43 protein-coding genes, 1 tRNA gene and 1 pseudogene (1 of these 45 only partly in view) are annotated in these 41,542 nt (G+C 67.9%); 23 read left to right on the top strand and 22 right to left on the bottom strand.

Annotated features, from left to right (window positions below; genetic code table 11):
- Positions 1-162 precede the first annotated feature (162 nt).
- The gene (locus DN412_RS20925; protein WP_115213327.1) at positions 163-1,056 is read right to left on the bottom strand and encodes a c-type cytochrome; all 894 of its coding nucleotides are present in this window, start codon (positions 1,054-1,056) and stop codon (positions 163-165) included.
- Between the two features lie 464 nt (positions 1,057-1,520).
- On the opposite strand from DN412_RS20925, the gene DN412_RS20920 reads away from it, so the two are divergent.
- Together DN412_RS20920 and arfB are read left to right on the top strand one after the other, a co-directional pair.
- Positions 1,521-1,596 (top strand) — tRNA-Arg (locus DN412_RS20920).
- A gap of 497 nt (positions 1,597-2,093) precedes the next feature.
- Positions 2,094-2,498: an alternative ribosome rescue aminoacyl-tRNA hydrolase ArfB gene (arfB, locus tag DN412_RS20910; protein ID WP_078198259.1), complete on the top strand. Its 405-nt coding sequence runs from the start codon at positions 2,094-2,096 to the stop codon at positions 2,496-2,498.
- Between the two features lie 9 nt (positions 2,499-2,507).
- On the opposite strand, the gene htpX is transcribed toward arfB, so the two are convergent.
- Positions 2,508-3,386, bottom strand: a complete 879-nt coding sequence (gene htpX, locus DN412_RS20905) for a protease HtpX (protein WP_115213326.1) — start codon at positions 3,384-3,386, stop codon at positions 2,508-2,510.
- 124 nt (positions 3,387-3,510) lie between these two features.
- Complete coding sequence (locus DN412_RS20900) at positions 3,511-3,834, bottom strand: hypothetical protein (RefSeq protein ID WP_115213325.1); 324 nt, start codon at positions 3,832-3,834, stop codon at positions 3,511-3,513.
- Positions 3,835-4,056: 222 nt separating this feature from the next.
- On the opposite strand from DN412_RS20900, the gene DN412_RS20895 reads away from it, so the two are divergent.
- The 4 genes from DN412_RS20895 (at position 4,057) to DN412_RS20885 (ending at position 6,118) form a co-directional block, all read left to right on the top strand.
- A complete protein-coding gene (locus DN412_RS20895) occupies positions 4,057-4,536 on the top strand; it encodes a Cd(II)/Pb(II)-responsive transcriptional regulator (RefSeq protein ID WP_115213324.1) in 480 nt (159 codons plus the stop codon).
- Between the two features lie 156 nt (positions 4,537-4,692).
- A complete protein-coding gene (locus DN412_RS44060) occupies positions 4,693-4,863 on the top strand; it encodes a hypothetical protein (protein ID WP_208647628.1) in 171 nt (56 codons plus the stop codon).
- Between the two features lie 196 nt (positions 4,864-5,059).
- Complete coding sequence (gene rnk / locus DN412_RS20890; RefSeq protein WP_115213323.1) at positions 5,060-5,479, top strand: nucleoside diphosphate kinase regulator; 420 nt, start codon at positions 5,060-5,062, stop codon at positions 5,477-5,479.
- Positions 5,480-5,761: 282 nt separating this feature from the next.
- Positions 5,762-6,118, top strand: coding sequence for a hypothetical protein (locus tag DN412_RS20885; protein ID WP_115213322.1), 357 nt, complete (start codon positions 5,762-5,764; stop codon positions 6,116-6,118).
- A gap of 231 nt (positions 6,119-6,349) precedes the next feature.
- Here the strand turns inward: DN412_RS20885 and ypfJ are convergent, their stop codons facing one another.
- The 6 genes from ypfJ to gcl all read right to left on the bottom strand — a co-directional run bounded on the left by ypfJ (position 6,350) and on the right by gcl (position 14,123).
- Positions 6,350-7,231 (bottom strand): KPN_02809 family neutral zinc metallopeptidase, encoded by an 882-nt coding sequence (ypfJ, locus tag DN412_RS20880; RefSeq protein WP_115213321.1) that lies wholly within the window; start codon positions 7,229-7,231, stop codon positions 6,350-6,352.
- Between the two features lie 238 nt (positions 7,232-7,469).
- Positions 7,470-8,933 (bottom strand): pyruvate kinase, encoded by a 1,464-nt coding sequence (pyk, locus tag DN412_RS20875; RefSeq protein ID WP_115213320.1) that lies wholly within the window; start codon positions 8,931-8,933, stop codon positions 7,470-7,472.
- 108 nt (positions 8,934-9,041) lie between these two features.
- Positions 9,042-10,364 (bottom strand): glycerate kinase type-2 family protein, encoded by a 1,323-nt coding sequence (locus DN412_RS20870; RefSeq protein WP_115213319.1) that lies wholly within the window; start codon positions 10,362-10,364, stop codon positions 9,042-9,044.
- A 70-nt stretch (positions 10,365-10,434) separates the two neighbouring features.
- Positions 10,435-11,349 (bottom strand): 2-hydroxy-3-oxopropionate reductase, encoded by a 915-nt coding sequence (glxR, locus tag DN412_RS20865; RefSeq protein WP_078198250.1) that lies wholly within the window; start codon positions 11,347-11,349, stop codon positions 10,435-10,437.
- 57 nt (positions 11,350-11,406) lie between these two features.
- Entirely contained in the window at positions 11,407-12,189 is a 783-nt protein-coding gene (gene hyi, locus DN412_RS20860) for a hydroxypyruvate isomerase (RefSeq protein ID WP_078198249.1), read from the bottom strand.
- Between the two features lie 149 nt (positions 12,190-12,338).
- Entirely contained in the window at positions 12,339-14,123 is a 1,785-nt protein-coding gene (gene gcl, locus DN412_RS20855) for a glyoxylate carboligase (RefSeq protein WP_115213318.1), read from the bottom strand.
- 341 nt (positions 14,124-14,464) lie between these two features.
- On the opposite strand from gcl, the gene DN412_RS20850 reads away from it, so the two are divergent.
- The gene (locus tag DN412_RS20850) at positions 14,465-15,139 is read left to right on the top strand and encodes a hypothetical protein (RefSeq protein ID WP_244222719.1); all 675 of its coding nucleotides are present in this window, start codon (positions 14,465-14,467) and stop codon (positions 15,137-15,139) included.
- Positions 15,140-15,149: 10 nt separating this feature from the next.
- On the opposite strand, the gene DN412_RS20845 is transcribed toward DN412_RS20850, so the two are convergent.
- Both DN412_RS20845 and DN412_RS20840 read right to left on the bottom strand, forming a co-directional pair.
- Entirely contained in the window at positions 15,150-16,361 is a 1,212-nt protein-coding gene (locus DN412_RS20845) for a M20 aminoacylase family protein (protein ID WP_115213317.1), read from the bottom strand.
- A 26-nt stretch (positions 16,362-16,387) separates the two neighbouring features.
- Positions 16,388-17,695: an MFS transporter gene (locus DN412_RS20840; RefSeq protein WP_115213316.1), complete on the bottom strand. Its 1,308-nt coding sequence runs from the start codon at positions 17,693-17,695 to the stop codon at positions 16,388-16,390.
- Between the two features lie 331 nt (positions 17,696-18,026).
- Here DN412_RS20840 and DN412_RS20835 point away from each other — a divergent pair, with 331 nt between their 5' ends.
- The 3 genes from DN412_RS20835 to DN412_RS20825 all read left to right on the top strand — a co-directional run bounded on the left by DN412_RS20835 (position 18,027) and on the right by DN412_RS20825 (position 20,347).
- Positions 18,027-18,977: a LysR family transcriptional regulator gene (locus DN412_RS20835; protein ID WP_115213333.1), complete on the top strand. Its 951-nt coding sequence runs from the start codon at positions 18,027-18,029 to the stop codon at positions 18,975-18,977.
- Positions 18,978-19,040: 63 nt separating this feature from the next.
- Positions 19,041-19,961: a LysR family transcriptional regulator gene (locus DN412_RS20830; RefSeq protein ID WP_078198243.1), complete on the top strand. Its 921-nt coding sequence runs from the start codon at positions 19,041-19,043 to the stop codon at positions 19,959-19,961.
- A 17-nt stretch (positions 19,962-19,978) separates the two neighbouring features.
- Positions 19,979-20,347, top strand: coding sequence for a DUF2784 domain-containing protein (locus DN412_RS20825; protein WP_115213315.1), 369 nt, complete (start codon positions 19,979-19,981; stop codon positions 20,345-20,347).
- A gap of 10 nt (positions 20,348-20,357) precedes the next feature.
- Here the strand turns inward: DN412_RS20825 and DN412_RS20820 are convergent, their stop codons facing one another.
- The 5 genes from DN412_RS20820 to DN412_RS20800 all read right to left on the bottom strand — a co-directional run bounded on the left by DN412_RS20820 (position 20,358) and on the right by DN412_RS20800 (position 25,633).
- Positions 20,358-21,194 (bottom strand): crotonase/enoyl-CoA hydratase family protein, encoded by an 837-nt coding sequence (locus DN412_RS20820; protein ID WP_115213314.1) that lies wholly within the window; start codon positions 21,192-21,194, stop codon positions 20,358-20,360.
- A 94-nt stretch (positions 21,195-21,288) separates the two neighbouring features.
- A complete protein-coding gene (locus tag DN412_RS20815) occupies positions 21,289-22,068 on the bottom strand; it encodes an enoyl-CoA hydratase-related protein (RefSeq protein ID WP_115213313.1) in 780 nt (259 codons plus the stop codon).
- 48 nt (positions 22,069-22,116) lie between these two features.
- Complete coding sequence (locus DN412_RS20810) at positions 22,117-22,920, bottom strand: SDR family oxidoreductase (protein ID WP_115213312.1); 804 nt, start codon at positions 22,918-22,920, stop codon at positions 22,117-22,119.
- Between the two features lie 569 nt (positions 22,921-23,489).
- Positions 23,490-24,182 (bottom strand): GntR family transcriptional regulator, encoded by a 693-nt coding sequence (locus tag DN412_RS20805; RefSeq protein ID WP_115213311.1) that lies wholly within the window; start codon positions 24,180-24,182, stop codon positions 23,490-23,492.
- A gap of 47 nt (positions 24,183-24,229) precedes the next feature.
- Entirely contained in the window at positions 24,230-25,633 is a 1,404-nt protein-coding gene (locus tag DN412_RS20800) for a C4-dicarboxylate transporter DctA (protein ID WP_115213310.1), read from the bottom strand.
- Between the two features lie 426 nt (positions 25,634-26,059).
- Here DN412_RS20800 and DN412_RS20795 point away from each other — a divergent pair, with 426 nt between their 5' ends.
- Together DN412_RS20795 and DN412_RS20790 are read left to right on the top strand one after the other, a co-directional pair.
- The gene (locus tag DN412_RS20795; protein WP_115213309.1) at positions 26,060-27,316 is read left to right on the top strand and encodes an allantoate amidohydrolase; all 1,257 of its coding nucleotides are present in this window, start codon (positions 26,060-26,062) and stop codon (positions 27,314-27,316) included.
- A 59-nt stretch (positions 27,317-27,375) separates the two neighbouring features.
- Positions 27,376-28,644: a M20/M25/M40 family metallo-hydrolase gene (locus tag DN412_RS20790; RefSeq protein WP_115213308.1), complete on the top strand. Its 1,269-nt coding sequence runs from the start codon at positions 27,376-27,378 to the stop codon at positions 28,642-28,644.
- A 262-nt stretch (positions 28,645-28,906) separates the two neighbouring features.
- Here DN412_RS20790 and DN412_RS45500 read toward each other — a convergent pair whose 3' ends face one another.
- Both DN412_RS45500 and DN412_RS20780 read right to left on the bottom strand, forming a co-directional pair.
- Positions 28,907-29,035, bottom strand: a complete 129-nt coding sequence (locus tag DN412_RS45500) for a hypothetical protein (protein WP_279635216.1) — start codon at positions 29,033-29,035, stop codon at positions 28,907-28,909.
- A gap of 97 nt (positions 29,036-29,132) precedes the next feature.
- Positions 29,133-29,717 carry a GNAT family N-acetyltransferase gene (locus tag DN412_RS20780; protein ID WP_115213307.1) on the bottom strand — a complete coding sequence of 195 codons (585 nt, stop codon included), beginning with the start codon at positions 29,715-29,717 and terminating at the stop codon, positions 29,133-29,135.
- A 173-nt stretch (positions 29,718-29,890) separates the two neighbouring features.
- Between DN412_RS20780 and arsC the strand changes: the two genes are divergently transcribed.
- On the top strand, positions 29,891-30,250 hold the full coding sequence (arsC, locus tag DN412_RS20775) for an arsenate reductase (glutaredoxin) (RefSeq protein ID WP_078198231.1): 360 nt from the start codon (positions 29,891-29,893) through the stop codon (positions 30,248-30,250).
- Positions 30,251-30,338: 88 nt separating this feature from the next.
- Here arsC and DN412_RS20770 read toward each other — a convergent pair whose 3' ends face one another.
- From DN412_RS20770 to DN412_RS20760, 3 genes are all read right to left on the bottom strand, one after another.
- The gene (locus tag DN412_RS20770) at positions 30,339-30,566 is read right to left on the bottom strand and encodes a hypothetical protein (RefSeq protein WP_115213306.1); all 228 of its coding nucleotides are present in this window, start codon (positions 30,564-30,566) and stop codon (positions 30,339-30,341) included.
- A 205-nt stretch (positions 30,567-30,771) separates the two neighbouring features.
- Entirely contained in the window at positions 30,772-31,428 is a 657-nt protein-coding gene (locus tag DN412_RS20765; protein WP_115213305.1) for a 3'-5' exonuclease family protein, read from the bottom strand.
- A 4-nt stretch (positions 31,429-31,432) separates the two neighbouring features.
- Complete coding sequence (locus DN412_RS20760) at positions 31,433-32,083, bottom strand: MBL fold metallo-hydrolase (RefSeq protein ID WP_115213304.1); 651 nt, start codon at positions 32,081-32,083, stop codon at positions 31,433-31,435.
- Between the two features lie 293 nt (positions 32,084-32,376).
- Here DN412_RS20760 and DN412_RS20755 point away from each other — a divergent pair, with 293 nt between their 5' ends.
- Complete coding sequence (locus tag DN412_RS20755) at positions 32,377-33,105, top strand: septal ring lytic transglycosylase RlpA family protein (protein WP_208647627.1); 729 nt, start codon at positions 32,377-32,379, stop codon at positions 33,103-33,105.
- An 87-nt stretch (positions 33,106-33,192) separates the two neighbouring features.
- Here the strand turns inward: DN412_RS20755 and rsmI are convergent, their stop codons facing one another.
- Positions 33,193-34,101: a 16S rRNA (cytidine(1402)-2'-O)-methyltransferase gene (gene rsmI / locus DN412_RS20750; RefSeq protein ID WP_115213303.1), complete on the bottom strand. Its 909-nt coding sequence runs from the start codon at positions 34,099-34,101 to the stop codon at positions 33,193-33,195.
- Positions 34,102-34,119: 18 nt separating this feature from the next.
- Between rsmI and DN412_RS20745 the strand changes: the two are divergent.
- From DN412_RS20745 to DN412_RS20705, 9 genes and pseudogenes are all read left to right on the top strand, one after another.
- Positions 34,120-34,517, top strand: a pseudogene (locus tag DN412_RS20745) (YraN family protein).
- A gap of 63 nt (positions 34,518-34,580) precedes the next feature.
- Positions 34,581-35,168, top strand: coding sequence for a phosphoheptose isomerase (locus tag DN412_RS20740; RefSeq protein WP_115213302.1), 588 nt, complete (start codon positions 34,581-34,583; stop codon positions 35,166-35,168).
- Between the two features lie 58 nt (positions 35,169-35,226).
- The gene (locus tag DN412_RS20735) at positions 35,227-36,093 is read left to right on the top strand and encodes a BON domain-containing protein (protein ID WP_115213301.1); all 867 of its coding nucleotides are present in this window, start codon (positions 35,227-35,229) and stop codon (positions 36,091-36,093) included.
- A gap of 167 nt (positions 36,094-36,260) precedes the next feature.
- Positions 36,261-36,614, top strand: a complete 354-nt coding sequence (locus DN412_RS20730) for a c-type cytochrome (RefSeq protein ID WP_115213300.1) — start codon at positions 36,261-36,263, stop codon at positions 36,612-36,614.
- A 12-nt stretch (positions 36,615-36,626) separates the two neighbouring features.
- Positions 36,627-37,892 carry an NAD(P)/FAD-dependent oxidoreductase gene (locus tag DN412_RS20725; protein ID WP_115213299.1) on the top strand — a complete coding sequence of 422 codons (1,266 nt, stop codon included), beginning with the start codon at positions 36,627-36,629 and terminating at the stop codon, positions 37,890-37,892.
- Between the two features lie 125 nt (positions 37,893-38,017).
- Positions 38,018-38,908 (top strand): EamA family transporter, encoded by an 891-nt coding sequence (locus DN412_RS20720; protein WP_115213298.1) that lies wholly within the window; start codon positions 38,018-38,020, stop codon positions 38,906-38,908.
- Between the two features lie 48 nt (positions 38,909-38,956).
- Positions 38,957-39,376 (top strand): ArsR/SmtB family transcription factor, encoded by a 420-nt coding sequence (locus DN412_RS20715; protein ID WP_115213297.1) that lies wholly within the window; start codon positions 38,957-38,959, stop codon positions 39,374-39,376.
- A 118-nt stretch (positions 39,377-39,494) separates the two neighbouring features.
- A complete protein-coding gene (gene soxC, locus DN412_RS20710) occupies positions 39,495-40,844 on the top strand; it encodes a sulfite dehydrogenase (RefSeq protein ID WP_115213296.1) in 1,350 nt (449 codons plus the stop codon).
- On the top strand, positions 40,828-41,542 hold the 5' portion of the coding sequence (locus DN412_RS20705) for a c-type cytochrome (protein ID WP_115213295.1). 323 nt of this gene lie beyond the right edge of the window; the window shows 715 of its 1,038 coding nt (coding positions 1-715); its start codon is at positions 40,828-40,830; the stop codon falls past the right edge of the window. Before soxC ends, DN412_RS20705 begins: the two co-directional genes overlap by 17 nt.

Raw genomic sequence — 41,542 nt, 5'->3', positions numbered from 1 at the left:
CCTTCAGACCCCGCCTCACGACGACGCCCTTGCGTTTCGCTAGTCCTTCGCCACCATCAGGCTGGACAGGGGACTTTCACCCCCAAGCTGTTGCGCATGCTCGGCACACCGAAAAAAAGCCCGCGCATATTGCGCGGGCTTTTTGGTTTGCAGCGGGCCGGCTTACTTGGCGGCGTTGGCCATGTAGTCCGCGGCGGCGAGCACGTCCGCATCCGGGCCGGCGTAGCCACCCTTGGGCGGCATCACGCCCTTGCCCTTGAGCGCAAAGTTGTGGACCGCGTCCATGCCTTCCTTCAGGCGCGGCGCCCACGCGGCCTTGTCGCCGAACTTGGGCGCACCGGCCACGCCCGCGGCATGGCAGGCCGCGCAGACTTGCTCGTAGACCTTCTTGCCGACATCCGCCGAGGCAGCTGCCGGGGCGGCCGGTGCCGCGGCGGCGGCAGGCGCCGGTGCTGCGGCGGCCGGAGCAGCCGGGGCCGGCGCGGCAGCAGCAGCCGGAGCGGCGGCTTCAGATGCGGCGGCAGTCGTCGGGGCGGCAGCGGCCGGTGCGGCCGGCTCGGGGAACTTGGCGCCGCCGGCGTCGGCCATGTAGACCACGGCGCGGGACAGTTCGTAATCGGTGTAGTCGTCCGGGGTGCTGCCGGCGCGCGGCGGCATGGCGCCCTTGCCGTTGAGCAATGACTTCACCAGGCCCTCAAAGCCCTGGCCGATACGCGCGCTCCAGTCGCCGGCGTTGCCGTACTTGGGCGCACCCGCCGCGCCGGTCGCGTGGCAGGCGGCGCAGATTTCCTTGTAGACCTGTTCGCCCGTCTTGAATACGCGCGGCGCGTTGGCATCCTTGATTTCGAGCGAGGCGACCGGCTTAATGCGGTCGTTGACGGCTTCCGCCGTAGTGACTGCACCGGCGCTTTCCGTGGAGCCGTGTCCGACAAAGTTGACCAGCAGGATGATCACGATGATCGGCACCAGGAACGCCGCGATCACGACTGCGATCAATTGCTTCGGGGTTTTGATGGGAGACTCGTGTTCGGGGTGTTCGTTGTGGACGTCGCTCATACAGAACTCTCAGTTTTGCAGGAAACCTTCTGGCCGCTTACGCTCGGCTTGCTTTTTCTGGCCCTGGTGTGGCCCTTCGCTGACCACTATCCGGCCCCATCCGGACCGCCCGCGCTCCCCTGCGGCCCTTGCCTGACTTGGGTCTGTTGCTATTTGCGTGCTTCGGACTGTCTCCCGGACCGGGCCCCGATTGTCACCCACAACCAGCCGCGCGGATTTGACCCCGGTCGACTCGTTGCGTCGACGGCGCGACGGGCACGATTTGACGCAAATAGCTGGCGATTATAGCGCCAAAGCCCCCCAGCCAGTGCCAAAAAGCGGCGGTTGCGAGACGTTCCCCTACGCCCGTGGAGGTCCCGCATGGACGGCGTCGGGCAAAAGCGGTATCCTATGCGACTTCTCTGCGGCAGCACTCGCCCGCCGCAACCGCTGTACCCGCAAAACCGGTTGCAAAACCGTCCTGTGCGCCCGTAGCTCAATGGATAGAGTACTGCCCTCCGAAGGCAGGGGTTGCTGGTTCGATCCCAGCCGGGCGCGCCAAATTTTCTCCGGAACATCAGTCCGTGTTGCCGTCGCACCGCCGCTAGCGGCCCCGGCCGACTCGCGGGCGTAGTCGAACGCAGCTACGCTCACCATCCAGGTCCGGCCCGGGATCGCTGTGCGTGATCGGCGTGGCGGGCACGACTGCCGGGGCCTGCCGGATCGTGCTGTTTTGTGTGTCGCCTTTCTGGACGCCGGACATGATGAACAAGGGGACGGCTTGCCTACTGCGATCCTTATCGACGGGCATTTTTCATCAAGCGCTTCCGGGCCATCGAGCCACCGAATGCCCATGACGCGCGTCGGGCAGCCGAGTGCGCACATCGGTGGGCGTGCGCGCATCTCGGCCCGCGTCGAAACGGCGGCGACAGGAACGGCGCGAGCTATACCGCATCTTTTTCTACGATTTCCCGCCATTGGCAAAGAAGATGCACAACCCGATCAGCAAGAAGGTAGTAGCGCGCAGCGGGCGCTGAGGCGCTTGCTATGATGCCGCCATGTCCGACGACCTCGTCATCCCCCATCACGAATACCTGATCACCGCGATCCGGGCGCAGGGTGCGGGCGGCCAGAACATCAACAAGGTGTCGAATGCCGTGCATCTGCGCTATGACGTGCGCGCGTCCTCGCTCGCGCCCGATCACCAGGAGCGCCTGCTGGCGCTGCATGACCACCGCATTACGCGCGATGGCGTGGTGGTGATCAAGGCGCAGCAGTTCCGCAGCCTGGACCAGAACCGCGACGAAGCGGTGCGGCGGCTGCACGAACTGGTGCGCAGCGTGGCCACGCCGCCGCGCGTGCGCCGGCCCACGCGGCCGACACGGGCGTCGCGCCAGCGCCGGCTGGAAAGCAAGAGCCAGCGCAGCCAGGTCAAGTCGCTGCGCGGCCGGGTATTCGACTGAGCCCTGGTATCAGCGCGCCGACTGCAGCGCGGCAATGCGCTGCTCGATCGGCGGGTGGCTCGAGAACAGCGCCATCCACGACTTGCCGCCGGCGATGCCCATTGCCTGCATGTTCTGCGGCAGTCCATCCGGCTCCAGGCCGCCCAGGCGGCGCAGCGCCGCCACCATCGGCGTGGGCGTGCCCATCATGCCGGCGGCGCCCGCATCGGCGCGGAACTCGCGCCTGCGCGAGAACCAGGCCACGATGATGCTGGCCAGGACGCCGAACACGACTTCGCAGACGATCACCGTGACCATGTAGCCGATCCCCGGGCCGCTCGATTCCTCGTCGTTCTTGCGCAGCATCGAGTCGACGAAGTAGCCGACCACGCGCGCCAGGAAGATGACGAAGGTGTTGACCACGCCCTGGATCAGCGTCAGCGTGACCATGTCGCCATTGGCCACGTGCGCGACCTCGTGCGCCAGCACGGCCTCCACTTCTTCATGGGACATCGATTGCAGCAAGCCGGTGGATACCGCCACCAGCGAGCTGTTCTTGGTCGCGCCGGTGGCGAAGGCATTGGGTTCGCCCTCGTAGATGGCCACTTCCGGCATCGGCAGGCCGGCGCGCTGCGCCAGCTTCTCGACGGTCTGCACCAGCCACAGCTCGGTGCTGGTGCCGGGATGCGTGATGACCTGCGCCCCGGTCGACCACTTGGCGATGGTCTTGGACATCAGCAACGAGATAAAGGCGCCGCCGAAGCCCATCAGCGCGGCGAATGCCAGCAGCATGCCCAGGTTCAGCCCGTTGGCAGTCAGGTAGCGGTTCACCCCCAGCACGCTGGCGGTGATGCTGAGGACAAGCATGACGGCGAGGTTAGTCGCCAGGAAAAGCAGTACGCGTTTCATGTGTGTGGAGCCGTGGTGTGTAGAGCGGGTACAGCAAGGATGCGGACGAGCCGCAGGCGCGCGCAGCGCGCACAGGCGCGGCACGCAGGAACAGGCGGGCGCGGTCGGGCCGCGCCGGTGGGAATCAGGCGCGCGGCGGGCGTGGCAGCCGTGGCAGGTCGGGTTCGGGCAGCGGGGCGCCGGCATAGCGCGGCGGCCCGGCGCGGCCGGCCCAGGCGGCCAGGCGCAGGGGGGATGCCGGCAGCAGTTGCTCGGCCAGGTCGGCGCCGGGCTGCCACTGCGGCTCGGCGGACTCGGAAGCCGGCGACGGATTGCCCGCTGCGGCGGTTTCGACCGCGTCGTCGCCGCCGATGGCGGCTGCAGGCGCGGGCGGGACTTCACCGGTGCTCGCCGCGGCGTGCGCGAATGCGGCCGCCCAGCCCGGCAGGGGCAGGAAGGCCAGCATCATGACCAGCAGGAGTAGCCGGAGGGAGCGCACGAACGGGGAAGGTTTTAATCGGTAGAAGTCGAAGGAATTCTACAGGATGCGGCCTGGCGCGGGCGCCGCCCGCAACGGCGTCGCGCCCGGAATTCGTGCCGCGTCCGTCACTCCTGCAAGAAGCATGAGACTGGCCTACACTATGGGTAACCCTGTAGTAGTTACAGGGTATAAGGTGAAGGACCAAACACCATGCGCATCGGCGAACTCTCCCGTACCAGCGGCTGCGACGTCGAGACCATCCGCTATTACGAACGCGAAGGGCTGCTCGACGCGCCCCGGCGCGAGGCCAACGGCTATCGCCGCTACGATGACGGCCACCTGGTGCAACTGAATTTCGTGCGCCACTGCCGCTCGCTCGGCATGAGCCTGTCGGACGTGCGGCGGCTGCGCGAGTTCGAGCGCAACCCGTCGCGTGACTGTGACGGCATCAACACATTGCTGGACCGCCAGATCGCCCAGATCCACGCCCAGCGCCTGGCGCTGGAGGCGCTGGAAGGGCAGTTACGCGCGCTGCGCGAGACCTGCCGCCACCACCAGCCCGCCAGCGAGTGCGGCATCCTCCAGAACCTGCAGCAGGCCGCCGCAGGCGCCGCGTGCGAATGCCACGCCGGCACGCATGAAGCGGTGCATGACGCGGCACATGAAGCCGGCCATGCCACCAACGGGTGACGCCAGCGTGCGCACCGCTGTGCTACGATGATTGTTCCCGGATCCGCACCAGCACGGTGCACAGACCGGGCGGCAGCGAAGCTTGTGAGCGATGACTTACCTGCTTTGCCAGTGCAGTGAACCCTCCGCTGCCCTAATCCTACTTTCCGCATGACCATGACTGATCGCCTGACGCCGATGCCCGACGCGCCTGCCCGCCTGATGCGGGCTGGCCGCGCGCACGCGTTCGCGGTCGCCACGGCCAGCCGCCTGCCCCAGCGCGCCACGCGCGCGATGTCTCCCCGCCGGATCAGCGCACCGCCTGATTCCGCCCGGTTCCCAGCCTGATTTGTCTCCCAAAGCGGGGCCCGGGCCGAACCGGGCCCGAGCCAGCGATTCCGTTGTTGCCGGCAATCGCCGCAAGGCGTTCGCCGATCCGTTGATGTCCGCGCCGCTGCGCGGCATGCCAACCTGCAAGACCTGACCGCCGCCGCCTGCCATGTTGGCCGGGCCGCGCCAACCCATGACTGCCGGAGGACCCGCCATGACGGCCACCAAGACCAATACCGTTTCCCTGTACCTGACCGAACTCGACGTCACCCGCCTGGAGCGCATCGCCAGCCGCGCCGGCTCGGCGCAGCTCGAGGATATGCTCGACAGCCTGCTGGCGCGCGCCACCATCGTCGCGCCCGAAGAGATCCCCACCAATGTGGTCACCATGAACACCCGCGTGGTGTGCACCCTGCCGGGCGAGCAGGCCCCGCGCAACTGGACGCTGGTGTACCCCGACGCGGCGGACTTCGATGCCGGCCGCCTGTCGGTGCTGTCGCCGGTGGGGCAGGCGCTGCTGGGCACACGCGCCGGGCAGACCGTCAGCTACCGCCTGCCCGATGGCCGCGAGCAGCAGGTAAGTGTGCTCGAGATCGCCTTCCAGCCGGAAGCAAGCGGCCAGTACACCCTTTGATCCGGCGCTGATCTGGCGCTGATCCCGCCCCGGCGCGTGCCGCCGGGGCCACGCACGCGCGTCCCGCGCGGCGTGTTACCGGCGATCCGTGGACACCATTCATCGGCAAGCCAGTCGTTTCACGACTAGCAACGCACCATTCGTCGCAGCGGTATTTCTGCTTGCGTGGACTGTGACTAATCTTCAGTCCGTGCTCGTATCGCAACATAGATTGCAGAGCGGCCGGAGTCTCTTCCCGGTCCATACAAGAAAGCAAGACGAAATCAGTTGAAGGAGTCCCAAATGATCGCCAGACGTATCCTTGGCGGCGCGCTCGTGTTCGCGGCGGTAGCCGCGTCCGCTGCGGCGTTGGCTGCCCCCGCTGCTGCCAGCAAGGTTGGCAAGTTTGATGTGTATGCCGACGCGCTGCGGGTCGGCAAGTACGACGTATATACGGACGGCGCCAAGCAAGGCAAGTTCGATACGTACACTGACGGCGCCCGCGCCGGCCGCTTCGACCCGTACTCGGAAGGTTCGCGCCGCGACGGCAAGTTCGACAGCTTCAGCGAAGGCGCGCATAGCTTCACGGGTGAAATTGCCGATCGCGCGCTCGACAACTCGCGTACGGGTGACGGCTCGCTGTACGGCTATCGCGTCTGATCCCCAGGGTCTTCCTGAAGACCCCAGGCGGCCACTACGGTGGCCGCAAGTTTTCTCTCCCGCCTGCCCGGCCGACCTCCTCCTCCTTCTCTCTTCGCCTGGCAGGCGTTTTTCTCTTCCGTCGGCTCGTGGCCGCATCAGCGCGCAGGCATGCGCTTCATGCCGAAGGCGGCTGTGTGGCTGCGGTATCGTGCGCGCGATTGCCGCATGCAGCAGGGGTGGAGCCCGCGGTCACAGGTCGCGCGAGGCGAAGGTGTCGCACTTGCGGATATCGCCGGACTCGATGCCGCGGCGCAGCCAGCGCACGCGCTGCTCGCTGGAGCCATGGGTAAAGGCTTCCGGCACGACATAGCCCTGCGACTGGCGCTGCAGCCGGTCGTCGCCGATCGCGGCGGCGGCCTTCAGGCCTTCTTCGACGTCGCCGGGCTCCAGCAGTTGCTGGTTGGCACGCTGCGCGGTGGCGGCCCAGACACCGGCCAGGCAGTCGGCCTGCAGCTCCATGCGCACTGACAACTGGTTGGCCTGCGCTTCGCCCATGCGGCGGCGCGCGCTGTCGACCTTGTCCGATACGCCCAGCAGTTTCTGCACATGGTGGCCGATCTCGTGCGCGATCACATACGCCTGGGCAAAGTCGCCGCCAGCGCCGAAGCGCTGGCGCAATTCGTCATAGAAGGCCAGGTCGATATAGACCTTCTGGTCGCCGGGGCAATAGAACGGGCCCATCGCCGACTGGCCGGTGCCGCAGGCCGTGGGCGTGGCGCCGGAGAACAGCACCAGCGTGGGCGGCGCATAGCGGCGGTTCAGCTGGGTTTCAAAGATGTGCTGCCAGGTGCGCTCGGTATTGCCCAGCACCTTGCGCGTGAACACGGTCATGTGGTCCGTCGCCGGCGGGCGGTTCACCTGCTGATGTTGCTGCTGCTGCGGGCCGGAGCCCTGCAGCACCGAGGCGCCCTGCATGATCAGCGTCGGGTCGATGCCGAAGAAATAGGACGCCGCCAGCGCAATGACGATGGTGCCGATGCCGATGGTCTTCGGCCCGGCGCCGAACCCGCCGCCGAATCCGCCGCGGCGGTCTTCAACGTTCTGGCTTTCGGCTTCGTCATCTAGGCGCATGGGGGCTCCGGGATAGGGGGTGTTTGACTGGGAGGAGGTGGCAATCAGTATAGCAATCCGGGGATTGGTGCTGCTTCCGCCATCAGCCAGGCACATCCAGGCGCACAATAAAAAAGACACCACCCACTTACCCTGGAGAGGGGCAACGCAGGCGGTGTGCGGCAAAACAAAGAAACCGGGTTTGCACCCGGTTCCGTCATGACCTGAACGTCCCGGGACGGGAACGCAAGCAGCGCTGTCAGGCCAAGGCAGCCTCACGCGCAGCCGGTGCGGCTGCCGCCGCGCTGGCACCCACTTCGGCCACGCGCAACAGGTTGGTGGTCCCGCCTTGCCCGAACGGCATGCCCGCGGCAATGGTGATCTGGTCGCCCGGTGCGGCATAGCCTTCGGCCACCGCCGCGCGCGTGGCGGCTTCGACCATTTCATCCACGCTCTGCACATCCGGGCTCACGGTGGAGTGGATGCCCCACGCAATCGCCAGGCGGCGCGCAATTTCCAGGTTGGGCGTGATGCTGACGATCGGTGCGCACGGCCGCTCGCGCGCGGCGCGCAGTGCGGTGGCGCCCGAGGACGTGTAGGTCACCGTCGCCGCGGCGCCGATGATCTGCGTGACCTCGCGCAGCGCCGCGCAGATCGCATCCTGGCGCGTGTTCAGCGGGGTCTCATGCTGGGCGTCGAGCAGGTTGCGGTAGAGCGGGTCGCGTTCGACCTCGGTGACGATGCGGTTCATCATCGACACCGCCGGCACCGGGTAACGACCATTGGCCGATTCGGCCGACAGCATCACCGCATCGGCGCCTTCGTAGATGGCGCTGGCCACGTCCGACGCTTCGGCGCGGGTCGGCACCGGCGAGTCGATCATCGATTCCAGCATCTGCGTGGCAATCACCACCGGCTTGCCGAGCTGGCGGCACACGCGCAGGATGCGCTTCTGCACGCCGGGCACGCGCTCGGGCGGCAGTTCCACGCCGAGGTCGCCGCGCGCCACCATCACGGAATCGGACACGCGCACGATCTCTTCGAGCTGCTGCAGCGCGGCCGGCTTTTCGATCTTGGACAGGATGCCGGCACGGGTGCCGACGATCTCGCGCGCTTCCACGATATCGGACGGGCGCTGCACGAACGACAGGCCGATCCAGTCCGCACCAAGCGCCAGCGCGAAGTCCAGGTCCTTGCGGTCCTTCGCGGTCAGCGCAGGGATGGGGATCACGGCGTCGGGCACGTTCACGCCCTTGCGGTCCGACAGCGTGCCGTTGTTGACCACGCGCGTGGTGATGGTGCCGGTGGTTACGGCTTCGATCGACAGGCGCACCTTGCCGTCGTCGATCAGCAGCGACTGGCCCGGCTGCGCGGCGGCGAACAGTTCGGGATGCGGCAGGTAGACGCGGGTGCCGTCGCCCGGCGTGGGATCGCTGTCGAGCACGAACACATCGCCCGCGCGTACCGCGACCTTGCCCGCGGCGAAGGTGCCGATGCGCAGCTTCGGGCCCTGCAGGTCGGCCAGGATCGCGATCGGGCGGCCGGTCTCGGCCTCGATCTTGCGCACGGCGTCGTAGCGCGCGCGGTGGTCTTCGTGCGTGCCGTGGCTGAAGTTGAGCCGGAACACGTCGGCGCCCGCCTCGAACAGTTCGCGGATCACCGCGATGTCGGTGCTTGCGGGTCCAAGCGTGGCAACGATCTTCGCTTTGCGCTGGCGTCTCATGATGTCTCCTCTTCCATTCTCGGACGGCGCGCCACGTGGCGCGCCGGGTAATGCTGTTCAGGTCAACTACAGGTTCGGTACGACGGTACTGCGCTGGCTACTGCGGGCTTACACGATCAGGATCGCCCGGAAGTCATTCACGTTGGTGCGCGTCGGGCCGGTGACGATCAGGTCGTCGACGCCGGCAAAGAAGCCATAGCCGTCGTTGTTGTCCAGGTGCGCGCGCGCCGACAGGCCGCGCGCGGTGGCGCGGGTCAGCGTGTCGGGCGACAGCATCGCGCCGGCGTTGTCCTCGGAGCCGTCGATGCCGTCGGTGTCGCAGGCGATCGCGTGCACGCCGGCCAGCCCGTCGAGCGCCACCGCCAGCGACAGCAGGAACTCGGCATTGCGTCCGCCACGGCCCTTGCCGCGCACGGTCACGGTGGTCTCGCCGCCGGACAGGATCACGCAGGGCTTGCTGAAGGGCTGCCCGCGCTGCGCAACCTGGCGCGCGATGGCGGCGTGCACTTCGGCCACTTCGCGCGCTTCGCCTTCGATGCAGTCGGACAAGATGTGGGCCTCGTAGCCCAGTTCACGCGCACGCGCGGCGGCCGCTTCCAGCGATTGCTGCGCAGTGGCCAGCGTCACGTTGCGGTGGCCGTCGAAGCGGGTATCGCCGGGCTTGGGCGTTTCGCCCGCGCCGCTTTCCAGGTGGGCGCGCACGTTGGCGGGGACTTCAATGCCGTACTTGGCGATGACGGCCAGCGCGTCGGCGCAGGTGGTCGCGTCGGGCAGCGTCGGGCCGCTTGCGATCAGAGTCGGGTCATCGCCGGGAATATCGGAGATCAGCAGCGTCTCGACGCGTGCCGGGGCGCAATGCAGCGCCAGGCGGCCGCCCTTGAGGGCCGACAGGTGCTTGCGCACGCAGTTCATCTCGCCGATGCTCGCGCCGCTCTTGAGCAGCGCTTTGTTGATGGCCTGCTTGTCGGCCAGCGTCAGGCCGGGCGCGGGCGCGGCCAGCAGGGCCGAGCCGCCGCCGGAGATCAGGCACAGCACCAGGTCGTCGGTGGTGAGGCCCTGTACCAGTTCCACCATGCGCTGCGCGGCGCGCTGGCCGGCTTCGTCGGGAACGGGGTGGGCGGCTTCCACCACTTCAATGCGCTTGCAGTCGGCACCGTGGCCGTAGCGTGTCACCACCAGGCCCGACAGCTCGCCTTGCCAGTTCGCTTCCACGGCCTGCGCCATCGCCGCGGCGGCCTTGCCGGCACCGATCACCACGGTGCGGCCCTTGGGCGGCGCGGGCAGGTGCGGCGGCAGGCAGTGGCTGGCGCTGACGGAAGCGACCGCGGTATCGAACAGGTCGCGCAGCAGCGCGCGCGGGTTGCGCTGTTCAGGTTGAGCTGCCGCGCGCTGGGGCGACAGCAGGGCGACTTGGGGTTCGGTGGCGAGCATGAAGAATCCTGGTACTGACTGACGGCGAAAGCGTGTCGTCCCCGCGGGGCGGGGACGACTGGGGTACTGCTTACTTGGCGATCTGGTGGTTGGACATGATCTCGATCGCGCGGCACAGGGCCGAGTGGTCCTGCTTGCCCAGGCCGTTGGCTGCGCAGGTGTTGAACAGCTCCTGCGCGGTAGCGGTGTTGGGCAGGGCCACGCCCAGCGCCTTGGCACCCTGCAGCGCCAGGTTCAGGTCCTTCTGGTGCAGCTCGATGCGGAAGCCCGGGTCGAAGGTGCGCTTGACCATCCGCTCGCCGTGCACTTCCAGGATGCGCGAGGCGGCGAAGCCGCCCATCAGCGCCTGGCGCACCTTGGCCGGATCGGCGCCGGCCTTGGAGGCGAACAGCAGGGCTTCGGACACGGCCTGGATATTCAGCGCGACGATGATCTGGTTGGCCACCTTGGTGGTCTGGCCGTCGCCGTTGCCACCGACCAGCGTGACGTTCTTGCCCATCAGGTCGAACAGCGGCTTGACCTGGTCATAGGCTTCCTGCGGGCCGCCGACCATGATGGTAAGCGTTGCGGCCTTGGCACCCACTTCACCGCCCGATACCGGCGCGTCCAGGTACGAAGCGCCCAGCTTGTTGATGCGCGCGGCGAAGTCCTTGGTGGCGATCGGCGAGATCGAGCTCATGTCGACCACGATCTTGCTGTGGCTGGCTTCCTTGCCGGCAGCCTTGAACGCGGCGGCCACGCCCTTCTCGCTGAACAGCACGGCTTCCACGTGCGGGGTGTCCGGCACCATGATGACGATGATGTCGGCACGCTTGGCGACTTCCTCGGCGCTGGTGCAGACGGTCACGCCTGCATCGACCAGCGCTTGCGGAGCCGGATTGACGTCATGCACGAACAGCGTGTGGCCGGCGGCGCGCAGGTGGCCCGCCATCGGTGCGCCCATGATGCCCAGGCCGATGAAGCCGACGTTGCGTTGGTTTGCCATATTGATGTCTCCTTGAATGAGCTTAGGTCTGTCTTGGTTGGCGTAGGTGGTAACCGGTTACTGCACGCCGTGCTCGGCGCGCCAGCCCAGGCCGGCTTCGGTCGTGGTCTTCGGCTTGTACTCGCAGCCAATCCAGCCGTTGTAGCCGATCTCGTCCAGGAACTTGAACAGGAAGTGGTAGTTCAGCTCACCCGTGCCCGGTTCGTTGCGGCCCGGGTTGTCGGCCAGCTGCACATGCTTGATCTTCGGCAGGTTGGCCTTGATGGTGGCGGCGATTTCGCCTTCCATCCGCTGCATGTGATAGATGTCGTACTGCACGTACAGGTTGGGCGCGTTGACCTGGTTGATCAGGTCCAGCGCCTGCTGCGTGCGCGACAGGAAGAAGCCGGGGATGTCGAAGGTGTTGATCGGCTCGATGAGCAGGTCGATATGCTCGGCGGCCAGCGCGCTGGCGGCGAAGCGCAGGTTTTCCACCAGCGTTTCCTGCGCCTGCTCGCGCTTGACGTTCTGCGGCTGGATGCCGACCAGGCAGTTCAGCTGGCGCACGCCCAGCACCTTGGCGTACTTGATGGCCTCGCCCACGCCGTCCTGGAATTCGCCGACGCGGTCCGGGTGGCAGGCAATGCCGCGCTCGCCCGCGTCCCACTTGCCAGCGGGCAGGTTGTGCAGCACCAGGTCCAGCTGGAAGCGGTTCAGGCGGTCAGCGATCTGGTCCGCGTGGAACGCATACGGGAAGAGGAATTCCACCCCGCGGAAGCCCGCGCGCGCGGCGGCTTCGAAGCGGTCGAGAAAACCCACTTCGTTGAACAGCATGGTCAGGTTGGCCGCAAGTTTAGTCATGAGTCTCTCCGGTTTAATTGTGTTGTCGCTCCGCCGGTGCGGAGCCTTTACTGCGGTAATGCGGTGCGGTAATGCGGTACAGCGATAAGGCGGGGGCGCTGGATTCGCGCGGGCCGTAGCCCGCGCGTTCCATGTTGGAATGGTGTTGCTTACGCCGTTTCCACTTCTTCCTTCAGGATCGCTTCCTCGATGTCCTCGAGGTCTTCGATCGGCTCGAACTCGTTGACGTTGTCGATCTCGGTGCCCATCGCGATATTGGTCACGCGCTCCAGGATCACCTCGACCACCACCGGTACCGAGAACTCGGCCATCAGGTCGCGCGCTTCGGCGAAGGCCGGAGCGATGTCTTCCGGCTTGAACACGCGGATCGCCTTGCAGCCCAGGCCCTCGACCACCTTGACGTGGTCCACGCCGTAGCCGTTCAGTTCAGGGGCGTTGACGTTGTCGAAGGCCAGCTGGACGCAGTAGTCCATCTCGAAGTTGCGCTGCGCCTGGCGGATCAGGCCGAGGTAGGAGTTGTTCACCACCACGTGGATGTACGGCACCTTGAACTGCGCGGCCACGGCCAGCTCTTCGATCATGAACTGGAAGTCGTAGTCGCCCGAGATCGCCACCACGTCGGAGTCCGGCGAAGCAGTCTTCACGCCGATCGCGGCCGGGATGGTCCAGCCCAGCGGGCCGGCCTGGCCGCAGTTGATCCAGTGGCGCGGCTCATTTACCGACAGGAACTGCGCCGCGGCGATCTGCGACAGGCCGATGGTGCTGACATAACGCACGTCGCGCGGGAAGTACTGGTTCATCTCGCGGTACACGCGCTGCGGCTTGACCGGCACGTTGTCGAAGTCGCTCTTGCGCTGCATGGTGCGGCGGCGCTTCTGCACGTCGGCCACCCACGAATTGCGGCACGGCAGGCGGCCGGCCATCTTCATTTCGCGGGCGACTTCGACGAACAGTTCCAGCGCGGCCTTGGCGTCGGAAACGATGCCCAGGTCCGGGCCGAACACGCGGCCGATCTGGGTGGGCTCGATATCGACGTGCACGAACTTGCGGCCCTTGGTGTAGACGTCGACGCTGCCGGTGTGGCGGTTGGCCCAGCGGTTGCCGATGCCCATCACGAAGTCCGAAGCCAGCAGCGTGGCGTTGCCGTAGCGGTGCGAGGTCTGCAGGCCGACCATGCCGGCTTGCAGCGGGTGGTCGTCGGCCAGCACGCCCCAGCCCATCAGGGTCGGCACCACCGGCACATTGACCAGTTCGGCAAACTCGACCAGCAGTTCCGACGCGTCAGCGTTGATCACGCCGCCGCCGCACACGATCAGCGGGCGCTCGGCCGCGTTCAGCATCGAGATGGCCTTCTCGATCTGGGCACGCGAGGCAGCCGGCTTGTACGGCTGCAGCGACTGGTAGGTGTCGATATCGAATTCGATCTCTGCCACCTGCACGTCGAACGGCAGGTCGATCAGCACCGGACCCGGGCGGCCCGAACGCATGATGTGGAACGCCTGCTGGAACACTTGCGGCACCAGGGCCGGCTCGCGCACGGTCACGGCCCACTTGGTCACGGGCTTGGCGATCGATTCGATATCGACGGCCTGGAAGTCTTCCTTGTACAGGCGGGCGCGCGGGGCCTGGCCGGTAATGCAGAGGATGGGGATCGAATCCGCCCAGGCCGAGTACAGGCCGGTGATCATGTCGGTGCCGGCGGGGCCCGAGGTACCGACGCAGACGCCGATATTGCCGGGTTCGGCACGAGTGTAGCCTTCGGCCATGTGCGAGGCGCCTTCGACGTGGCGGGCCAGCACGTGGTTGATGTTGCCCGACTTGCGCATCGCCGAGTAGAACGGGTTGATGGCCGCGCCGGGCACGCCGAACGCCGTAGTCACGCCTTCCTTCTCCAGCACGGCGATTGCCGCGTCGATTGCTCTCATCTTTGCCATGATCTTGTCTCCGGTAATGGTGGGAATTTCGTTGGAGTCGATCCTATTCCCGCAAGCGGGTTGGGATAAACAGAAGGGAGATCAGTTGATTCGATACCTGGGGTATGCAATTTCGCCTTGGAAGTCTGATCGGACGGTTGGCGGGCGTACGCCGGGGTACGCAATTGGGTATATGGTGTGACGGTACGGGCATGCAGCGCAGCGGTGGGTACGGGCCGGCGCACCCGCACCGGCCGGTGATCCGCCGTTGCGCGGTGCGGCAAAATGGCGGGATTCCTCGCCATCCGGGCCGACCATGTATTCCAGGCTGCCGTCCACCTACGAACTGCTTGAAGCGCTCAATGCGCCCGCGCCGCGCGCGCCCCCCCGCTGCCGCCCCGGCGCCGGCCGGACGCCTTGGGCGTGTCCTGTGGGTGGGCTTTATCGCCGCGCTGCTGGCGACCCTGCTGAGCGGCGCGGCCCTGGCTGTCTGGCGGCTGTGGCTGAAGCATCCGGCACCGCCGTGGCCGCTGCGCACGTTCGAGGCGCTGCTGGCCCTGTCGGCCGCCTGCTATGTAGGTACGGGACTGGCGCACTCTGGCACCGCGCTGTCCAGGCTGCGCAACCCGCTGCGCTGGCAGGCGGCAGAGATCGACCGCCAGCGCGCGGCCGAAGACGCGCTGCTGCGGCAACTCGCGCGCATCCCGCCGGCGCAGCTGGCAGCGCGGCAGCGGCGCGTGGCGCTGCAACTGCGGCTATGGGAGGGGGCGGCGCGCACCGTCGGGCTGCTGCTGGCACTGGCGCCCGCCGCCGCGGTGCTGGCCAGCGCCTGGCGCACGCTGCCGCTTGCGCAGCAGATGGTGCCGATGCTGCTGTTGGGCTATGGGGTGATGCTGGTCGCCGGTGGCGCCAGCTACCTGTACCTGCACGTGCAGTGCAGTCGGCCGTTGCGGCGGCTGGCATATGTGCTGGGCGAGGCCGCGCAGATGAATGCCGAGCTCGACGCGCGCCGGGGCGCAGGGCCCCGGCTAGCGTGATCAGGCGTAATCACGCCGCCAGATAGGTCTGCACCAGCCGCAGCCAGGCCGCCGCGCCCAACGGCAGCACCGCGTCGTTGAAGTCGTAGCCAGGGTTGTGCACCATGCAGCCGCCGAATTCGCCTTCGCCGTTGCCCAGGATCAGGTAGCAGCCGGGCACGGCGTTCAGCATCCACGCAAAGTCCTCGCTGCCGTTGAGTCCCTTCGGCGCCTGCGTGACCACGTTGCCGGCGCCGACCAGCTCGGTGCAGACACGCTGCGCCAGCAGCGTTTCGGCCTCGGCGTTGACCATCGGCGGCGTCAGCTGGCGGTAGTCGATCTGGGCTTCCACGCCATGCGCCTGCGCGGTCAGCGCGACGATCTCGCGGATGCGCTGCTCGACCAGTGCGCGCGTGTCGGGCCGCGCGGCGCGCACGTTGAGGCCCAGCGTCACGGTTTCCGGGATCACGTTGTGCGTGGCGCCGCCGCGGATAAAGCCGACCGATACCACCGCGCTGTCATCCGGCGCGACATTGCGCGCGACCACGGTCTGCAGCGCGGTGACGATGGCCGCCGCCGCCGCGATCGGGTCGCGCGCGCGATGCGGCATCGCGCCGTGCCCGCCCACGCCGCGCACGGTAACGTCGGCCACGTCCGACGACAGGCTTACCGGTCCCGGCAGCACGCGGAAGGAACCCGCTGGCACGCCCGGCATGTTGTGCAGCGCAAAGATCGCATCGCACGGGAAGCGCTCGAACAACCCATCCTCGATCATCGCGCGCGCGCCGCACAGGTTCTCTTCGTCAGGCTGAAAGATCAGGTTGAGCGTGCCGTCGAAGTCAGGCTTGTCGGCGATCGCCCTGGCCGCGGCCAGAAGAATCGCGGTATGGCCGTCGTGGCCGCATGCGTGCATCTTGCCAGGCACGCGGCTGGCGTAGGGCAGGCCGGTGGCTTCGACGATCGGCAGCGCATCCATGTCGGCGCGGATGCCGAGGCGCCGTGTGCCGCTGCCGTGCCTGAGCTGCCCCACCACGCCGCTCTTGCCTATGCCGGTGTGCACCTCGTATCCCCATTCGGCCAGCAGTGTCGCCACCAGTTTGCTGGTTGCGCCCACTTCGAAGCCCAGCTCGGGCTGCGCGTGGATCTGGCGGCGGATGCCGACGAAGGTGTCGGCGTCGATGCCGATGGCGGGCAGCAGGTGCGGCAGGTACTGGAATGGCTTGAGTGTCGGTGCGCGGGTCATGGGTCGGTTCTCCGGAATGGTTGGCTTCAATGGGCGCGGGTTTCGCGGATGCGCAAGACGGCCAGCAGCGTGATCACGCCGCACACCAGCATGTAGAGGGCTGGCGACATCGGATTGCCGGTACGCGCCAGCATCCAGGTCACGATGAACTGCGACGAGCCGCCGAACACGGTCACGCCCACGCTGTAGATCACTGACAGGCCGCTGGCACGCACGCCGGCGGGCAGCGTTTCAAGCATCATCAGGAACATCGGCGTGGTGCCCAGGTTGACCAGCGCGGTCAACAGCGCCGACACGCACAGCACCAGCGGCATGCTCGGATAGGCATTGATCAGCAAGAAAGCCGGATACACCGCCAGCATGCTGAGCACCAGTGAGGCCACCACCAGCGGCTTGCGCGCGGTGAGCCGGTCGGCCAGGCGGCCGGCAAACAGTGACACCCCAGTCAGCGTCAGCCCGGTGACGCAGCCGGACAGGAATGACAGCGACGCCGGCATATGTAGCACGCGGATCATGTAGGTGGGCATGAAGAACACCACCAGGTACATGGTGGCCGTGCCCGCGGTGGTCGCCAGGATGCCCTTGAGCACGGTGGCCCAATGGTTGCGGAACAGCTCGCCGAGCGGGCTCGGCGCGTGGGCATCGGCCTGGTGGGTTTCATCGAGATGTGCGCGGATATACAGCCCCACGGGCGCGATCAGCAGGCCAACCAGGAAAGGCAGGCGCCAGCCCCAGCTTTCCAGCGATGCGGTGGGCAGCATGGCATACAGCGTGGCGCCGGTCAGCGCGCCCAGCAACGCCGAGATGCCCTGGCTGCCGAGCTGCCAGCTCACGCGCCAGCCGCGGCCCTTGACGCCGCCTGCCTCCATCAGCATCGCGGTGGATGCGCCGATCTCGCCACCGAGCGAGAAGCCCTGCAGCAGCCGGCCGGCCAGGATCATCAGCGAGCCGAAGATGCCGGCCGACGCATACGGCGGCGCCAGTGCGATGCACAGCGTGCCCGCCACCATCAGGCCGATGGTCAGCGTCATCGCCGACTTGCGTCCGCGCCGGTCAGCGTAGCTGCCGATCATCACGCCGCCGAGCGGGCGCATGACGAAGCCGATGCCGAAGGTGGCCACCGCCAGCAGCAGCGAGCCATAGGCGCTGTCGGAGGGAAAGAACAACTTGCCGATCAGCAGCGAGAAGAAGCTGTAGACGGTGAAGTCGAACATCTCCAGCGCATTGCCCAGCGAGCACGCCGCGATCAGGCGGAACTGGCTTTGCGTGCGGGGGGCGCTGGCGGCGGCGGCGGCAGCGGCGGTGGCGGGTGTCGCGAGGGTGGCGTCGTTCATGCAGGGTCTCCACGAACTGGTGGGGGCGGCACGCGCGGCGGGCTGGTGTATCCAGGTCCCGACGAGAAGGTTCGCGTGGCAGTCAGGTTGGCAACCTGTGGCGCTGAGTATTCAGGCAAACGGACCGGGACAAAAAATCATATATTTTCATCCTGATAACCAGATCGAATCACCGTCATAACTGGTGCAGTCCCGGTATCGGGAAAACTACTCAAGGTGGCCGGCAAACCTTGGCGGGCGCGGGGTGGACCGTGGCTGTGCGCGATGCAGCGCCCGGGCTGCCCCGCGCCGGGGCATGGCGCACGGCAACCTGGAACAGGAAGCGGAAACGATGAAACTGCATCAACTGCGGGTCCTGCTGACCGTGGCCGAGCACGGCAGCATCCACGAAGCGGCGCGCGCGCTGCACATCTCGCAGCCGGCGCTGTCCAAGGCGATCGCAGAGCTGGAGCGCGAACTGGGCGTCACGCTGCTGTCGCGCTCGGTGCGCGGCGTCAGCCTGACCGCATATGGGCTGGCGCTGGTCAAGCGCGCCAGCGTGGTCGAGCAGGAACTGCGACATGCGCTGGAAGACATCGAATCGATCCGAGGCCATGCCGAGGCCGAGCTGAACATCGGCTTCACCGCGGTGGCCTCGAGCGGCCCGCTGCCCGCGGCCATGGCGGCGTTTCGGCAGCGCTTCCCGAACGTGGCGCTGCGCGCCTTCGAATTGCGCCCGCAGCAGATCCAGGAAGGCCTGCGCGAAGGGCGGCTGGACCTGGGGCTGATTTCCACCAACAGTGGCCCGGGCTCGGCCTCGCTGCAATGGGAGCCGCTGTTCTCGGTTGGCATGAAGCTGGCGGTGCGCGCCGGGCACCCGCTGCGGCGCGCGCGACGGCTGCGGCCGCTGCAGGACGCCGACTGGCTGGTGCTGGATCCGGTCGACGATGCCGGCAGCCCGCTGGCCAGCCTGATGAGGCTGCACCGGATGGAAATGCCGCGCCGGGTGGTGCAGAGCGCGTCGAACCTGCTCGGGCTGCAACTGGCCACCCGTACTGATCTGATCAGCATGTGGTCGGACTTCGTCTTCCATGGCACCGGCGGCCCGCTGCAGCTCGCCAGCGACCAGTTGGTACCGCTGCCGATCCAGGACGAGTTGCCGGATTTCCACGTATTCCTGGTCTATCGCTCAGTCGACCTGATGACGCACGTATGTGCGGAATTCAGCCGGGAAGTGCGGCATTGTGCCCTCGAGCGCCGCGACGCACCGCTCGCCATGCGCCGGGCCCGATCCGCGTCATAAGCGCCGCCCGGATGCCAAGGCGGCGCCGATGCCGCACAATGGCGCCCGGGAGACGAATATCCGATGGACAAACTCAAGCAAATCGAAGCCTTTATCGCCGTGGTGGAGCACGGCAGCATGGCGGCCGCGGCGCTCACGCAGAATGTGACGCCGGTGATGATCGGCCGCCGCATCAACGCGCTCGAAGCCCGCATCGGCGTCAAGCTGCTGCACCGGTCCACGCGCCGCATCGCCGTGACCGAGCAGGGCGCGGTGTTCATGGAGCAGTGCAAGAAGGCGCTGGCGGACCTGGACCGCGCCGAGATGCTGATCGCCGAAGGCAAGCACAAGGCCACCGGCCACCTGATCGTGTCGGCGCCGGCAGCGTTCGGGCGCAAGCACGTGGCGCCGCACGCGCCGGTGTTCCTGGCGGCCAACCCGGAAGTGCAGATTTCCTTCAACCTGACCGACCGCGTGGTCGACCTGGTGCGCGAAGGCTATGACGTGGGCATCCGCATCGGCGGCGCCATCGACCCGAACTTTGTCGCGATCAAGCTGGCGTCGAACAAGCGCGTGGTGTGCGGCACGCCGGCCTACTTTGCCAAGCACGGCGTACCGCAGACGCTGGACGACCTGGCCCAGCACAACTGCCTGGCGTTCAACCTGCAGGGCGGCCAGCAGCGCGGCTGGTACTTCAGCCAGAACGGCAAGGCCGTGACTGTGCGCGTCAACGGCAACCTCGACTGCAACGACGGCGAACTGCTGCACCGCTGGACCGGCGAGGGCCTGGGCCTGGGCTGGCGCTCGACCTGGGAAATCCTGCCGCAGCTGGAGAGCGGCGAGCTGATCACGGTGCTCGACGAATACGCGCTGCCTGCCTACGACATCCTTGCCGTGTACCCGCAGCAGCGTCCGGTGCCGGCCAAGATCCGTTTCTTCATCGAGCACCTGAAGGCGCAGTTCGCGCGGCCGGGCTACTGGATGGACACGGCGGGCGGCAACTGAGGCCGCTGCCGGGCGCGATGCCGATCACAGCCTGGCTGGCCGACCTGGTGGTCATCGCGCACGGGTTGTTTATCGTGTTCGTGGTCGCGGGCGGCCTGCTGGTGCTGCGCTGGCCGCGGGTCGCATGGCTGCACCTGCCCGCGGCAGTATGGGGCGTGCTGGTCGAATGGTCCGGCTGGGTCTGTCCGCTGACGCCGCTGGAAAACATGCTGCGCCAGGCCGCGGGGCAGGCGGGCTATAGCGGCGGTTTTGTCGAGCGCTACCTGTTGCCGATGATCTATCCGGCGGGACTTACGTCCGCGGTCCAGCTGTGGCTCGGCGCGGTGGTGCTGGTGGTCAACGTGGCGGTCTATGCGCTGTGGTGGCGCCGCTGGCGCCACCACTGAGCGCGTTGCTTCAGCCAGCCGGCTCGAAGCGCGGCGCGCGCTTCTGCATATTGGCCAGCACCGCCTCGCGCTGGTTGGGCGAGCCGACCAGCCGGTCCTGCTCGTCGGACTCGGCCTGCAGGATGGCGGCATTGTCGCCGCGCTCCACCACCGCCATCAGGCGCTTGGCCGCGCGGATTGCGTGCGGGTTCTTCTGCGCCACCTGGCGCGCGGCTTCCAGTGCCGCTGCGCGCGGGTCATCCGCCAGGTAAGTGCCCAGGCCCAGCTCGCAGGCTTCGGTGCCGCTCAGCACGCGCGCGCTGTAGATCAGCTCGCGCAGCACGTCGGGGCGCACCAGGCCGCGCGTGAGCACCATGCCGGCCATGTCGGGCACCAGCCCCCACTTCAGCTCCATGACCGACAGCCTGGTATCGGGCGCGACGTAGCGCACATCCGCGCCCAGCGCCACCTGCAGCCCGCCGCCGAAGGCCACGCCGTGCACTGCGGCGAATACCGGCACAGGCAGTTCGCGCCATACCATGCAGGCGTATTGCGGGCGATTGGAAATGCCGTTGGTGCGCTTGCCGAGGCGGCCGGCGCCGATGCTGTCATTGTGGGATTCACTGCCACCGTCCGACAACATGCCCGCCATGCGGCCCATGTCCAGCCCCGCGCAGAACGCGCGGCCTTCGCCGGACAGCACCACGGCGCGCAGGTCGGGCATGCGCGCCAGTTGCTCGCCGGTCTCGATCAGGGCGTCGAACATGGCCTGGTCGAGCGCGTTCATCTTGTCGGGCCGGTTCAGGCGGACATCGGCGACGCCGCCTTCGATCGTGACGAGGATACGTTCGTTGCTGCTGGCGCTCATGCGCTGGCTCCTTGGGATGCGGGTTCTATGTTTGATGGCGATGCGCCAGTGCGTCGACAAAGACCGCGTCGTCGTGCACCAGCGCGCCGCGCGCTCAGCGGCCCTTGAACTGCGGCTTGCGCTTCTCGATGAAGGCGGCCACGCCTTCCTTGCAGTCTTCGCTGCGGCTGGCGCGCGACTGCAGCGTGGCTTCCACTTCGAGCTGCGCGGCCAGGTCGTTGTCGAAGCTCTGGTTGAGCGCTTCCTTGATCATGCCGTAGGCCATGGTCGGCATCGTGGCCAGGTGGCGGGCCAGCTTGCCGGCCTCGTCCTGCAGCGCGTCGTCGGCGTGGACCTTCCACACCAGGCCGATGCGCTGGGCTTCCTCGGCATCGATCTTCTCGGCCAGGATGGCCAGCGCGCGGGCGCGCATCTCGCCGGCATAGCGCGGCACGAAGTAGGTACTGCCGGCGTCAGGGATCAGGCCGATCTTGGAGAATGCCTGCAGGAAGCTGGCCGAGCGCCCCGCCAGCACCACATCGCCCGCCAGCGCCAGGCTCATGCCGGCACCGGCGGCCACGCCGTTGACCGCGGTGATGACCGGCTTGGGCATCTGGCGCAGCATCATGATGAGGGGGTGGTAGCGCTCGCGCAGCAGCGTGCCGGAATCGGTGATGCCATCCTTGCCGCGGGCGGCCAGGTCGGCGCCGGCGCAGAAGCCACGGCCCGCGCCGGTCAGCAGCACGGCGCGCACGCTGGCGTCGCCGGCGGCGCGTTCCACGCCTTCGCGCAGGTCGCGCATCAGGTCGCCGTTCATCGCGTTGAGCACGTCAGGGCGGTTCAGGGTCAGCGTGGCCACGCCTTCGCTGGCTTGATAGAGGACGGATGCGGTCATGGTGGGTCTCCTTGTTGCTTGGTCGTTGTGCGGTGCGGGTGCGGAAACTTACTGCGGCGTCTTCAGCGCGTCGGCCGAGGCGTCGCCCAGCTTGCTGCCGCCGTCGCAGTCGAGGATGGTGCCGGTGACGTAGTGCGCGTTGTCGCTGCTCAGGTACATCGCGGCATCGGCGATATCGTCCTTGGTGCCGTAATCGCGCAGCGCCAGGCGGCCCTTGTAGCGGGCCTCCATCTCGGGCGTGGGCGCCAGCCGCGCCATGCCTTCGGTGTCGGCGATGGGGCCGGGCGAGATGCCGTTCACGCGCACGCCGGCCGGGCCCCATTCCATTGCCAGGCACTTGATCAGCATGTTGATGCCGGCCTTGGCGGCGCAGGCATGGGCCTGGAACATCATGGCGTTGACCGCCTGCGGCGCGGTGATCGCGATCAGCGACGCACCCGGCTTGCTCAGATGGTCGAAGCTGGCGCGGAATACGTTGAAGGTGCCGAGCAGGTCGATATCGACCACGGTCTTGAAGGCATTGGCCGACATGCCCACCACCGGCGCCAGGAAGTTGCCCGCGGCGCCCGAGATCACCACGTCGATCGGACCCAGTTCGTCCCGGGCGCGCGCAAAGGCCGCTTCCACGGCGGCGTAGTCGCGCACATCGGCGGCCATGCCGATGGCGGTGCCGCCGGCCGCGGTGATGGTGTCGGCGGCGGCCTGGATGCGCTCGGCGGTGCGGCTGATCAGCACCAGCCCGGCGCCGGCGCGCGCGAAGCCGTGCGCGATGCCGAGGTTGATGCCGGACGAGGCGCCGGCGACGAATACGGTCTTGCCGGCGAAGGCGTCGGGGCGGAAGGCACTGGACATGGGAAATCCTCTCGATCGATGGTCAGGCGATGCGGGCCGCGATCCGGCAGGCCGGACTGCGGCGGGGCGAAATGCAGGGGAGGGCTAGCGCCGGCGGCGTGGCCGCACGGCAGGTATCGCGCGATGGCGCATGACGGTCTCCATGTTTCTGTTCTGGTGCGCGTCCGCCCGGATGCTGCGGCGCCGGCCCCTGGCTTGGGCCTCCGGCATCCTAACCGGAAGCCGGGATTCGATTTCGCGTTATTGGCGGCAATGCCGGGCGAAGCGGGCACAACAATCGGGTGCGCCGTGATCGCCGCCGGGCGCTGCAAATAGCTGGCGGGAAAGGGAAAACGGATGCCGGACGGCGTCGCGGCCAAGGCTGGGCAGGGCGCCATTCCGCGGCGCAAAACCCAGTCCTCAGAAAAAAGAAAGCCCGCACACCGTTGCAGCGTGCGGGCAGCCTGCCGACGATGAGGTGCCGGAAGGCGGAGTGCTCATGAAGTGCGCCCCCGCATCTTCATGGCGGGGTCCAGTGTGCGCGTGGGCCGCAGGTAGCGCTTTGACTCACGTCAAGCGGGGGCAGGACACTATGCCAGCAGCGCTGTAACCAGGTCCTTGCCGCGCGACACCGGCGGGGTTTCCTCGAAATGCAGCGCGCCTTCCACATGGCCCAGGTGATCCACCATCAGCGCGACGGCGCGCTCGACATCGCCGGCACGGGCGGCCTCGATGAATTCGCGATGCTCGTCCGACGAGCAGGCCGCGTCGCGGCGCGACTGGTACAGCATGGTGATGACCGCGCTGCGCGCCGACAGCTCGCGCATCATCTCGGTCAGCACGCCGTTGCCGACCACCTCGGCCAGCACGATATGGAAGTCGCCCAGCAGCCGCGTGCGCACCTGGGCATCGCTGCCCGCCAGCGACTTGCGCTCGGCCGCCAGGTGGCGGTCGATGCGCTTGTAGTCGGCGGCGGTGGCCTTGGCCACGAACTCGCGCGCCAGCGCCGCCTCCAGGATGCGGCGCACCGCGAAGACCTCGCGCGCCTCTTCGGCGCTGGGCTTGGCCACGAAGGCACCCTTGTCCGGCACGATCTGGATGACTTTGTCCTTGGACAGCATCAGCAGCGCCGCGCGCACCTTGGTGCGGCTGACACGGTAGACACTGGCCAGGGCCTCCTCGCGCAGCTTGGTGCCGGGCGGCAGGCGATGCGAAACGATGGCCGCGACAATGTCTTCGGCGATCGCTTCGGCGGTCATGTCAGGATCGATATGGTCAGGCATGGCAGCGCACTTGCGCAGAGGCTGCGCGGTTGGGGAAATGCGTAATTCTATCGCCCCGGCACGGCGACCGGAGAACCGGCGTCCACGCCGTCCTCCGCCATCGCGGCCAGGCCAGCATCGAGGTCGGTCGCCTCGATGGTGCCGTTGAGCACGCCATGGGCCCGTTCGCGGTCGATATCCTTCTCCCAGGCAGCCACCACCACGGTGGCCACGCAGTTACCGATCAGGTTGCCCAGCGCGCGCGCGATGCCGATGAACCAGTCCACCGACAGCACCAGCACCAGCCCGATCGCGGGAATCGCCGGGTGTGCCGACAGCGTCGCGGCCAGGATCACGATGGCCGAGCCGGGAATGCCGTGCGCGCCCTTGGAGGTGACCAGCGCCACCGCCAGGATGCCGAGCAGGTCGCCCAGCGCCAGCGGCGTATTGGTTGCCTGCGCGATAAAGACCGCGGCCAGCGTCAGGTAGATCGAGAACGCATCCAGGTTGAACGAGTAGCCGGTCGGGATCACCAGGCCCACCACCGACTTCTTGATGCCCATGAACTCCAGCTTCTTCATCACCTGCGGCAGCACGCTGTCGGAGGAGGCGGTGCCCAGCACCACCAGCAGTTCGGCGCGCAGGTAGCGGATCAGCTTGACCACCGAGAAGCCGCACACGCGCATGATGGTGCCCAGCACCACCAGCACGAAGATGGTCACCGCGCCGTAGAACAGCAGCACCAGGAAGCCAAGCTGCTTGAGCGAACCGATGCCGTACTTGCCCACGGTGAAGGCCACCGCGCCCAGCACGCCCAGCGGCGCCAGCTTGATGATGAAGCCCATCATCTTGAACAGCGTGTGCGAGAAGGTGTCGATCAGCCTGACCAGGGGCCGGCCCGGCTCGCCTACCAGCGACAGCGCGCAGCCGAACAGGATCGAGACCAGCAGCACCTGCAGCACGTCGCCGTTGGCGAACGCGCCCATCACCGTGTTGGGAATCAGCTTGAGCAGGAAATCGGCCGTGCCCTGGTCCTTCACCTTGGTGGCATTGTCGATATAGCTGGCGATGGCCGAGGCGTCGAGCGAGCGCGGGTCGACATTCATGCCGGTGCCGGGCTGGAACACATAGGCCAGCAGGATGCCCAGGGCCAGCGCGATGGTGGTGACGATCTCGAAGTACACCACCGCCTTGATGCCGACGCGCCCGACCTTCTTCAGCTCGCCGGCGCCGCAGATGCCGGCCACCACCACGCAGAACACGATCGGGCCGATCAGCATCTTGACCAGCTTGATAAAGGCGTCGCCCAGCGGCTTGAGCTTGGCGGCGAATTCAGGGAACGCCAGGCCGAGTGCCGTACCGATCACCAGGGCGATCAGCACCTGCCCAAACAGCGAGCGGGTGAAGCGGGTGTGCAGGCGGGGCTGTAGCGGTGCGCCAGGGCGGGGCTGCGAGGGAACTGCATGCTGCATGGTTGTCTCCGTACCGGGCCGGTCCGGCGCCTGTGCGTTGGCTGGCGCTGGCTGGCCCATCTGATCCAGGAATCACCGGCGGCCCCGTACTGCTCTACTGGCGGGTGGCTGCCGGCCTTACGTTCCGTGCGGGGCTTCCGGGTCGGGAGCGCGCCACCTCGCGGATAGCCCCCCCTGTTGAGGCGGAATCCACGCAATCGGCTATCCGGACCGGATTGTCCGCCGCAGATTGTCTGAACGTGGAAGCGAATATAGTGCATATCATTTTTGTATGCAATTTTTGAATTCACTGTGCTAACATAAATCGCACAGAATAGAGCTTCGGCCCGGGCGCCCCGCCCGCGCCGGCAGGCCTCCGGCAGATGCCGGCGGGCCTTGCCGGACCACCCGCCGCGGCGTTCACGCACTTCCAGCAGGAGACAACGCATGGCAGCAAATCCGTCGCCGTCCGCCGCAGAGACTGGCACGCGCATCATGGCCTGGGCCGACGCCCTGGCCGTCCACACCGAGCAGCCAGGCATGCTCACCCGTACCTACCTGACCGAGGCCCACCACGGCGCCGCCGCGCAGCTGACCGAATGGATGCAGCAGGCCGGCATGACGGTGCGGCGCGACGCCGCCGGCAACGTGATCGGCCGCTACGAGGGCACCGCGCCGGACGCGCCGGCGCTGCTGACGGGTTCGCACTTCGACACCGTGCGCGACGGCGGCCGCTATGACGGCAACCTGGGCGTGATCCTCCCGACTGCCTGCGTGGCCGAATGGAACCGCCAGGGCAAGCGCTTCCCGTTTGCGATCGAGGTGGTCGGCTTTGCCGAGGAAGAGGGCGTGCGCTTCAAGGCCACGCTGCTGGGCAGCCGCGCCATCGCCGGCACCTTCGACAACAACGTGCTGGACAATGTCGACGACAGCGGCAAGACCATGCGCCAGGTGATGCGCGAGGCTGGCTTCGACGCCGCCGCCTTGCCCGCCGCCAGACATGACCGCAGCAAGGTCGCGGCCTTCATCGAAGTCCATATCGAACAAGGCCCGGTGCTGCTCAACGAAAACCTGCCGGTAGGCGTGGTGACCGCCATCTCCGGCGCCACCCGCTTTATCGTCGAGCTCGAAGGCCTGGCCGGCCATGCCGGCACCGTGCCGATGGATATGCGCCGCGACGCGGCCATGGCCGGCGCCGAGATCGGCCTGTATATCGAGAAGCGCTGCGGCGGCAAGCCGGGCCTGGTCGGCACGGTCGGCCAGTTCAACGTGCCCAATGGCGCCACCAACGTGGTGCCCGGCCGCGCCGTGTTTTCCATCGACATCCGTGCCGGCATCGACGCCGAGCGCGAAGCCGCCGTCAACGACGTGCTGGCCGAGATCGAGCGCGTCTGCGCGCGCCGCAACGTGCGCGCGCAGATCCGCAAGACCCACGAGGCGAACAGCGTGCCGTGTGCCCCGTGGCTGCAAGAGCAATGGGCCGCCGCCATTGCCCGCCAGGGCGTGCCAGTGCGCCACCTGCCGTCGGGCGCCGGCCACGACGCCATGGCCATTGCCGCCATCGCCGACGTCGCCATGCTGTTTGTGCGCTGCGGCAACGGCGGCATCAGCCACCATCCCACCGAAACCATGACCGCCGAGGATGCAGCCCTGTCCGCGCGCGTGTTCAGCGATTTCGTCGAGCACTTCCGCCTGCCGCAATAAGCCAGCGCAGATTCCCCGGAACCCACCCGAACCCTCCTCAGTAGTTACGAGAACAAGTCATGACCGCACGAGACAGTATGAACCCCACTGAAACCACGCTGACGCAATTCATCGACCAGCACCGTCCGGAACAGGAAGCCTTCCTCGCCGAACTGGTCAAGGTGCCCTCGGACAACCCCGCAGGCGACTGCGAAGCCCACGGCAAGCGCGCCAGGGAACTGCTGGAGGGCCTGGGCTTCACGGTGGAAGCGCACAAGGTACCGGACGAGCTGGTAAAGGCAGCCGGCATGATCAGCGCCACCAACCTGGTCGTGCGCAAGCAGTTCGGCACGGGCGGCCCGACCATCGCCATGAACGCCCACGGCGACGTGGTGCCCCCGGGCCTGGGCTGGACCAAGGACCCGTACGGCGGTGAAGTGGCCGACAGCGAGCACGGCCCGGTCATGTACGGCCGCGGCGTGGCCGTGTCCAAGTCGGACTTCGCCACCTACACGTACGCCGTGCTGGCGCTGATGGAAGCCGAGAAGCAGGGCGCGAAGATCAATGGTGCGGTCGAGCTGCAGTTCACCTATGACGAGGAGACCGGCGGCGACATCGGCCCCAAGTTCCTGCTCGACAACAACCTGAGCAAGGCCGACTACGCGATTTCGGCGGGCTTCTCGTACGGCATCACCTCGTCGCACAACGGCTGCCTGCACGTCGAAGTGACGGTCAAGGGCAAGCAGGGCCACGCCGCCATGCCGCACACCGGCGTGGACGCGATCGAAGCCGCCACCCACATCCTGCAGGCCATCTACGGCCTGCGTGCCGAGCTGGCCACGCGCAAGTCCAAGGTGCTGGGCATCCACACCGCCACGCTGAACGTCGGCCTGATCAAGGGCGGCATCAACACCAACGTGGTGCCTGACCTGGTGACGTTCCGCGTCGACCGCCGCATGATCCCCGAGGAAATCGGCTTCGACGCCGAAGGCGAGCTCCGCGCCGTGGTGGAAAAGGCCGCCAAGGACCGCCCGGGCATCGAAGTGAAGGTCGAGCGCATCATCCTGGCCGAACCGCTGTCGGAACTGCCGGGCGTGGAAAAGCTGATCGGCGCCCTGAAGAGCCGTGCCGAATCCGTGTTCGGCGTGGAGATCCCGGTGCAAGGCGTGCCGCTGTACACTGACGCCCGCCACTACACCAAGCGCGGCATCCCGACCGTGCTGTACGGTGCCGGCCCGCGCACGCTGATGGAAGCCCGCGGCCACAACTCGGACGAGAACCTGCGCCTGAACGACCTGAATCGTGCGACCAAGGTGGTGGCACTGGCGCTGTCGGATCTGATGAAGTAAGGCCTGGGCGCCGGCAGGCGCCGGGCTTTGCAAGGCAAGACGCCACGGAGGAATCCGTGGCGTTTTTGTTTGATGCGGGCTGGATGGGATCGATCCTGCCGCTCACTTCGAGTCTGACTTTCCGGGGCGCTGCAGTAGTCCCGCCCGCCAAGCCGCGAACTCGGCTTCGACTTGCTCGTTGGGTATGCCTTTCCCGGCTCGGATGCTTGCTCTGCCTGCTTCCACTTTGGCGCGCAGGTAGTCGTCGTCATCGTAGACATGGTCACAGGTACACGAGAATCAGGTCAGCGATTACATCCGAAGCGGGACGCTGTTCAACCTCGATCGCCTGCAGGAATGCGAATTTGAGCTTTGCATCCAGCGAAATGGTGAAGTCAGTCTTCTTGGGCATGGGCAGGTTCCGATGAGGTGCTCTGACCATAGCCATTCTTCAGACTGCCATTCCACGGCTCAAGCGGACTCGTCTGCCGCAACAACGGAAAAGTCTCCTACTCCGGCAGCGTCGTCGCTCCCGCCCCCAGCACACGCTGCATCAGCACCGTATCGATCCATTGCCCGTGCTTGAACCCCACCGCCTCCAGCCGGCCGACGGTGCGGAAGCCCAGTCGCTCATGCACGGCCAGCGAGCCCGCGCCTTCGCCGCCGGCGGTGCAGGCGATCACGGCGACCATCTGGCGCCAGGGGCCGGTCTCGCAGCGAGCGACCAGCTCGGCCAGCAGGGCCTGGCCCAGGCCCTCGCCGACGCGGCGGTGGTCGATGTAGATCGAGTCCTCGATGGCAAAGCGGTAGGCGCTGCGCGCGCGGTAGGCCGATGCATAGGCGTAACCCAGTACCTCGCCGTCGCGCACGGCGACCAGGTAGGGCAGGCCCTTGCGGTGTACCTCGGCAAAGCGCAGCTGCATCTCGTCGACGCTCGGCGGCACTTCCTCGAACGAGGCGCGGCCGTGCACCACGTGGTGCGCGTAGATGGCGTGGATGGCGGGAACGTCGGCGGGGGTGGCCTCGCGCAGGGTGAAGGGTTTGCACGTGCCGGTGGCGGAGGTCGTCGTGGCGGAAAGAGTAGTGGAAGTCATCGGGAATGGCGCCCTATGCAAGGACTTGGGGCAACGCAGGATGCGTGCCGGGCACATGCACCAGCGTGATGCTGCGCGAGGCCCGGTGTCTTGTATATAGTGCGGATTGATTTGCACCGCATCAGTGCCCGCGCCCCGTGATAGGGCGCGGCAACGACAAGAAAGGACCTGCCATGATCACCATCTACCACAACCCCCGCTGCTCCAAGTCGCGCGAGACGCTCGCCCTGGTCCAGGCCGCTGCCGAGCGGCTGGGCGAACCGGTGGAGATCGTGGAGTACCTGAAGCAGCCGCCGTCGCTGTCGACGCTGCGCCAGTTGCACACCCTGCTGGGCGTACCGGTGCGCGAGATGCTGCGCGACAACGAAGCGCCGTATGCCGAGCTGGGCCTGGATGATCCCGGCCTGACCGAAGCCGAGCTGCTGGGCGCCGTGGCCGACAACCCGATCCTGCTGCAGCGTCCGGTGGTGGTGCGCAACCGCCGTGCCGCGATCGGCCGCCCGCCCGAGAACGTTGCGCCGCTGCTGGCCTGAGCCAGCCAGGCCCGGCACGAAATAAAACCGGCCCCCACGGCTGTGGGGGCCGGCCGGTGCTTGAGGCAAACAGCTTCAGGCGGGTCGTCTAATGAACACCCAGCCAGTGCATGGCCTCCTGACCGAAAGCGATGGCTGCCAGCACCACCAGCAGTACCACCAGCGTCACGGTGCTGATGTATAGGGTGGCCTTGGCGACTTCGGCGTCCTCATCCGAGGTGTGGCGATGGGTAATGGGCGTGGCGCCCCGCGTGGCATGCGGCCAATGGATCCGGCCGGCCAGGTCTCGCAAGTGCAGGTCGGTAGGAAAACGCATGATCGACACCTCCTCGGCAGGCGCCGCGCGGTCCGGGCAATATGGCTCAAGCGGACTATGGCGTAGCTGCGCAAGTGCGCCGGATGGTCATGGCTCGTTTCGCCCGGTACGCCATATCTGCTTCTACTATAGCCGGGCTGGCGGCACTTGCGAGCACTGGTCTGCAAAGGGCGTGCCGCCACGGCTGATGCGCCGCAACAAGGGTTCAGGCCTGCTCGGGCGGAGGTGAGGACTCGCTAGCATCCGCCGCAACACCGGGCGTCATGGCGGCCAGCGCGGCTTCGCGCTCGCGCAGCGCGCCCAGCATGTTGCAGAACAGCGCGCCCTGTTCGAGCGCGTCGTCCAGCGCCACGTGGGTGTGCGGCAGCGGATCCATCCATTCGGCCGGGAGGGCCGCCTTGACGGTCTTGCGATAGGGGCGCCCGGTCAGCGCAAAGCCCAGCGTCTTGATGTCGAGCGCGGCCCAGCCAAAGGGCGAGCGCCCGGCAAAGCGCATCATGTACCAGAACATCCAGGTGAAATCGAAGCCTGCCGGAAAGGCGACGAAGACCGGCTTGCCGGGCAGGCTCTCGACCCATTCGACATAGCGCACCATGGCGTCTTCGGGCCGCTGCAGGTCGCGCCGGCAGGCGCTCCAGGCTTCGGGCTGGGTTTGCCACCACTGCATCTGCACCGGGTGGCCGGCGGCGCCGGGCAGGGTTTCGAGGTTGGCCGAGAAGGTGCCGATCACGGTCTTGTCCGCCAGCATGGCCGCCGACGCGAACGACAGCATCGAGTGCGGGCCCGGGATCGGGCCGTCGGCCTCGACGTCGGTGCTGACGTAGATCTCGGGGCGGGTGTCGGGCGCCTGTCGCTTGGCCATGGCCTCAGCCCACGTCGATCAGGTGGTCGGCCACGAACGGGTTGTTGCGGCGTTCCTCGCCGAAGGTCGAAACCGGGCCGTGCCCCGGAATAAAGGTCACATCCTCGCCCAGCGGCCACAGCCGCGTGCGGATCGAGCGGATCAGGTCGGCATGATTGCCGCGCGGGAAGTCGGTGCGGCCGATCGAGCCGGCGAACAGCACGTCGCCCACCACCGCCAGGCGATTGGCGCGCGAGAAGAACACCACGTGGCCAGGCGTATGCCCCGGGCAGTGGTAGACCTCCAGGGTCTCGTTGCCGAACTGCACGGTGTCGCCGTTCTCCAGCCAGCGGTCGGGCTCGAAGCTCTCGGCCTGGCCGAAGCCGAAGCGGCGCGTCTGCTCCGGCAGCTGCTCGATCCAGAAGCGCTCGTCCTGTTGCGGGCCTTCGATCGGGATGCCCAACTCGCGCGACAGTGCCGCGGCGCCGGCGCAATGGTCGACGTGACCATGCGTGAGGAAGATCTTCTCCAGCGTCACGCCTTGCTCCTTCACGGCCTCGTGGATGCGGTGGAGATCGCCGCCGGGATCGCAGACCGCGGCGCGGCCGGTGCTTTCATCGATCAGCAGCGAACAGTTCTGCTGGAAGGGCGTGACGGGTATGAGCAGGGCTTTCATGGACAGATTCTTATGGCCCGTGCCGGGCGGGCGAGGCTGTTTTCAGCGGGGCGGACAGACTGGCCGCACGGTCGGCGGCGGGTGCCCAGCATTGTAGCGCCAGGCCGTTCAGGACTGCCCTGGCTCGCGCCATGTGCCTCATGGGATACCCGCTTCCAACCATGGGGCGCTGGCGCGAATCCCTTGCCACAAGCGGGATTCCGGGCAATTAGGCCACGATGGTGCGAAATCGTACAGATTTCGTAACAAAATGAAAGGGATAGTCGCAAAGAGTCAATGTTAGACTGCCGCCCATGCTAAGGATCTCCGCTCTCACCAAGCGCTGGCAACAGCTGGCCAAGCTCGGCGCATGCACCGCATGCGCCGTGGTGCTGGCCGCTTGTGCCACGCCGCCTGAAAGCGGCAATGCCGGCAACGACACCGCCGGTGCCGTGCCGACACGCGCTGCGAAGAACAGCAAGTCCGACAAATCCGCGCGCGCCTCGGACAACGGCAGCGGCAGCTGGAGCCTGTTCGGCTATGACCCGGACGAAGGCCGCAGCGGCAGTTCGCTGGACGGCCTGCGCGCCGACATCGGCACGTTCGAGCAGCGCGGCGTTGCTTCCTGGTACGGCAAGGGCTTCCACGGCCGCAAGACCGCCAACGGCGAACGCTTCGACATGCGCGCCATGACCGCCGCCCATCCGTCGCTGCCGCTGGACAGCTGGGTGCTGGTGCGCAACCTGCGCAACAACAAGGTTGCCGTGCTGCGCATCAATGACCGCGGGCCGTACCACGGCAACCGCGTGCTGGACGTCTCCTACGGCGCCGCGCGCCGTCTGGGCTTTGTCGATCGCGGCGCGACCAACGTGGAAATCCGCCGCCTGACGCGTACCGAAGTGGCCGCGCTGGGTCCGCAGGTCGATGCCGGCGGCACCGAAGCCGGCGACGGCAGCGGCGACGACGACGTGTCCGTGCCTGAACTGGCCAACTCGCTGGCGCCTGCCAAGGCGCGCAAGTCGGTCAAGCGCAAGCGCCACTGATCAGGCCAGCGCCGCCGCATGCCGCCGCGCGCTGACACCTCTCCCTTACGTTTCCCTCCCCAGGCGCGCATCCCTGCGCGGGCCGCGTCAATCCTCTGCCTGACCCGCGCGCTGCGCCAACGCCAGTTGATAGAGCGCATCGGTGCCCGCACCGGTGATCGCGGCCGCCAGCTTGGCGGCACGCTTGGCCGGCAATTCGGCCAGCAGCAGCGCCAGCACGCGCTGCGCTTCGGCATCCGGCAGGCCATCCGCGGCGGCCGCGCTGCCAGCGCCTTCCACCACCAGCACGAATTCGCCCTTGGTCCGGTTCGGGTCGGCCGCCAGCCAGGCCGGCGCCTGTGCCACCGGCAGCACCGCGATGTCCTCGAACAGCTTGGTCAGCTCGCGCCCGACCAGCAGCCGGCGCTCGCCCGGCAGGCCGGCGGCCAGCGCGGCCAGGGTGTCGGCGATGCGGTGCGGCGCCTCATAGCAGACCCAGGCGTGGTCCAGCACGGCCAGGCGTGCGATCGCCTCGGTGCGCGCCTTGGGCTTGCTGGGCAGGAAGCCGACAAAGGTAAAGCGGCCCTCGCCGGCATCGAGCATGTCGCCCGCGACCGACAGCGCCGCCACTGCGGCACTGGGGCCGGGCAGGGGCACCACCGGATGACCGGCGGCGCGAACCGCCTCGACCAGCCGCGCGCCCGGATCGGAGATGCCCGGCGTGCCGGCGTCCGAGACATAGGCAATGCGCTCGCCCGCGGCCAGGCGCGCGGCGATGCGGCCAGCGGCCTCGCGCTCGTTATGCTCGTGCACGGCCACCAGCGGCCGCTGCAGGCCCACGCGCGACAGCAGCTGTCCGGTATTGCGGGTGTCCTCGCAGGCCACGGCGTCGGCCAGGCCGAGCACGTGCAGCGCGCGCAGCGACAGGTCGGCGACATTGCCGATGGGCGTGGCGACGACGAAAAGGGTGCCGGCCGGGTAGGACTGGCTTGCCGCCAGGGAGATCCAGTCACTCATGCTTGAGAACTTCCGTTGATGCGATCATTCAAATCCACCACGCAGGTGCAAAGCAGGCAGGTACGCGGTGCGCAGGCAGAGGACCGGGCCCTGGCACACCTGCGGCGCCAGGGCCTGGAGCCCGTGGTACGCAATTATCGCTGCAATGGCGGCGAGATCGACCTGGTGATGTGCGCGCGCCGGACGGCACGCTGGTGTTTGTCGAGGTGCGCCAGCGCAGCGGCCGGGGCTTCGGCGGCGCCGCGGCCAGCGTCACGCCGGCCAAGCAGCGGCGCGTGCTGCTGGCGGCGGCGCACTACCTGGCCACGCTGGCCCGGGTGCCGCCGTGCCGCTTCGACGTGGTGGCGCTGGAACCCGGCCGGCTGGACTGGCTGCAGCATGCCTTTGACCTGGATGCCGCCGGGGCTGGTTCATAATGCGCGGCAGACCCTAACCTGCGATCCGCGGATCGAAATGGCAACAACAAGGCCCACAGAGCCATGAGTATCGACAGTATCCAGCAACATTTTCTAGACAGCGCCGAGACCAAGCGACAGGCAGCGGCGGTGATGGCCCCCTATATCGACGCCGCGGTGGAACGCATGGTCGGCGCGCTGACCAGCGGCAACAAGATCCTGGCCTGCGGCAACGGCGGCTCCGCGGCGGATGCGCAGCATTTTGCCGCCGAGCTGGTCGGACGCTTCGAGCGCGAACGCCCCGGCCTGGCCGCGATCGCACTGACCACCGACAGCTCGATCCTGACCGCGATCGGCAACGACTATGACTTCAGCAAGGTGTTTTCCAAGCAGGTCGAGGCCCTTGGCCAGCCCGGCGACATCCTGCTGGCGATTTCCACTTCGGGCAATTCGGCCAACGTGATCGCCGCCATCGCGGCCGCGCGCCAGCGCGAGATGGCCGTGATTGCGCTGACCGGCAAGGGCGGCGGGGCCATCGCCGGCCTGCTCGACGAATTCGATATCCACCTGTGCGTGCCGAGCGAGCGCACCGCCCGCATCCAGGAAGTGCACCTGCTGACGCTGCACTGCCTGTGCGACGGCATCGACGAGGCCCTGCTCGGGGAAGCCTGATCCCGGCCCTTCCCCGTTTCCATCCACATTCCCAACATCCAGCCACAGCAAGGACCGCATGACGAATCTGCCCACCACGCAAGCCTCCCGGAACGGCGCCGGCGCGCGCCATCCTTCCCGGACGTCCACCACCTCCGCCGCCTTCGGCCTGGGCCGCGCCAGCCTGGCCGCGGCCGCCGTACTGGTGTGCGCCACCCAGCTCGCGGGCTGCTTCCCCGTGCTCGCCGGCGCCATGGGGACCGGCGTGGCCATGGCCACCGACCGCCGTCCGACCGCCACCCAGACCGTGGACCGCGGCCTGCAGCTCGAGGCCGAGAGCACCATCAACTCGCGCTACAACGGCCAGGCCCGCGTCAGCGTGACGGTGTTCAACCGCAAGGTGCTGCTGACCGGCGAAGCCAGCAACGACACCGTCAAGCAGCAGATCGAGCAGTATGTGCGCGGCCTGCAGAATGCGCGCGTGGTGATCAATGAGCTCGAGGTGGTCAACTCGCCGGGCTTCATGACCCAGAGCCAGGACGCCTACCTGACCAGCAAGGTCAAGACGCTGCTGATGACCGCCGACGGCGTGCCGTCCAACTCGATCAAGATCACCACCGAGAAAAGCGTGGTCTACCTGCTGGGCGTGGTCACCACCGCCGAGGGCGACCGGGCCACGGACGTGGCGCGCAATGCCTCAGGCGTGACCAAGGTGGTCAAGGCCTTCGACTACGTCAACGACGCCGAGCGCGTGCGCCTGGACGCGGCCTCGACCTCGCAGAACCCGTCGTTCGAGGGCAGCGTCGGCACGCCGGCGCCGGTGCAGTCGGTGCCGGGCGTGGGCGGTCCGATCGATGCGTCGGCCACCGCGGGGGCCACCACTGCCCCGGTCGCGGCCCCGGCCACCTCGCCCGTGGCGCTGCCGCCGGGCCGCAACCTGCCCTGAGCGCGCGCCCCGTTTCGTTTCCCGGGGCCTGTCTCGATGGCGTCCGCTCATGCGGACGCCGTTTGTCCTTCTGCGGTTTTCTCCGCACATCGCTCCCCCCGATGTGCTACGGTTGCCACGCCGGCCGCCCCAGCGGCACCCCGCGCCGGCCCACACGGAGCGAGACCATGACAACCATCCCCCGGGCCGCTGCATGTTTGCGCAGGCCGCTGAGGCTGGCGCTGCTGGCAGCGGCGTTGTGCGGCGCCCAGCCAGCGCTGTCGGCCGACCCTGCGACCGGTGCCGCGCTGCGCGCGCGCAGCCAGGCCGCCGCCTGCACCAACTGCCATGGCCCCGCCGGGCGGGCGCCGGCAGGCAGCTCGATCCCGTCGCTGGCCGGCCGCCCGCAAGCGGAGCTGGCCGCGCAGATGCAGGCCTTCAAGGCCGGCACGCGTCCGGCCACGGTGATGCACCAGATCGCCAAGGGTTACAGCGACGACCAGATCGCCGCGATCACGGCATGGTTTGCCGCCGTGCGCTGACAGGGGACAGCCATGCAAAGACGAAGCTTCCTGGGTGCCGCGGGCGCCGCAGTACTGGGTACGGCCGGGGTCAGGGCGGCGCGCGCCGCTGCGCCGGCCAGGGTGGTGGTGGTGGGCGGCGGCTATGGCGGCGCTACCGCGGCCCGCTACCTGCGCGAGTGGAGCGGACAGGCCATCGAGGTGACGCTGGTCGAACCGGATCCTGCCTTTATCTCCTGCCCGCTGTCGAACCTGGTGCTCGGCGGCAGCCGCCAGATCGGCGACCTCACCTTGCCGTATGACGCGATGGTGCGCCGCCACGGCGTGCGGCTGGTGCGCGACACCGCCGTCGCCATCGATCCGGCCAGGCGGACCGTGCGCCTCGCGGGCGGCACCACGTTGCCTTACGACCGCCTGCTGCTGTCGCCGGGCGTCGAGATGATGAGCGATGCGCTCCCCGGCCTGAAGCAGGCCGGCGGCGACCAGATCCTGCACGCCTGGAAGGCCGGTCCCCAGACCGTCGCCCTGCGCCGCCAGCTGGAGGCCATGCCGGATGGCGGCACCTATGCCATCAGCGTGCCGCTGGCACCGTACCGCTGCCCGCCAGGCCCGTACGAGCGCGCCTGCCAGGTGGCGCACTATTTCAAGCAGCACAAGCCGCGCAGCAAGGTGCTGATCCTGGACGCCAACCCGGACATCACCTCCAAGGCCGGGCTGTTCCGCCAGGCCTGGGCCTCGCAGTACCCGGGCATGGTGGAATACCGGCCGCAGCACGAAGCGGTCGATGTCGACCCCGCCACGCGCACGCTCAAGTTCGAGGTGCAGGACGACGTCCGCGCCGACGTGCTCAATGTGCTGCCGCCGCAGCGCGCCGGCGCGATCGCCGTGTCGGCCGGGCTGGCCACGGCCAACGCCAGGTGGTGCGAGGTGGACTTCCTCAGCTTCGAATCGCGTGCCGCGGCCAATATCCACGTGATCGGCGACGCCATCCAGATCGCGCCGCTGATGCCCAAGTCCGGCCATATGGCCAACCAGCACGGCAAGGTCGCGGCGGCGGCCCTGGTGGCGCTGCTGTCGGGCCGCGCGCCGGATCCGGAGCCGCTGTACAACAACACCTGCTACAGCTTCACCTCGGACCGCGAGGCGGTGCACGTGGCCAGCGTGCATCGCTATGACGCGGCGCAGAAGACCATGGTCACGGTGCCGGGCTCGGGCGGGCTGTCGCCGGCACCGACGGCGCTGGAAGGCGATTACGCGCTGGCCTGGGCAAAGGGGATCTGGGCGGAGATGCTGGGGTAGGCGGCAGTGTTGCGAGGGCGGCGCGGCCCTCGCAAAACCGCAAGAACGTGCAATGGCGCGCGGACCGGCGCTGCTACCCTAGGCGTTCCGACTGACACCCAAGCCCGTTCGAGCCCCGCCGCCCCATGCAAGCCAGAGACCGTCTCCTCGCCCTCGCCATCGTCTGCGTCTGGGGCGTCAACTTCGTTGTCATCAAGGTCGGGCTGGCGGGTGTGCCGCCGATGCTGCTGGGTGCGCTGCGCTTCCTGCTGGTGGCGTTCCCGGCCATCTTCTTCGTGCCGCGCCCGCGCGTGCCCGCGCGGCTGCTGCTGGCCTACGGCGCCACCATCAGCCTGGGCCAGTTCGCGTTCCTGTTCTATGCCATGGCAGTCGGCATGCCGGCCGGACTGGCCTCGCTGGTGCTGCAGTCGCAGGCCTTCTTCACGCTGACCATCGCCGCGCTGTGGCTGGGCGAGCCGGTGCGCTGGCACAATATCGCGGGCATGGCGGTGGCGGCCGGCGGGCTGGCGCTGATCGGTGCCGGCGCCGGCGGCACCGGGGGCATGAGCGTGGCGGGCTTCGTGCTGACGCTGTGCGCGGCGTTCTGCTGGGCCAGCGGCAATATCGTCAGCAAGAAGATCGGCCCGGTGGATTTGCTCGGGCTGGTGATCTGGGGCGCGCTGATCCCGATCGTGCCGTTCACGCTGCTGTCGCTGTGGATCGAGGGTCCGGCGCGCATCGTCCAGAGCGTCACCCATGTGTCGGGCATGGCGGTCTTCGCCATGGCTTACCTGGCCTTCGCGGCGACGGTGTTCGGCTACACCATGTGGGGCCGGCTGCTGACGCGCTACCCGGCCAGCCAGGTGGCGCCGCTGACGCTGCTGGTGCCGGTGGTGGGGCTGGTGTCGGCGCATGTGCTGCTGGGCGAGGACCTGTCCGGCGCGCAGTGGGCAGGCGCGGCGGTGGTGATGGCCGGGCTGCTGCTCAACGTGTTTGGGCAGCGCCTGTGGGCGGGCAGGGCGCTGGCGCGCCGCTGATCCGACCGCGCAGCATTATGCTGTGTTGCATCAGTGGGTAAACACTATATGCGCATTCACGCATATACGAATATATTAGACGGCATGGAAGAGCTGGATCGCGTTTTCGAAAAGGTATCGGGCTACTTCAGCCTGTTGGCGGAGCCGACGCGGCTGAAGATCCTGCACGCCTTGTGCGATGGCGAGAAGCCGGTGAGCACGGTGGTCGAGACGGTGGGTTCGTCGCAGACCAATGTGTCGCGGCATCTCAATGCGATGTACCGCTCGGGCGTGCTGTCGCGCCGCAAGGAGGCGAACCTGGTGTTCTACGCCATTGCGGACGAAAGCGTGATCGAGCTGTGCCGCACGGTCTGCGTGCAGGTGGCAAGCCGGCTGGAGGACAGCGCCTTGCCCTCCGGCGTGGTCGACCGCTTCATGGCACAGCCGGCACCAGAGCCGCCGGCGCGCAAGCGCCGCACGGCCGGCTAGCCGAGCCACCACTCTTCCGGCAGGAAACGGATCGCTGCTGCACCCGATGCAGCGCCCCGTATAACAGGCACGCCGACTGGTCCGACGGACCGTCGCGAGCGCGCCGGAGGAGACCGACTTGCAGGAACGGAACCGGCCCGGGCGCATCGCACCCGCGCCCGAGCACTTCGTCAGCGCATCGCTGCAGCAAGACATCGGCCGGCACGGCCTGGACGCGCCGCGGCGCGATTTCCTGCGCAAGAGCTTCCTGGGCGCGGCCGCGGGGATTGCCGCCGTCACGGCAGGCCGCCACGCGCTGGCGGCAGAGGGCGACCCCGCCATCCTGCAGCCGCAGCCCTGGGCCACCTCGCTGGGCCAGCCGGTGGCGGCGCGCCCCTATGGGCAGCCCTCCGAGCATGAGAAAAACCTGGTGCGGCGCGAGTCGCCGGGCCTGACGCGCGTGTCGGCGGCATCGGTGGCCTTTGCCCCGCTGCAGGGCTTCTTTGGCATCATCACCCCCAACGGCCTGCATTTCGAGCGTCACCACCAGGGCTGGCACGATATCGACCCGGCCCGCCACCGCCTGATGATCAACGGCCTGGTGCGCACGCCGCGCGTCTATACCATGGACGACCTGATGCGCCTGCCGGCGGTGTCGCGCATGCATTTCATCGAATGCGGCGCCAATACCGGCATGGAGTGGGGCAACGTGGCCGTGCCCACGGTGCAATACACCCACGGCATGTTGTCGTGCTGCGAGTTCACCGGAGTGCCGCTGCGGGTGCTGCTGGACGACGCCGGCGCCGACCTGCGCCGCGGCCGCTACCTGCTGGCCGAAGGCGGCGACGGCTCGTCGATGACGCGCACTATCCCGATGGAGCTGGCCGACGAGATCATCGTCGCCTGGGGCATGAACGGCGAGATGCTGCGCCCGGAGAACGGCTATCCGCTGCGGCTGGTGGTGCCGGGCGTGCAGGGGGTGTCGTGGGTCAAGTGGCTGCGCCGGCTGGAGCTGGGCGACCAGCCCTGGAACGCCAAGGACGAGACCATCCACTACGTGGACATGGTGCCGGACGGCAGGCTGCGCCAGTACACCTCGATCCAGGAGTGCAAGTCGGTCATCACCACGCCCTCGGGCGGGCAGCAGCTGGTGGGCAACGGTTTCTACAACATCAGCGGGCTGGCCTGGTCCGGGCGTGGGCGCATCAGGCAGGTCGATGTCTCGACCGACGGCGGACGCAACTGGCGCACCGCGCGGCTGGAGGCGCCGGTGCTGTCCAAGTGCCTGACGCGCTTCAGCCTGGATTGGGTCTGGGATGGCAGCCCGGCCATTCTGCAGAGCCGGGCCATCGACGAGACCGGCTACGTGCAGCCGAAGCTGGCGCAATTGCGCGCGGTGCGCGGCACGCGCTCGATCTATCACAACAACGCCATCCAGAGCTGGCAGGTGGCGGCAGGCGGCGAGGTGTCCAATGTCCATGTGGACTGAACTCAGGACCGCCGCCGCCCTCATGCTGGCCGCTGGCTGCGCCATGCCGGCGTGGGCCGGCACCGTCGACGCCCGTGCGGCCCTTGGCCGCACCGCGACACCGGCCGAGGTGGCCGCGTGGGACATCGATGTGCGCCCTGACTTCCAGGGCCTGCCCAGGGGCAGCGGCACGGTGGCGCAGGGCCAGACGATCTGGGACGGCAAGTGCGCGTCGTGCCACGGCGACTTCGGCGAATCCAACGAGGTGTTCTCGCCGCTGGTCGGGGGCACCACCGCCGAGGACATCAAGCGCGGCCGCGTGGCCGGCATGACCGGCAACCAGCCGTATCGCACCACGCTGATGAAGGTCAGCACCGTCAGCACGCTGTGGGACTACATCCATCGCGCGATGCCGTGGAACGCCCCCAAGAGCCTGAGCGTGAATGACGTCTACGCGGTCACCGCCTATTTGCTCAACCTGGGCGAGATCGTGCCGGCGGACTTCACGCTGTCGGACGCCAATATCGCCGAGGTCCAGCGGCGCATGCCCAACCGCGCCGGCATGACCACCGACCACGGCCTGTGGCCGGGGCGCGGCCGGCCGGACACGCGCAACACGGCCTGCATGAAGGACTGCACGGATCGGGTCGCGGTGGTCTCGTCGATCCCGGACTACGCCCGCGATGCCCACGGCGACCTGGCGCAGCAGCAGCGCCCGT

Source organism: Cupriavidus lacunae (assembly GCF_003353055.1).
Lineage (GTDB): Bacteria > Pseudomonadota > Gammaproteobacteria > Burkholderiales > Burkholderiaceae > Cupriavidus > Cupriavidus lacunae.
This window is presented reverse-complemented; position numbering and strand designations above follow the sequence as displayed.

Bases quoted from the DNA above. Each gene is read 5' to 3' on its own strand.
- DN412_RS20925 (WP_115213327.1), bottom strand. From the start codon at position 1,056: ATGAGCGACGTCCACAACGAACACCCCGAACACGAGTCTCCCATCAAA.
- arfB (WP_078198259.1), top strand. From the start codon at position 2,094: ATGTCCGACGACCTCGTCATCCCCCATCACGAATACCTGATCACCGCG.
- htpX (WP_115213326.1), bottom strand. From the start codon at position 3,386: ATGAAACGCGTACTGCTTTTCCTGGCGACTAACCTCGCCGTCATGCTT.
- DN412_RS20900 (WP_115213325.1), bottom strand. From the start codon at position 3,834: ATGATGCTGGCCTTCCTGCCCCTGCCGGGCTGGGCGGCCGCATTCGCG.
- DN412_RS20895 (WP_115213324.1), top strand. From the start codon at position 4,057: ATGCGCATCGGCGAACTCTCCCGTACCAGCGGCTGCGACGTCGAGACC.
- DN412_RS44060 (WP_208647628.1), top strand. From the start codon at position 4,693: ATGACTGATCGCCTGACGCCGATGCCCGACGCGCCTGCCCGCCTGATG.
- rnk (WP_115213323.1), top strand. From the start codon at position 5,060: ATGACGGCCACCAAGACCAATACCGTTTCCCTGTACCTGACCGAACTC.
- DN412_RS20885 (WP_115213322.1), top strand. From the start codon at position 5,762: ATGATCGCCAGACGTATCCTTGGCGGCGCGCTCGTGTTCGCGGCGGTA.
- ypfJ (WP_115213321.1), bottom strand. From the start codon at position 7,231: ATGCGCCTAGATGACGAAGCCGAAAGCCAGAACGTTGAAGACCGCCGC.
- pyk (WP_115213320.1), bottom strand. From the start codon at position 8,933: ATGAGACGCCAGCGCAAAGCGAAGATCGTTGCCACGCTTGGACCCGCA.
- DN412_RS20870 (WP_115213319.1), bottom strand. From the start codon at position 10,364: ATGCTCGCCACCGAACCCCAAGTCGCCCTGCTGTCGCCCCAGCGCGCG.
- glxR (WP_078198250.1), bottom strand. From the start codon at position 11,349: ATGGCAAACCAACGCAACGTCGGCTTCATCGGCCTGGGCATCATGGGC.
- hyi (WP_078198249.1), bottom strand. From the start codon at position 12,189: ATGACTAAACTTGCGGCCAACCTGACCATGCTGTTCAACGAAGTGGGT.
- gcl (WP_115213318.1), bottom strand. From the start codon at position 14,123: ATGGCAAAGATGAGAGCAATCGACGCGGCAATCGCCGTGCTGGAGAAG.
- DN412_RS20850 (WP_244222719.1), top strand. From the start codon at position 14,465: ATGCGCCCGCGCCGCGCGCGCCCCCCCGCTGCCGCCCCGGCGCCGGCC.
- DN412_RS20845 (WP_115213317.1), bottom strand. From the start codon at position 16,361: ATGACCCGCGCACCGACACTCAAGCCATTCCAGTACCTGCCGCACCTG.
- DN412_RS20840 (WP_115213316.1), bottom strand. From the start codon at position 17,695: ATGAACGACGCCACCCTCGCGACACCCGCCACCGCCGCTGCCGCCGCC.
- DN412_RS20835 (WP_115213333.1), top strand. From the start codon at position 18,027: ATGAAACTGCATCAACTGCGGGTCCTGCTGACCGTGGCCGAGCACGGC.
- DN412_RS20830 (WP_078198243.1), top strand. From the start codon at position 19,041: ATGGACAAACTCAAGCAAATCGAAGCCTTTATCGCCGTGGTGGAGCAC.
- DN412_RS20825 (WP_115213315.1), top strand. From the start codon at position 19,979: ATGCCGATCACAGCCTGGCTGGCCGACCTGGTGGTCATCGCGCACGGG.
- DN412_RS20820 (WP_115213314.1), bottom strand. From the start codon at position 21,194: ATGAGCGCCAGCAGCAACGAACGTATCCTCGTCACGATCGAAGGCGGC.
- DN412_RS20815 (WP_115213313.1), bottom strand. From the start codon at position 22,068: ATGACCGCATCCGTCCTCTATCAAGCCAGCGAAGGCGTGGCCACGCTG.
- DN412_RS20810 (WP_115213312.1), bottom strand. From the start codon at position 22,920: ATGTCCAGTGCCTTCCGCCCCGACGCCTTCGCCGGCAAGACCGTATTC.
- DN412_RS20805 (WP_115213311.1), bottom strand. From the start codon at position 24,182: ATGCCTGACCATATCGATCCTGACATGACCGCCGAAGCGATCGCCGAA.
- DN412_RS20800 (WP_115213310.1), bottom strand. From the start codon at position 25,633: ATGCAGCATGCAGTTCCCTCGCAGCCCCGCCCTGGCGCACCGCTACAG.
- DN412_RS20795 (WP_115213309.1), top strand. From the start codon at position 26,060: ATGGCAGCAAATCCGTCGCCGTCCGCCGCAGAGACTGGCACGCGCATC.
- DN412_RS20790 (WP_115213308.1), top strand. From the start codon at position 27,376: ATGACCGCACGAGACAGTATGAACCCCACTGAAACCACGCTGACGCAA.
- DN412_RS45500 (WP_279635216.1), bottom strand. From the start codon at position 29,035: ATGCCCAAGAAGACTGACTTCACCATTTCGCTGGATGCAAAGCTCAAA.
- DN412_RS20780 (WP_115213307.1), bottom strand. From the start codon at position 29,717: ATGACTTCCACTACTCTTTCCGCCACGACGACCTCCGCCACCGGCACG.
- arsC (WP_078198231.1), top strand. From the start codon at position 29,891: ATGATCACCATCTACCACAACCCCCGCTGCTCCAAGTCGCGCGAGACG.
- DN412_RS20770 (WP_115213306.1), bottom strand. From the start codon at position 30,566: ATGCGTTTTCCTACCGACCTGCACTTGCGAGACCTGGCCGGCCGGATC.
- DN412_RS20765 (WP_115213305.1), bottom strand. From the start codon at position 31,428: ATGGCCAAGCGACAGGCGCCCGACACCCGCCCCGAGATCTACGTCAGC.
- DN412_RS20760 (WP_115213304.1), bottom strand. From the start codon at position 32,083: ATGAAAGCCCTGCTCATACCCGTCACGCCCTTCCAGCAGAACTGTTCG.
- DN412_RS20755 (WP_208647627.1), top strand. From the start codon at position 32,377: ATGCTAAGGATCTCCGCTCTCACCAAGCGCTGGCAACAGCTGGCCAAG.
- rsmI (WP_115213303.1), bottom strand. From the start codon at position 34,101: ATGAGTGACTGGATCTCCCTGGCGGCAAGCCAGTCCTACCCGGCCGGC.
- DN412_RS20740 (WP_115213302.1), top strand. From the start codon at position 34,581: ATGAGTATCGACAGTATCCAGCAACATTTTCTAGACAGCGCCGAGACC.
- DN412_RS20735 (WP_115213301.1), top strand. From the start codon at position 35,227: ATGACGAATCTGCCCACCACGCAAGCCTCCCGGAACGGCGCCGGCGCG.
- DN412_RS20730 (WP_115213300.1), top strand. From the start codon at position 36,261: ATGACAACCATCCCCCGGGCCGCTGCATGTTTGCGCAGGCCGCTGAGG.
- DN412_RS20725 (WP_115213299.1), top strand. From the start codon at position 36,627: ATGCAAAGACGAAGCTTCCTGGGTGCCGCGGGCGCCGCAGTACTGGGT.
- DN412_RS20720 (WP_115213298.1), top strand. From the start codon at position 38,018: ATGCAAGCCAGAGACCGTCTCCTCGCCCTCGCCATCGTCTGCGTCTGG.
- DN412_RS20715 (WP_115213297.1), top strand. From the start codon at position 38,957: ATGCGCATTCACGCATATACGAATATATTAGACGGCATGGAAGAGCTG.